The organism is Proteiniphilum sp. (assembly GCF_034927365.1).
Classification (GTDB): domain Bacteria; phylum Bacteroidota; class Bacteroidia; order Bacteroidales; family Dysgonomonadaceae; genus Proteiniphilum.
Genome location: NZ_JAYFQD010000001.1, coordinates 115,344 through 173,014, shown reverse-complemented (window position 1 = coordinate 173,014; position 57,671 = coordinate 115,344). Strand labels below are relative to the sequence as shown.

Genomic DNA, 57,671 nt, shown 5'->3' with positions numbered 1-57,671 from the left:
CAAAGATGCAAATGGTAATTTAAAGGAAAGCCATTTGATCTATACTTCCCGTGAAGCAGAAGAACGTAAGCTTATACGCGACCCCGGATTCACGGCAAAAGACCCTGTTTCAGTAAGGATTCGCGTGGAAGATGAATATGGGAATAGTAGTAAAACATTGAATATGAGCATATTAAATTTACTAGAGGATGAACTGATACCTAAAGCTGCATGGCAGATCCCCGGAACAAACGATTCTACCATTGTAAACAGATATGGTGAAAGGGTCAATACTGGCATTCCGATGGGTTTCTTTAATGCGAAAGAAGGGCGCGACTATATGGCCATCGACGATATTATTAACGATGGGACCTATGTAAACTTTACACATGCTGATTACATGGGCCGAACGGGTAACCCAAAGGACGGGAGTATGCCCTGGAACTATATTATAGATTTGGGGGACTATTACGAGCTGAGCAGAATCATTACCCACCAGCGTTATACCTATACCGGCGCCACGGAATACAGCGGAAGAATGGACTATTACCGTAACGAAAACGTGGGAACCTATACGATGTGGAGGTGGGATGATGATACCCAGGCATGGGACTCGATCTCATACCATAAAATCACATTCCCTGCGGATTTGCCCGACAGGCAGTACCGGCTTTTAGGACGTCAGGGTGATATGGCGTATATGTATCCCGATAATCCGAAATTTACGAAACCCACCCGTTGGTTCCGTTATGAAGCGCTCACCGGATTCGGTGATAACTACAAGGCGCTTAACGGCAATTGTTTGTCCGAAATCACTTTATACGGACGGAAATCGGAAGATTATTAATGTTAATAAATATTGTAATCATATGAAACGAGCATGAACATCAGCACATCCAAGATGATGATTAAAAGCGAGTTCCATATGACACCTTTGTAAATAAATAATTTTAGTCATATGAAAGTAATTTTGAAGAATAATCAAAAATCGTTGCCTATTAATTGTTTTGCCGCCATTATAGTGTTATTATCTATATTAATCGTCAATTATGCATGTGAAGAAAATATGTATGATACACTTGAGAAGTTCGCTACGGAAGAAACGGTTTATCCAGCCGCTTTCGACACAATTTATGCCACAATAGGATATGAACGTGTGGAAATCGATTTGCGAAAAGACGGACGGATACCTGCCGGTAAAATAGATATGAGTAAGGCTAAGAAAACGGTTGTTGTATATGATGAAGATTCTCCTACGCCAACCGTTATAGTGATTGACAGCGTTTGTTCTTATGTCAATGTGACCGGTTTAACCGAACCTCGCCTTTATCGGATAAAAATCTATACCGAAGATGAATATGGCTCCCGCTCCATTCCCCAAGAGGTGTCGGTAGTACCATATACTTCTTACGACAAGGAGGTCTTGGTACATGGAATTTTGGATCCAACCACCTCTTTAGCCCCTAATGCTTTGGTTATGGAGTGGCCTACCGGATTAAATACTATTATGATGGAATATCACGGATTAAGTTATGAGTATGTAGATCAGGACGGAGAGAAAATTTCGGGAACACGTCTTAAGAATCCCCGGATTTACAGCAGTAATCTTCCTGCGGGAGAGGAAGTTACTTTCAATGTGAAATATAAAGTGCTTCCCATTCTGGATAATGAGGTTAAGTTGCTTGATACGATAGAGGTCGATAAGCCGTTTATAGTTCAAATGCCGACTCCTGACCAACAATTCATACCGCAAGAATTGAGTATTTTAAGAGCCAACGGTATCAACACGTTCACTGCGGAAGTCGTGTCGGACATTACGGAACTTACTTATCCGATGAATATGACTACTTTTGCCGATTTGTTTTTCTTCCCCAACATTCAGATACTTGACCTGACCGGTTATGGATTAAAAGGGATACTGGAGACTTATACATATTCCAGGAATAATGTAACCAGTATTGCGGGTGGAGGTGTATGGCAGAAGTTTATGATGCCGGTCGACAAACCGGCCCTCATAAAAGCTCCCGAAAGCCTCCAGACATTAGAGGATATGATTGAGTCGGGACAAATTACCAAAGTCCGGTATATCCCTAAATCAATGGGTTTCGATTTTGATGCATTCCTTGCACCCTATGTAGAATTGGGAATTGTAGAACTGCTTACTAACAATCATCCATTCTTCCCCGACCGGATATTTATTGAACCCCAGTTTTTTGTCAATGGTACGGTTCAGACTACCAGTTTTAATATGAATTTATCCTATTCAGGTGAATTCTTACCGCGACCCGGCCTGACTGATATTTCTAAATTTAATCCCAATAACGATATCGTAAATGGAAATCAGGTTAATTTGCATTTAGATCAGTTAATCCAAAACGACGGGAAAAATATTTACCGGGGAGTGATCGTCTCTAAAAATGCTTCCTTCTTCTTTTGTTTGCCCAGAGAGTGGCGATATGATAACGTGAAGTATCCTTATTTGAAGTTCAAGATGTTTATCGGGTGCGATAAATCATTGGTAAGCAATGTGGCCGGTAATAATCACCATATATTCCGCGCGCCATGGATCCGGCCTATGAACAAAGTATGGTCATCATTTAATGACGGTGACTATGGACAGGAAGAATGGAGTACGGGTACGCTTCCACCATTGACTGATGACGAAATTCAAAATATCTGGCGTGAATATACTGTTAATATGAGTGGCAATGACGGAGGGGATAACTCGAATCGGCGTAACCGGGTATATGTATTCAATATAGGGCATGAAGGCTCGGCAACCTGGAGTTACAATCCCAATAACCAGATTGTAGTATATTTTGCTGATATCCGATTATGTAAAACAGCGAATGATTAACTATTTAACGATTTTTATAAAACATGAATGCATTTAAAGTATACGTAACATCAATATGCCTAACGGCTATCTTATTGTCTGTTTTCTCATCCTGCAAGGATGAGGACGGTCCGGATAATCGGGGAATAACAGATGAAACATATAAACCGGTGAAACTAACACCGGTTAGCGGATTGAGGGTTGCCTGGGATTATAGTTCTTTGACGAAGTTGGCAAATAAGGGGAGTTCCCTTAAAATGGTAAGAATTTCCGAACAAACACTTGTTGGAGTATATGAATCGGATTATTCGATCTATGCGATTATAAGTAATGACAACGGAATAACCTGGGGCACGCCTATGACATTATTCGGGAAAACAACCCATCAAGGCACACATGGTGAGCAAACCATTACTTATACTGACCTGATGACCCAACCTTCGATTACTCAATTGAGCAATGGAGATCTTGTTGCCGCTTGTGGTGTGATTTATAAATACACGATAGACAATATTGCAACAGAATTTCCTGCGGCAATCCTGACAAGGCGTTTCTCTATTGACGGTAACTTGGAAACCATACAACAAGTATATTCCAACCTTGGCTGTGAAAGCCCTGCTTTATTGGAACTTCCTGACGGAGAGCTCCAACTCTATTTTGCCAACAGTACTACATCTGAAACAGTGGAAATAATAAGTTCAACGGGACTTTTTATAACTTATGGTGAACAACAAATAGAGATGATTTATTCTAGAGACGGAGGAGCAACCTGGTCCAGTTATATAGGTGGATTTGGCCCTGACGGTATCGAGAAAAGATGGACGGGATCAAAAATCATATCCTATCGATCGGGCAAAATTAATAACAGTCCTTCGGTAGCGATACTGGGAGACAATATTGTATTGGCCTATGGAGACAACAGGAATGTAACCTTTAAACCATATATTGTCAGGACATCTTTAACCGATAGCTGGCCATATCCGGTGAACGGAGATGCCCCTGAGCGTGAATATGCTTTTTATGAGATGCTACCCGAAAAGTATTTTATGGGTTACCCCGGTTTATTGACACTACCATCCGGTGAATCGTTACTGGCTTATGAAACAGATGCCGATAGAGACGAGGGTTGCGAGGCGCTCGAAGTTGCCATAAGTGACAGGAATGCACTTGATTTTACAAAGACAACACGTCCACTGGGCCTTACCAAGAGTATACGTTCCGTGATGAATTCTTTGATGTTGTTTGATGATAAGACTATAGTCGCATTGACAACTTCCAATTATCAGTCTCCTTCTGCTGATGCGCCCTGGTATATAAAGGGATATCTCATGAATGATTTGATTATCAGTGATGTGGATATTACAGACTATCCTCTGTTTGTGGGTGGTTTATCTGAAGCCAACGTGAGGGTTGGACTGGGAGTTGACGGGTCTCATTTATTTGTCGAAGCCAAAGCAATTGACGCCACTCCTGTTTCAGCGACTGCCGGTTCACTGGAGGGGGATGGCATATATTTATATATTGATGCGGCTAACCTTTCGTTGCTGGATGTTGATACCGGTATTTCCAGGTTGTGGATCTCTGCAGAAGGTGATGTCACCCGGTGGGATGGCAAGGAGGGAGAATGGCATCCCGTTTCTTCCGGAGGTATTTCTGCTGTCTCAATAAAAGATGAGTTTGGATATACCCTCTCAATTACAATACCCAAGTCATCACTCACGAATTTCAATAATAGCGGGATCCGTTTTGGAGTTGGCCTTTCAGATTACTCGGATATGACAAAAGGCACGATCGAACTCTTGTCGCAATGTAAAGATCTGCGTTCGAGCTCCTGGTTAGGCATTAAGTTCTGATACAGTTTGAATCACCTGACCAGGATATATCGGATTAATCTTGTAAAGAAGTTTAACCCTCTGAACTAATAATTTGTAAAAGCTGTCTTTGTGAAAGGACAGCTTTTTTTCATCATTGGCTGGTGGTACCTACCATGTTTCCAATTCCTGTCATATTCTAATAAATTAATTATATGGCAATTCATTATACCAGTTGGTATCGTATTTGCAAATTATGATGTAAATTTGCTGTAGGAAGGGAAAAATATAAAATTTATAATATCATACAATTAAACTTAGTCCATAATGAAAAAGTTACTATTCTTGTGTTTCGTCCTCTTTGCTCTTTTTTGTGTTGAATCCTGCCAGGTGAAAAAGTCAGGTAGAGTTGATATTGTCGGTGGGAATATTACCTTTGCAACTGGTCAGTACGGATTATTATTACAAAATATCGAAAATCCAGCAAAGTTGCAGAACCCGAAATCATTTATCGATGGAGAAATAAGATTTATTCCTCCCCAGGAATGGACATCCGGTTTTTTTCCCGGCAGTTTGTGGTATATATATGAGTTGACCGGAAAGGAAGAGTGGAAGAGTGCAGCCATAAAGTATACCGAGATGTTGGACACAATTCAATATTTCACGGGAAATCATGATATTGGATTTATGATAGGTTGTAGTTACGGCAATGGCCTGAGGCTTTCGGGGAATAAAGATTACAAAAAGGTGATCGTACAGGCAGCAAAATCATTATGTACACGTTATAATCCGGCTGTGGGGTTGATCCAGTCATGGAATGCCAACCGCTCACGGGACTGGGAGTATCCTGTGATTATCGATAATATGATGAATCTGGAATTGCTCTTCGATGCGACTGAACTTTCGGGAGATTCTACTTTCTACCATGTGGCGGTGACCCATGCCGACAATACCCTCAGGAATCATTACAGACCCGATTACAGTACATGGCATGTGATTGATTATAGTAAGCAGGACGGGTCGGTAAGGCACAGGAATACCCATCAGGGATATTCGGATGAGAGTGCCTGGTCGAGGGGACAGTCGTGGGGTATTTATGGTTATGTGATGTGTTATAGGAAAACAAAAGATCCTAAGTATCTGGCACAGGCAGAAAACGTGCTTGAGTTTATAGCGAATCATCCCAATTATCCTGCCGATGGAATTCCTTATTGGGATTTTGATTCACCGGATATTCCGGATACTTACCGTGATGCTTCTGCCGGATCGATCCTTGCTTCAGCTCTGTATGAGTTATCTACTTATTCGAAAAAGAGAAACTACAAAGAATGGGCGGACAAGATAGTGAATACCCTTTCCGGTCCTGATTTCAGGGCTTCTTTAGGTGAAAATGGAAATTTTATCCTGATGCATTCCGTAGGAAGTTTACCGCATAATTCAGAAGTGGATGTTCCGCTAAATTATGCCGATTATTATTTTCTGGAAGCTTTAAAGCGTAAAAAGGAACTGGAAAAATAACATAACCCCATTCCGGATATGATGAAAACGATTCTATTGTTTTTTTCTTTTTGGATTTCTTTCTCGATTATCTCTTATAGTAAGGATAAAGAATCGGTATACCCCGGTGAGAAAAATGGACATCCCCGTATCCTGCTTCTGGAAGGAGAAGAGGAACAGATAAAGGATTTGATTGATTCCGATGCCACCTGGAAGAAGATGCATGATGCTATCATTTCCGAATGCAATGCAATGATTACTCAACCGGAGTTGGAAAGGGTAATGGTTGGAAGAAGATTGCTGGGCACATCAAGGGAACTCCTGAGAAGAGTTTTCTTTCTCTCTTACGGATATCGTCTCACGGGTGATGTACGGTACGCCGATAAAGCCGGGGAGGAGATGTTGGCAGTTTCCCGATTTTCGGATTGGAATCCGTCTCATTTTTTGGATGTGGCAGAAATGACGATGGGAGTTGCTATTGGTTATGACTGGTTGTATGCCGTGCTTACGGATGATGCCAGGAGGGAGATACAGGACGCGATAGTCGAGAAGGGGTTGAATCCCTCGAAGGAGAGTAAACATAATGGTTGGTTACGGGTAGAGAATAATTGGAATCAGGTTTGCAATGCCGGAATGACGTTTGGAGCTTTGGCCATCATGGAAGATTATCCCGATCTTGCCAATGAGATAATTGAGAGGGCTTTCAATTCGATTCCCCTTTCTATGGAGTCATACAAGCCTGATGGCGTATATCCTGAAGGATATGGATATTGGGGATATGGCACCACCTTTAATATTTTGTTTATAAATGCTGTTGAAAAGGCTTTGGGTGATGATCGGGGCCTTTCATTGACGCCGGGGTTCTTACAGTCTGCTGATTTTTTGAAGCATATGATTGCTCCGGGTAGGAGGAACTTTAACTGGTCCGATAGCGGACTGGGAGCCAATCTTAGTCCTGCCATGTTCTGGATTGCGGAGAAAACAGGTGACCCATCGGTATTATGGTCAGAAAAACGGTTTCTGGAAGTAAGTGATTTCTCAAAATTGAAAGGAATAAGAGAGCTGCCGGCTATTATGGTATGGGCAAAGAATATACCATTGAATCATATAACAGCGCCGAAAGAGAAATTCTGGATGGGGCAGGGGATTAATCCGGTAGCCATGATGAGGACATCATGGACCGATCCCAATGCTATTTATTTGGGTTTTAAGGCCGGTTCCCCCTCAGTGAATCATGGGCATATGGATATCGGATCGTTTGTGATGGAGGCCGATGGTGTCCGTTGGGCTTCAGATCCGGGAATGCAAAGCTATGAATCGCTCGAATCCAAAGGCATGAGTATTTTCGGAAGATCCCAGGACGCACAACGATGGACAATTTACCGGATGAACAATCATTCGCATAATGTGATTACGGTAGACAATCAGTTACAGCAGGTGAAAGGTTATGGAAAAATAGATAAATATTCCGATCACACCCGGTTTGCCTATGCTGTATCGGACATCACTTCGGTCTATGAAGGCCAGATGAAAAAAGTAGAGAGAGGGGTAGGGATTAAAGATGAAAAGTATGTGGTGATACGTGATGAATTGGAAACCCTTGGCAAAATAACAAAGGTGAAATGGGCCTTTTTCACTTTTGCAGATGTTGAACTCGGCGATAAATCGGCTGTCCTGACACTCAACAATAAGAAATTACATCTGAAAGTCTCGGGGCCTGCCAATATTGTGATGAAGACATGGTGCACTGATCCGGCGAACGATTACGATGCGGCTAATCCTGGAACGGTGATGGTTGGCTTTGAATGCGACATTCCTGCAGATTCAAGAGAGTCTGTAGAAGTGCTGTTGATTCCCGAAAAGGCTGTGGATACCGCTGTCTTTCCAGGTAGGATGCTGGAAGAATGGTGATAGTGCCGGGTGGAGAGTCTGTTAAGGATACCGGAAAATAATATTAATTTCTGTAGTTCAGAATGTGAGGGTAAATTTGGCTAAGATACCTTTATGGTAAAAATGGTTTTCATTTACCTGCTTGGGGATACGAAGTTTTTCATGTAATTTTGCACCTTGTACAATTAAAGCAAAAACAGAAAAATAATATGATCACTTCCAAAGAGATTAGACAGTCGTTTAAAGATTTTTTCCAGACGAAAGAACACCGGATCGTGCCTTCGGCCCCTATGGTGATAAAAGGTGACCCCACACTGATGTTTACCAATGCGGGGATGAATCAGTTCAAGGATATCATTCTTGGAAATGCGCCGGTAAAGGATCCCCGTGTGGCCGATTCACAGAAGTGCCTTCGTGTAAGCGGCAAGCATAACGATCTCGAGGAGGTAGGACATGATACATACCATCATACCATGTTCGAGATGTTAGGCAACTGGTCGTTTGGCGACTACTTCAAAAAAGAGGCTATTGCATGGGCATGGGAATATCTGACGGAAGTACTCAAATTAGATAAGGAACGGTTATATGTCACCGTGTTTGAAGGATCTGCAGAAGAGAATCTCGAACGGGACAACGAGGCTGCGGCTTATTGGGAAGAATACCTGCCTAAACAGCGGATTATCAATGGTAATAAACATGATAATTTCTGGGAGATGGGTGATACAGGTCCTTGTGGACCCTGTTCCGAGATACATGTCGATATTCGCCCCGAAGAAGAAAGGGCCAAAATGGATGGATTACAGCTTGTAAACCAGAGCCACCCTCAGGTGATCGAAATATGGAACCTTGTATTCATGCAGTATAACCGCAAGGCGGACGGTTCGCTGGAGCCGCTTCCGGCAAAAGTAATCGACACCGGGATGGGTTTCGAGCGGCTTTGTATGGCGGTACAGGGTAAGCTGTCGAACTACGATACTGACCTGTTTCAACCGGTGATCCGCAAAATAGGGGAGATCAGTAACGCCTTATATGGTGAAGATTCCTCGAAAGATGTGGCGATGCGTGTTGTGGCCGACCATCTGCGTACCATCGCTTTCTCCATTACCGACGGCCAACTCCCGTCGAATGCCAAGGCAGGTTACGTGATCCGTCGTATCCTCAGACGTGCGGTGCGCTATGGCTATACTTTCCTGGGAATGCACGAATCGTTTATGTATAGATTGATCCCCGCCCTTATCGAGGTGATGGGAGATGCCTATCCCGAACTGATAGCACAGCAGGGGCTCATTGAGAAGGTGATGAAGGAAGAGGAAGAGTCATTCCTGCGGACACTGGAGACCGGTATCCGGTTGTTAGAGAAGAACCTGCCTGAAGAGCAGGGTGGGGTATTGAGCGGAGAGGTGGCTTTCCAGCTCTATGACACTTTCGGTTTCCCGTTGGATCTGACGGAACTGATTCTGCGTGAACACGGTATGACGGTCGACATATCCGGTTTTAATACCGAAATGGAGAAACAGAAACAACGTGCCCGTAATGCCGCTGCGGTAGAGACCGGTGATTGGACTAAAGTGCGTGATGGTGAACCGGAATTTACCGGTTATGACGAAACTGAAACCGAGACCCGTATCCTGCGTTATCGTGCAGTAAAACAAAAGAACAGGGAATTCTTTCAGATTGTACTTTCCCGTTCACCCTTTTATGCTGAGATGGGGGGACAGGTAGGTGATACCGGTTGGCTGATTCCCGAAGAAGGCGAGAAGATCGATATTTTTGATACCAAGCGCGAGAATAATCTTGCCGTGCATTTTACGCGGAAATTACCGGCTGATATAGAAGGGACTTTTACTGCCCGGATCGATACTGAAAAGAGGACGGCTACCGAATGCAATCATACGGCTACCCACCTGATGCACGAAGCACTTCGAGAGGTTTTGGGTACGCATGTAGAACAGAAAGGATCGTATGTATCCCCGGAACTGTTGCGGTTTGACTTCTCCCATTTCGGGAAGATGACTCCTGAAGAGATCCGTAAAGTAGAGAAGCTGGTAACGGCAAAGATACGGAGTAATTATCCGATTGAAGAGCATCGCCATGTACCCATTGAAGAGGCAAAAGCCCAGGGAGCAATGGCGTTGTTCGGTGAAAAATATGGAGATGATGTGCGTACGGTGCGCTTTGGCTCCTCTATCGAACTATGCGGTGGAACACATATCTCATCTACCGGACGTATCGGTACTTTCCGTATTATTACCGAGAGCGCTATCTCTGCCGGAGTGCGCCGTATTGAGGCGGTGACGGCAAAGGTCTGTGAAGAGTATCTTTATGCCAAAGAGGATGTATTGCTCGAGATAAAGAGTGTATTCAATAATGTGCCGGATGTGATGCAGGGAATCCGACGATTGCTTGCCAACAATGAGGAGATGGAGAAAGAGATACGGGAGTATGTGAAAGAGAAGACCGAGCAGTTGAAGCAACGGATTATTGATAAAAAACAGGATATCCATGGTATTACCCTATTTAAGCTGATCATGCCGATGGGACCGGTGGAGGTGGTCAAGGATATCGCTTATCAACTGAAAGGGCAGTTCCCGGAGAAGATGATGTTTGTAGCCGGGACTGCTACAGATGGAAAACCAAGCCTTACTGTTATGCTCACCGATGATCTTGTAGCCGCAGGTTTACATGCCGGAAATATGGTACGTGAAGCTGCCAAACTGATACAGGGCGGCGGCGGCGGACAACCTCACTTTGCTACCGCAGGAGGTAAGAATCCCGACGGGGTGATTGCAGCTGTGGAGCAGATCGTACAAAAGTTAAACGAATATTAGTGCTTCGCTGATAATGCCTTCGGCGTTATTCGGTAATTTTTCATTCACTTCGTTCATGTTATTCGGTAGTAACAACTGAATCACAACCAAACAACAACCGAATTACAATCGAATAAGTTCCAGCACCCGTCTCCATGTATTCGGGTGCTGCTTTTTAAACAGCTGTACTTTGTGATCGCGCCGGGTGGTTTTCCACCATTTGCGCCAGTAGAGGGCAAAATAGAAAGTGGCCGGCATCAGGATGAAATAACCGAGTGTAAGGAGCCAGTTCTTTGTTACGGCTCCGAGGATGAGCGACTGGATCAGGTCGAATATGGGGATAAAGAAGAGCCCTGATGCGTATCTTGCCGACGGGATAAACTGTCTATCCTTAAACAAACCCGATAATTTCTTATTGATGAGGATGGGGAAGATACCATTCAGAAATCCTAATAATGCTATCGGTGACGAGAGGATAAGCCCTATCAAGCAAGTAAAAATATTCCATGCGGGAAATGGTTCCCGGAGACGGTCTTTTGTATTGAGACCGTGTTTTCTCAGGATAATGAGGGCTTCCCGAAAAGCGGCTATTTTTTCATCAAAGAAGGCACGATTGCTTTCGTACATCTCATCCAACCTCCTTACGATATGGAGGGCTGCCTGTAAAAAGCCATCTTTTCTTCCAGAAAATTTCTCCTGTGCGATCCGGTCGCCATTCCAGTCAATAGCGTGGAGATACTCGTCATAAAACTCATCATTCCATATATTTACCACCATCGACTTGAGCCGTGTCTCCAGATCTTGTCTTAACTGGTTGATCGCCAGTGTGGGGTTTTCATTGTAGATATCCTTGTAATCGGATACCTCAATGGGGGTACCGAAAGTGACATAAGCATCCGACAGGAAACCAAAGATATCCCGGTAGTAGATGGAGACGGGAACGATCTGGCTTCGCAGTTGAAAGTCTACAGAGGCTTCGGTGGGCAGCACAATGCGGGGAACAGCCTTTTGTATGGGAAGCAACGACTGTTTGGGATTATGCCTTGCTTCGGGAAAGAGCGCGAGCGGATTGTTCTTCCGCAGGATGCGTGCGGCATTGTCGAAGATCTCGTTGTTCTTGTCCAGATTATCTTTCCCATCACGGATACGGAAGACCGGCATGATACGTAACCCTCTCAGTAACCATGCCACAAAGCTTTTTTTAAAAATGTCGGCACGTGCCAGGAAGACGATCTGTTTTAGGTGATAGCTGGAGAAAACCAACATCAATGCATCTATCAATGCATTGCGATGGTTGGGTGCGAAAATGACAGCCCTTTTCTTCGATACATTTTCCTTTTTGCCAATGAAAACCAACTTCCTGAAGTTCAGTCGGAGAGCAGTATTCACCGGTATCTTGGCCAGCGTATAGCGGAAATCGTAACGGTATAACATATAGGTTGCTTGTTTGGATTGAACGAAATAATGATGACTGATGTGGATTGTTCTATTGTATTACGGCGGAAGTGATCACTCGTCTTCTCCAGTAAAATGCCAGCAGTAGTCCGGCAACGATATGCCATATGCCCCACCATGCAGCAATAAAAGCCATTCCTCCCAGGTGCAGTTCCGGTGGAAATATCCTTGGGTTGAAAATCAGTGCTAGCCCTAATCCGGAGTTCTGGATACCGGTCTCGATAGAAATGGTCCTGCAATTTATTTCACTTACTTTCAGTGATTTGGGTAATAGGTATCCACTTAGGAAGGCCAAACCGTTATGAATGAGTACCAGGAAAAATATCAGATGGATATATCGGAGGAACAGGTCGAAATTCCCGGCAAGCGCCGCTACTATGAAACCCACGAAAAAGATGACAGAAGCGGCTTGTACCGATTTATCCACTTTTCTTGTGAATTTCGGGAATTTCATTCCTACGAACATGCCCAGGATTACCGGTATTCCCAGTATCAGGAAGACCGTTCGAAACATCTCCACAGGATCGATTGAAATGGGTACCAACAGGGGTGAATGTTTGGCGTAAAGTCCACCCCAGAAAGCAAAATTGAAAGGGGTCATAAAGAGGCTCATGACGGTGGTAATAGCCGTCAGGCTGACTGACAGGGTAACATTCGATTTTGATATGGAGGAGATGAGATTCGATACATTACCGCCGGGACAGGCAGCCACGAGGATCATCCCCATCGCCACGGCTGTGCTGGGACGCAGGATGATTACCAGCAGAAAAGTGAGTGCCGGTAACAGTACATACTGTGCAATGACTCCGAGCAACACCGGTTTAGGGTTGAATATTAATATTTTAAAATGCTGAGATTTAATGCTTAAAGCCACTCCGAACATGATGAAGGCAATGGCTATATTCATCAGATTGACACTCTCCTGATTAAAGTTCAGTCGGATCGTGTCGAGTTGTTCCAGATTCCCGAAAAGGGAGAGTAATGGAGTAAATTGCATTGAATGACTGATTGATTTTAAGTTGCAAAGTTAGCATTTCCTCTAAGAAATACTAACTTTGTAGTACATCTAAACAGAATTTTCTATGAGTACACCTCTTGCCGAACGGCTCCGGCCGCAACATCTTGACGAACTGATCGGACAATCACATCTGATCGGTAAGGGGGCGGTATTGCGACGGATGATTGACTCGGGGAGAATCCCCTCCATCATTCTATGGGGTCCTCCCGGCGTAGGTAAAACCACCCTTGCAAATATCATTGCCAACACATTGAAAGCTCCTTTCTACAAGTTGAGTGCCATCAATTCCGGCGTGAAGGACGTCCGTGAAGTGATTGAAAAGGCAAAAAATAACCGCTTTTTTGAATCCGCAGCCCCGATACTCTTTATCGACGAAATCCACCGTTTTAGCAAGTCACAGCAGGATTCACTGTTAAATGCTGTGGAGACGGGTGTTGTCACGTTGATTGGCGCCACCACTGAGAATCCTTCGTTTGAGGTGATCCGCCCGTTGCTTTCCCGTTGTCAGGTGTATGTGTTAAAGCCGTTAGAGAAAAAAGAACTGGAACAATTATTGAATCGGGCGCTTACGGAAGACCTTATCCTCAAAGAGAGAAAAATAGAAATTAAAGAGACTGATGCATTGTTTCGTTTCTCGGGAGGTGATGCCCGGAAGTTACTCAATATCCTGGATTTGACGGTGGCATCCGACAGTGATGAGGCAATTGAAGTCACCGATAAGATGGTGACAGAACGGTTGCAGGAGAATCCGGCCGCTTATGACAAGGGAGGGGAGATGCATTATGATATCATCTCTGCTTTTATCAAATCGATAAGGGGTAGTGATCCCGATGCGGCAATCTATTGGTTGGCCCGGATGGTGGCAGGTGGGGAAGATCCCAAGTTTATTGCCCGAAGACTGGTCATCTCGGCTGCTGAAGATATCGGTCTGGCGAATCCTAATGCGTTGCTGTTGGCCAATGCCTGTTTCGAATCGTTGCAAAAGATCGGCTGGCCGGAAGGACGTATTGTATTAGCGGAAGCAACCATCTATCTTGCCGCTTCCCCTAAGAGTAATTCCTCTTGTATGGCCATTGAAAACGCTATGGCTGTAGTAGAACAGACCGGCAACCTGCCCGTACCGTTACATCTGCGCAATGCACCTACCTCGCTTATGAAAGAGCTCAATTATGGGAAGGAATACAAATATGCACACGATTATGAGAATAATTTCGTGAAGCAGGATTATCTTCCTAAAGAGTTGAAGAATAGTCGTTTGTGGGAGCCTCAAACTAATCCTGCCGAATCGAAAATGGATGATTTAATGAAAAAACTCTGGGGGAGGAATAAATAATCACCTCTCCTCCTTATCACCTGTCCACTTTATTTAATACCAACTCGCTCCACGATCATAAGGTGAGCTACGCTGTTCCCACTTCAAATCCTGCAGTAATGAGGATTCGGCACGAATAGTGAAATTATAGGATTTATAAGGGCCGATAGGAATAAAACTGGCTGACATGTTCCAGCAATGTAGATTACGGGTGAGTGTACAGTTGATGTTGGTAAATTTCTTCTGATCGAAATTATAATCGGTATTGAAAGTGAGGTTCCAGTTTTTGGTTGGTTGCATGGAGCCACTTAGTCCAAAATTATGGGTGAGTTTACCCTCATATTCCAGACGTTCCTTGTTGAATTCTCCGTAACTGTATCGTAAAGAATAGTTAATCGAGATATTCCAGTTTATGTCGTTTTTCAAATAACCGTCACTGTCAAATTCCCCTGCAGATTCATCAGATTGACTCATCATACTTCTTCTACCCCCTTCTTCGTAGGGATTTGCTCCCATCGTACCATCGTCCGGCAAGTTGCTCTTATCAGGCTCTTCTTCCTTTTCGGTGGATTTGTCACCTCGGTTGAACAATTTTTTGAATGTATCCTTGTTCAGGGAGTAAGAGAAAGATGTGCCGGTGCTCTTCAGTTTACCGAAGCCTCTGCCATTGAAAACCCTCAGTTTATCTACCCTCTGGGGAGCTCCGTTATGATCCAGTTCATAGAGGTAAGGATCCCAGATGGCATTCAGGCTGAGCGTATAGGATTTGGATAATTTCAGACGGACATTGGTATTGATATCACTCCATTTCATGGAGTCGGCCATCATGTTGTAACCGAAGCTAATCCCGAGGTCATCGATCAGGCTGATCTTGCGGACTCCTGTCGAATCTTTATCGGAAAGGACTTTCATCTCAAGGTTATTCTTGAAATCGAAATTGATATTTCCACTTTGCCCTGTGGGGGCGGTTCCGAACATCATGGTGGAGTAGGGGGAATAGGTATATTCCACATCTTCACCGTATTCGTTTTTATAGCTGTAGGTCTCAAAGAAGTTATATCTCGGATCGCCGAAGTCGGGTCGATAACTCAGACTGACACTGGGAGAAAATACATGTCGGATTGCCTGTACCTTATCCCCGAAAACTTTCCAGGGTGTATACATCCCGTAGAGCTTTGTCTGTGCACTGATCGAGGTGCTATAGTCATATACACGCTTCAATCCGTGTATTGTATCCACTACGACATGTCTTTTTGCGATGGGGTCCCAGGCTTGTTTATGTGCACCGGTGTACCAACGTTCGTTATAATTGAACGAAGGTGATATCTGGATGAAGTCGAGTAGGGTGAAGGTTGCAGTTACCGGAATGTTATGACGCATACCGTTTGTCCAGTCTTTTATGATGTTTGCTTTCAGAAATTTATCCTCCTTGGTAGTGATGGAGTTACGGAATTCACCTGAATAACTCATCGATATTTTCTCATACCATCGTTCACTACCTACCATATTCTTTCTTTTAAAAGGACTGACACGGCTCATATTGATGGATAGGTTGGGTAGTGTAGCGGCAATGGTGGAGTCGCGTGATACCTGGTTGACACTCATCGTGGCCGACATGCTCCATGGTGAGTCGGGGAAACGTTGGGTAAGGTTCACACTCGAACTTTTGGTGTTGTTGGATGCTTCCCGTTTGTAGAGACGACTAAGATCCCTATGATTGTTCTTACTGGTAGAGAAGTTCACACTTGCCGAGAGAGTACGGTACATGTTGGCTTTCGGGTCCTGCGAATGAGTCCAGTTAATGCGCAGGTCTTTCGCCTCGGAATAGGCGTCCGGTACCACCTTCTTCAGTTCTTTCTCTCCGGTGACCGTATTGAGATAGTACATATTCAAGTTGCCGGAATATTTATACCGTTTACGGTAATTGGAGCGAATACCGGCTCCCCATGAGCCCTTCGTATAGATTTCTCCCGTAAGGGCAAGATCGATATAATCACTCAATGCGAAATAGTAACCTCCATTTTGAAGATAGAACCCACGAGTCATTTCGTCACCGTAACTCGGCATGATAATACCCGACGAATATGTTTTTGTGAAAGGGAAAAAGGCGAAAGGCAGTACAACCGGAAAAAGAGGAACATCGGCCACTACCAGCCAGGCGGGTCCGGTAACGACATCCTTTTCGGGACGTACCTTTGCTTTTGAGAGGTTCAGGTAAAAGTGCGGATGGGCATTTCCATTGGCATGATGATCGCATGTAGTATACATCGCGTTCCGCATATAGAAAGAGTTGTCGGGATTCATCTTTGCCTCGTTGGCTACGATATTCCCCTCTCCCTGTTGGGTGACCACGTTATGGATAAATGCTTTACGGGTCTCGAAATTATAACGTACTTTTTTCATCTCATATTCCATTCCCCCTTCCGAAAAGACAGGATAACCAAACTCTTTCCCTGTGGAGTCTACTCCGAAGGTAGATGAAATGATATTGCTGTCCAGATCCATGGTGATAAATTCACCTTTGATTGCTAAATTCCCATATTTGACATCCGAATCCCCGTATAGGAACCCCATATTATTACCGGTAAATACCATAGAGTCTTTAGCGGTATAAAATACGGATGTTTCCAATACCTGTTTTTTAGTGATGGTGTCGGGTTTGGCTGTGAGTGAATCTGGTTGCGAGGAGGTGGACTGAGGTCTGGGTATTTTGAGGGAGTCGGTGGATACAATTGGTAATCCAATATCTCTTCCACCGATTGTATCTCGAATTGTTTCCTTTCCGTAAGAAAATCCCTTGACCATATCGGGATAGGGGATTGATCCCAATGAAACGGTTCGTACTGCCGGACTTGCTGCTGCAACTGCCTTGAATGCAAAGAAGTTTTGCAGAAAGAGAATCAGTACAAAATATATAAGTATATATCGTAATAGTTGCCTCATGCAGAATCAGCAGTTAGCGTATGGTTTTGAACGCAAAACTACACATTAATGGATTAATTTGCAGCAAAAATAATAAAAAGAAACTTAAGACTGGCCGATTAGTTCCTTTTTAAGCAGATCAAATTCATTCGGCAACGGGATCGATTGTTTTTTGTTGTGGGTGAAAGCTGCCAGTGCATCCGGTACCTGTATGGGAATTCCGGTGCATGCTTCTACTGTCTCTCCAAATTTGGCCGGGTGTGCAGTGGCGAGGAATATGCCTGTTTCGTCTGCTCTTTTCCCTTCTTTTAGTGCCAGGTAAGCACATGCTCCGTGTGGATCGAGCAGGTAGCCCCGCTGGCGATAAACATTCCTGATAGCCGCTTTAATCTCTTCGTCATTATATCGATACGATGAAATCTCTTTGGTGATTGCTTCGTGAGAATGTCCGTAGAGGTCGAGGATACGGTCGAAATTGCTGGGAGCTCCCACATCCATGGCATTGGCAATAGTCTGTACGGATGCTCTGGGCCTGTATTGCCCTGTTTGCAGATACTCCCTGAAAACATCATTCCGGTTATTGGCTGCAATAAATCTATCCACCGGCAATCCCATTCGCCTGGAGAAAAGTCCTGCGGTGAGATTCCCCAGATTGCCGCTGGGTACCGATATCACTGTCTTTGTGAATTCAGTCTGCCGTAATAATTGCGCGTAGGCCCAAAAGTAATAAAATGATTGCGGTAGGAAACGTGCCACGTTGATGGAGTTGGCAGAAGTCAGATTCAGTCTGGCATTCAGTTCCTCATCCATAAAAGCTGATTTTACCAATGCCTGACAGTCGTCAAACGTACCGTCTACTTCCAGTGCTACTATATTTTGTCCCAGGGTAGTGAACTGTGCCTCCTGCGTTTCACTTACTTTCCCGGAAGGATATAACACAAATACCTTAATCCCTTCAACACCTAAAAAGCCGTTAGCGACCGCACTGCCGGTATCGCCTGAGGTAGCCACCAGTACTTTTACCTCTTCCCGGCGCTCCCTGACAAAATAGGAAAGTATCCTTGCCATAAAGCGGGCCCCCACATCCTTGAATGCGAAAGTGGGTCCGTGAAATAGTTCAAGCACGTAGATATGCTCTTCCACTTTTTTGAGTGGTATCTCAAAATTCAAAGTGTCGTTGACGATAGCATCCAACTGTTTCCGTGGGATATCTTCGCCGAAAAATGCGTCCGCCACAGTTCTGGCGATCTCCTGCAACCCTGAATTTTTCAACTCATCGAAAAATTCTTTAGGAAGCCGAACAATTTTTTCAGGCATATATAGCCCTCTGTCAGGTGCCAATCCTTTTACTACCGCTTCCTGCAAGGAGGCTATGGGAGCTTTTTTGTTTGTACTGTAATAGATCATAGAACTAAGACTTTTAGAACCAAGATTTTTAGAATCAAGACTTTTAGAACCAAGATTTTTAGAGTCAAGACTTTTAGAACCAAGATTTATAGAGTCAAGACATTTAGAACCAAGACATTTAGAACTAAGACTTTTAGAGTTAGGATTTTTAGAATTAAGAATGAATTCAACTTCTTCACTTCTCAATCATCAAATCACCTTTCCACTAACCACCTATCCACCTTGAAAGGACTGCTTTCATAAACTGGTCGCCATAGAGTAGGCCATAACTACCTTCCTTCGCCGCAAACTCATCGTATACCTGCACGCAGTCGGGTTCAATATCCCGATGATAGATCAGGAACGGAATAGGCTCACGGGTATGTGTCCGTATGTCGCAAGGAGTGGGATGGTCTGGCAGGATAGCGATGGTGACCGGCTCGTCCCATTGTGACGTCTCTTCATAGATGGTCTTGACAATGCGTGCATCGAGATACTCGATGGTTTTCACTTTCAATGCAGCATCCCCTTCATGTCCTGCTTCATCACTCGCCTCGATGTGGAGATAGACGAAATCTTTTTCTTTCAACGCTTTGAGCGCCGCCGCCGCTTTTCCTTCGTAATTGGTATCGTAAAGGCCTGTAGCACCTTCCACCATAATCACTTCCAACCCCGCATAGACGCCAATCCCTCTGATCAGGTCTACTGCCGAGATTACAGCACCGCTTCCGATCGGGAACATTTCGTTGAGAGGTCTCATCTTAGGTCGCGATCCGGGCGACCAGGGCCAGATGCTGTTAGCCGGTGCTTTCCCTTCGGCTATCCTTTTTGCGTTGATGGGATGGCCTGCCAGTATTTCCTGGGAAGTAAAGATCAGATTGTTTAAAGCTTCAGCAGTGGGTACAGCTTCTTCACAATCGGGCTGGATAAGGTGAGGCCGGTATGGCTGTTCCGGAATATCGTGGGGAGGAGTACAGCGAAGCCTTTTGTCCCCGCCTTTCATTTTCAACAGATGGCGATAAGAGACGCCCGGGTAGAAACTGAATATGTCGTTTCCCAATTTACTGTCAAGGAAACGGATCAGTTCGGCAGCTTCAGGGGTAGAGATATGTCCGGCTGAATGATTGATCAGCAGGTCGTCATCGAGACAGACCAGATTGCAACGCATTCCGATCTCTCCCGGCAGGATATTAACACCCATACTGGCCGCTTCCAGCACACCCCGCCCCTCATATACGGATGGGACATCGTATCCCATCACCGAGAGATTGGCGATCTCACTCCCCGGTGCAAACCCATCAGGAACAGTATGTAGTAGGCCGTTCCTTCCTTTTTTTGCCAGCAGGTCCATATAGGGTGTGGCTGCTGCCTGAATGGTTGTTCTGTTTCCCAGTGCCGCAATCGGTTCGTCGGCCATGCCGTCGCCGAGGATTATTATATATTTCATTGTAATTCGGTTGTAATTCGATTGTTATTCAGTTGTTATTCAGTTGTTATTCAGTTGTTATTCAGTTGTTATTCGATTGTTGTTCGGTAGTTGTTCGGTTGTATTTATCCCGCAAGACGGGAAATAACATGAATGAAGTGAATGAATAACTACCGAATCATCCCGCAAAGCGGGGAATAACTACTGAATAACGGCGCAGCCGAATAACTATCGAATATTTGCAATTGAGATGATATCTGAAAATACGCCAGCAGCCGTTACACCGGCGCCGGCGCCGTAACCTTTGATCACCATCGGATATTCGTTATACCGTTCGGTCGTGATCATGATGATGTTATTACTCCCTTCGAGATCGTAGAAAGGATGTCCTTGTTCCACCTCCCTCAGTCCTACTTCACAGTTCCCGTTGTCATACGATGCCACGAAACGCAAGCGTTTGCCTTCTTTCGCCAGTTCTTGCCGGCGGGCTTCGAACGATGCATCCATCTCCGGGATGGTCTGCCAGAACTCATCCAGCGATCCGTTAAAATATTTCTGGGGTACGAAGAGGTTTTTCTTTACGTCCGACTGGTTTATGCCGGCGCCTGCTTCACGGGAAAGGATCACTAACTTACGTGTCACGTCCAGGCCACTTAGGTCAATCCGCGGATCGGGTTCGGCAAACCTGGCATCGACAGCCATTCGGATCGCTTTGCTGAATGGAATATCTCTACTTAACGTGTTGAAGATAAAGTTCAGTGTGCCGGAGAGCACTGCTTCCAGTTTTACGATCTTATCTCCCGAGTTGGTCAGTGAGTTCATCGTGTTGATAATAGGAAGACCCGCTCCCACATTGGTTTCGAAGAGGAACTTCACGCCTGCTTTGCGAGCGGTTTCTTTCAGATGGCGGTAACTCTCGTAGTCGGAGGAGGCAGCAATCTTGTTGGCAGTAACCACTGAGATGTTTTTAGCCATCAGTTCTCCGTATAGCTTTGCGATATCCGTACTGGCCGTACAATCGATAAACACGGAATTGAAAATATTCATTTTGAGAATCTCATCACGGATTCGCTCGGGAGAGCTCTGGATACCGTTAGTCATCAGGTTCTCGAAATAGCCGTCCAACGGAATTCCTTCACGGGTAAACAAGGCCTTACGACCGTTGGCAATACCTACTATATTGATTCGTAGTTTGTTTTGCTCCTTGAGAGTAGTTTGTTGTCGCCTTATTTGCTCTAACAGGTTGCCACCCACCGTGCCGGTACCGACGACAAACAGGTTCAATTCCTGGTATTGAGAGAGGAAGAAGGAGTCGTGGATCACGTTGAGAGACTTTTTCAGATCGGATTTGGCAATCACACAGGAGATATTGGTCTCACCTCCTCCCTGTGCCAATGCCACAATGCTGATACCATTCCGTCCTAGAGCGCCGAAGAATTTTGCAGCAATACCGGGTACATGCTTCATGTTCTGACCGACAATAGCAATAGTTGCCAAATCATATTCGACGATAATATCGTTGATACTTCCCATTTTAATCTCATGGGCAAATTCTTTTCGGAGTACCTGTTGTGAAAGGAGTGCATCCTGTGAACGCACGCCAATAGAAGAGCTATTCTCCGATGATGCCTGGGAAACGATGAAGACGCTGATCCCGTTGTCGGCCAGCGAAGAGAAGATACGTTTGTTTACACCGATAACACCTACCATTCCTAATCCCTGGATGGTAATCAGGGCAGTATCGTTGATCGATGAAATGCCTTTGATAATCTTTCCGTTGCGGGAGGATTGGATATTCCGGATAAGAGTACCTTCAGCCTCCGGGTGAAAGGTATTTTTAACCCGTATGGGAATATTCTTGTGATAAACCGGGAAGATGGTAGGAGGATAGATCACTTTTGCACCGAAATTGGTCAACTCGATTGCTTCGGTGAACGATAACTCGTCGATGACATAGGCTGAGTTGATGATCTTCGGATCGGCCGTCATAAATCCGTCCACATCCGTCCATATCTCCAGGACCGATGCATCCATTGCGGCTGCAATGATGGCAGCCGTATAATCGGAGCCACCCCTTCCCAGATTGGTGATATCGTTATTGTCGTTGCTCGAAGAGATGAATCCGGGTACGACCGCTACATGGGGAGGCGGCATTTCGGAAAAGGTTTTTCTGATCAGTTCGTTTGATCGTGTCAGGTCGGGGATATGATTATGAAATTGCTTGTCTGTCTTGATGAATTGGGTGGCATCATATAGCTGAGCCTTGTCGATCACCTTGCTGATAATCAATGAAGAGAGGCGTTCACCGTAACTGACGATCTTGTCGGAGGTCTTCTGCGACAGGTCGCCGATAAGGAATACCCCTTGCAGGATATTACGCAACTCTTCGAATAACCGGCCGGTCTTCTGTTTTAGTTCTTTACTGTCTTCCGGGGAGTCTACCATCTTTTCAATCAACTCCGTATGTCTCAGGATTATTTCTTCGACCAGTGGTTTATAGCCGGAGTTGCCTTTCAATGCGAAATCGGCAGCCAGTAACAGACGGTCTGTCACACCTCCCAGCGCCGAAACGATCACAATGACCGGCTCTCTCTCTTGTTCTATGATCTCCTTGACTTTTTGTAAGCTATCGGGATCCCCTACGGATGTTCCCCCGAATTTCATCACCTTCATATAATTATATTTTTTTAAGAAACCTGAAGTAAAGAAACGGTAGTCTGAAGACTTCCTCTTTTCTTTATATTCTTTGAGCTATTTTTTTGTGTGGAAATAGACCGGTTCGGTCGTTGGATAAATTCGACTCCTGCCTGGTTATCTGACGTTGTTTGACTCCCATTCGGTCGTTAAATACTATATTGACTCCTAATGTTGTCTCTCGTCAAAGAACGGACGAGTCCGGGTGTGAAGAATTACATGACCCCCTAAGGGGTCATGGTCATTGTAGAAGTAGTGTAGAGGTATGTTGAATACAATTTCTGCATTGAGCACTTGTGAATTTGTTGCAAAGATAAGGGAATAATTGATAAAATGAAACAGGCATAGAGAAATAATAGTTATTTTTGTCTGTTGTAATCGGAAGCATCTTGGAAAATTTGTTATTTATTCGATCTATTTTAGATGCTGTCAGAAAAATAGTTATATGAAACAATCAATTCTTTTCGTCATTTTCGTCTTTATAACATTACATTTATTTTCACAGGAGAAAGCTTTTTTTGAAAATCCGGTTATTCATGGAGATATGGCCGATCCTTCCGTGATCAGGGTGGGGGATACCTACTATACGGTAGCCACATCGTCTGAGTGGGCTCCCATTTACCCGGTATTCACATCGAAAGATCTGATCAACTGGGAACAAAAGGGGCATATTTTCGAGGAGAAACCGGGATGGACATCCCAATCGTTCTGGGCACCTGAATTTTATTATCATAATGGCAGGATGTTCTGTTATTATACCGGCCGGCGAAAATCGGACAATATCTCTTATATCGGAGTGGCCTCTGCCGAAGGGACTTCTCTCCGTTTCCAGGATCATGGGCCTATTATAGAACTCGGTACTGAAGCTATCGATGCATTTATATTCGATGATAACGGTCAGTTATATATCTCCTGGAAGGCTTACGGTCTCGACCAACGCCCCATAGAACTGTTAGGCAGCCGGCTGTCGGATGACGGACTCCGGCTGGAAGGCGAACCCTTTTCATTGTTGAAAGATGATGAAGGGATTGGGATGGAAGGCCAACATCACTTCAAGCATGGAGATTACTATTATATTATCTATTCGGCAAAGAGTTGTTGTGGTCCTTCGAGTGATTATGACGTGCGGGTGGCACGTTCCAGAAGCTTTAAAGGGCCCTATGAAAAATATGATAAAAATCCCATTCTCTCCGGTGGAGGAGGAGATTATATCTCCGTGGGGCATGGCACCCTGGTGGATACCCCCGATGGACGGTATTTCTATTTGAGTCACGGTTACCAGTCGGGTGCTGCTTTTTTCATGGGACGTCAACCCGTGCTGCATGAACTGGTGATGACTGATGATGGTTGGGTTCGGTTCACCACCGGTAATAAGGCTGTGAACAGGCAGCCGGTGCCGTTTGAGGGCACCGTTCAGAAGAAACAGGGCGATTTCAGGGATGATTTTTCCGGCAAAATACTGAAGGTAGAGTGGACATGGAACTATCCTTTCTCAGATATAGATGTCTCACTGAAGAAACGGGAACTGGTATTGACCGGTAATCCCAAAGCCGATAATGACTATGGAACGGTACTTTGCCTACGTCCGCAGGCATCCCGGTATAGTTATCAGACCAAGGTCAGCAATGTGAATAAAAGTTTCAAGGGGCTAACGATGTATGGCGACGATAAGAATCTGGTTACCATAGGGATCAAGGATGACCGTATCGAGATGAAATCGGTGAGGGAGGGTACTGAATCCGTACTCTTCGAGACTGTCATGGCAAAAGGAAAGCCTCACTTTAAGATTGATGTGGAGGGAGGGTGCTTCCTTACCTTCTCTTATAGCAGGGATGGAAAATCGTGGACCACTGTGAATGAAACACCGTTGGATATGGCTTTCCTGGTCCGTTGGGACAGGGTCGCACGGCCCGGACTGATCCATATCGGAGAGTATGGCGCACCGGCCCGGTTCGATTCATTTGTAATGAAGAACGAAAGAAAATGATATTGTTTGTCATTTAACAACAAAAATAACAGAACCATTATTTATATTGATTATGAGTAATTCATTAACCGTTATCCGGACAATAATGTGCATGCTGATAGGGCTTCCCGTTTTGAGCCTTTTCTCATGCGAAGAGAAGCGACCTCAAAAAGAGTGTATTACTTTCGAAGAGATGAAAGACCCGACAAAAGATACCTTGTCCAACTGGTCAGCTGTACCTAAGGGTTTGCAATCGTCGTTTATCACCACCGACGAAAGAATGCCGAAATCTGCGGCACCCCGGGTGGCGGTGAATAAAAGTGTGACCGTTGCCGGTTGGAAAGGCGAGAAAGTATCGGCACAACTGCTTCTGTGGTCTGCCTCCGATATCAATCAAGTGGAATTGGAGTTCACTGATTTTGAGGGAGGAGAAGATGTATTACCCGCATCCGTAGGACAGGCACGGTTTGTCCGTTATGTGATGACCGACGAATTCGGACCCGGTTGCGGTTACCGTAAACCCCAGGATTTTGCAGCCTCTCTCTCGCCGGATATCCTGGATAACCTGGAGTGTTTTGATGTGGAAGCCAAAACGGTAAGGCCGGTATGGCTTACTTTCTCGATCCCTTCCGATGCAACAGCAGGGAGCTATAAAGCCAAACTGAAGTTATATGCCGGAGGGCGTTCGGTAGAGAGTTTTGAAATTGGACTGGATGTGGTCGACCAGGTACTGCCCGCACCATCGGAATGGCTCTACCATCTCGATTTGTGGCAGCATCCTACGGCAGTGGCAAGGGTGCATAACCTGGAGGTGTGGAGTGATGCCCACTTCGAAAAGATGAAACCGTTGATGAAGATGTTGGCCGATGGAGGTCAGAAGGTGATTACCGCCACCCTCAACAAAGATCCGTGGAGCAACCAATGTTATGATGCGTACGCCGATATGATCATCTGGACAAAGAAAAAAGACCAGAGCTGGAGTTTCGATTATACCATCTTCGACAAGTGGGTACAGTTTATGATGGACCTGGGGATTAATAAGATGATCAACTGCTATTCATTGCTTACCTGGAACAACCAGTTGCATTACAATGATGAGGCAAAGGGTGAGGTGGTCACCGTGGAGCTGAAAGCCCAATCAAAACAATATGTGGAGATGTGGAGTGTGTTCCTGAAGGATTTCACCAGGCATCTTGGAGAGAAGGGATGGCTTGAAAAGACCAATATCGCCATGGATGAGCGTGCACCGGCAGATATGAAGGCGGCACTGAAAGTATTGGAGAGTGCTGCACCTGCGTTGGGAGTCTCTCTGGCAGATAATCATAAAAGTTACCAGAACTACCCATGGATAAAGGATATTTGTGTGGGAGCCGGTAGCAAGGTGGCTAAGGAAGATATTCTCGCACGTAGGGCCAAAGGATTGATCACTACCTATTACGTATGCTGTGGAGATAAATTCCCCAATATGTTTACCTTCTCACCCCCTGCTGAATCGGTGTATGCTGCATGGTACGCCGTAGCTGCCGATTTCGATGGATTCCTGCGCTGGGCCTATAACTCATGGGTTGAGAACCCGTTGACCGATTCGCGTTTCAGGACCTGGCCTGCCGGAGATACCTATATGGTATATCCCGATGCACGTAGCTCTATCCGTTTCGAGAAGCTGGTGGAAGGTATTCAGGATGTGGAAAAGATACGTGTGTTGCGCAAGAAATACACCGAGGAAAATAGTCCCGAATCATCGGCTAAGTTAGCCCAACTGGAAAAGACAATAGAATCTTTCAATACGCTCAATCCGTCTGCCGACTGGCAGGGTAGATTGAATGAAGCCAGGAAGTTACTCAACTGAAAGATCAAATATATTGCTGTATCTGGTGGTAGAATTGGATATTTATGACTCAATGCATACCTTCCCGTTCTTTCATGGAGACTAATTTCCCCTTCTGGAAAACAAGTTCTATGCATGGTGTTTTATGCCATTCTTCAATACTGGTGACAGGATAAAACTTTGGTTTTGGAACACCTGCTTTTCTATAATAGTCTATATGTTCTTGTCTGCTATTAAAGTAAGGCCCCCGTCCTCTTTTAACCAGGAGTGTATCATTTACCCAAATGGCAGGCATTAAGCCATACTCTATTTCTTTTGAATTCTGTAGCGCGTATTTCTGGCCTAATTTCTTATCAAATTTTACCTGCGTCAGTTCTTCCATAATCCGGTATTGTTTATTATCCGGAAAAGCAGACTCAATGGCACCCTTATCGAAGAACGTTATATTGCCAAGATACAACGTGCTATCTATTAAAAACCAACTTACATAATAGGGAGTATTTAACCCTTGGCGGGAAGAACTGGGAGGTATAAAACTGGTTACATCTACATCAAGCTCCACGATAGAGAATTTGTAATATGAGTCATAAATGTCCCGGTAATTTTGAAAGACCTTTAAAGGGGATTTTTCCATTAAATATAATGAAGTCAGGGTTTCATTTAAATCGAGCATATCCGATGTTTCAGCTGACATCAAAAAGGTGGAACCAGCTATTCTGTTTGTTCCCGATTGATTTCCAGTTTCCTTTCCATTCTCACTTTTTTTACCGCTATTTTTGGCGTTTTGACCGCTTAGTGTAAAACAGAGGATAATCAACACTAAAGAAAACAACATTTTTATATTTTTCATCTGGTCAAAACTTAAAATATTACTAATAATTCCGCTATAATCTCCAGCCATAAAATTACTGAAATTTATTTCATAATCGACGAATTTGTCAAAGAATTTGAGGGCGAGATCAAGTTACAGCGCAAAGTCAGTGTACTTCTGGCAATCTAGATCAAACTCGCGTTAAACCCTAACTTTGCTCCGTTAGGATTAGTACCGGATCACCTGATTCTTTTGGATAAAGAACTATAGCTCCTTCTTGAATCCCGCATGCTCCAGCGGGGTGAAATCAATAAGGGAGTTGTTCATGTAAAGCGGGATGATATATTTTAACTTATTGTCATTTAGTCCTCATGTCTAATTTCGGAATAACCACCATATCGTCTGTTAGGATCCAAATCAGGATTTCTCGATAACACAACAAGAATTCCACAATCAACCGTTACAGTCATTTCACATGGAATATACATCTGACCATGCGGAATATGTAATGATTGACTTGTATTATTCGATTTTATCAAAAAATATCCATCATCTTCGCTTACTGTTAGTAAATTACCATTAGAATAATTAGAATTAGAGAAAATGAAAAGCCACGGAAGAGAATCTCCTTCTTCACCAAACACATAGCCTCGTATTTCTATTCCAGAGTCAGAAACTGTTGTATCCCCCTTCATTTTTATTTTCCTTTTTGCATTACCAATAGCGTCATTAAATGCTCTCATTGTAAGCCATTCTTCAGATTCAGAACTGGTAGGTTGAATATCTGATTGTGTCATATTAATTTCCATACAGCCGCCATTTTCAAAAGTTACATCATTATACCTAATATACATTCCATTTTTATATAGGAGTATAACATCATACTTTTCTATACCAAACTTTACTAAATTACGGTATTCATAGAGAGGTCGTTCCTCATCAAATAAACAAATTTCACATGTTTCCTTATTCAGAAACAACAGATTTCTGACACCTGATTGCTCTTTTTCGTATGGAAATCTAAAGGTTATTCTCTTATCAGTATAGATAACATAGAATTCTTTGGGGTGCCATTTGCTTGTATCACTATCAACAACATTCCAACCATGCACATATGCCCGATATCTTTCTATATCCGGTTTTATCAATCTCTCCGAGTTTTTTTCTTGGCTAATTACCAGTGTTGTAAGGCAAGCAAAGATTACAGTAAGAAGTACTGAGGAGTATCTATAAAAAAATAATCTTGTCAGTTTTTCCAGGCCCGTTTTTGTTAACTTTTTCATTGCTATAATGATTTAAATGGAATGTATATTAAAACTTTGCAATAGTAATAAAAAGAATTAAATACGCCAAGTTTCTAATAACTATTATCTTTCCATATCTTCCACATCATTATATTTTAGCCGTTAAGCCATGTTTACTGAGTTTTCCATAAAATATCCCTCAACTATTTGTTTTTAAATAGTTGAGGGATATTTTATTAGAGAAATTGCTTATTGAACAGCTTCCCGGGGAAAATTTTTATGGTACAGTGATCGTTCTTATTTCACTTCTCCTGCTTCCCATATTCTGTATTGCACTGAGAAGTTATCTTTTTTAGGGATGAATACCACTATCGGTAGGCGGCTGTTGTAATTCAATAGTTGGGTTGCACCGGTAACCACTTCAGTACGGCGGGTATCATCGGGGCAAGCCATTCGAGTAGAGCGTACACTTCCGTCCGATTCGAAGATCAGGTAAGAGTAACCCCATCCTTCCACATCTTTCTCAACGAATCGTCCACCCAATCCATGCTTATTGCAATCCACCTCGGTTGTTACACCGGGAATAATTTCCACTTTACGTTCTTTCTGCGAATTCTTTATCTCGGGAAGAATCAGCACGTAGCGGTCATATCCTTCCAGTGATTTAGGATATGCCTTTAGCGCTTCGGTAGCTTCCGTTTCAATGATGTTATTGAGTTCTTTTCCCATCTCATAGGCAGATGAAGGGGTCCAGACACGTCGCCTGATTTCTATTCCTTCAGAAGCAAATACCATCGAAGAGGCGGCATTGTCGGCATCGATAAATAGGGTTTGCCCTTGTACGAAATCCATTCGTTTGGTATTGTCAGGACAACCCATTAATGTGGATATGGCTTCACCTTTCGATTCATATACATTGTAGTAATTGCCGTCGCTCAGCTGTTTTTGTACAAATTCGCCAATGAGGGAGTGATTGTTACAATCTACCTCCATCATTTTTCCGGGGATGATTTCAATCTTTGCCGGAACGTCACTCGATCCCTTTTGCGCAGAGGTAACGGATAAAGCATAACCCCGATATCCGTCTAAAGTTTGTGAGGGTAATACATTACTCATCGATCCTGTTTTTTTGCTACCGCAAGCTGCGGAAAAGAGTGCGATTAATAATAAAACAGGTAGCTGTTTTGTTATAAAAGTAATCTTCATAATTATTTTTTGTTTTGGTTGATATTGTAAGTCGATGAACTCACAGTGCAAAACCCTCTTGGCAAGGAGATGCTTTAATTGTTCCATCGACTTTTGGTTTGCCATTAGAACAAATACAGGGATAAAAGGTTTAAAAGGCTGAAATTCTTCTAAGAAGGGGTCGTGTTTTAGGAGTATTACGAAAATAACCCCGAGAGGGAATCATATTCACATCCCGGGGTTGACTGGGTTTTCCAGTTGACAGAAATGACTTTTTGATATTCGGTTAATATAGTATGCTTATTTCTTTTTAAACACTACAGGAATTCCGTCGGGTGGAAGTAATGGCAAATCGACTTTCATCTGGCATTCCATTACCGATTCCGTCATTTGTTTGATTTCGAAAGAGAGTTTTGCCGACATGTCCGGAATAAGATCCCCTTCAATAGTAAAGGTTTCACCACTCAGACTCCAGGTCCCATCAATTCTTGTTACTGTCCCCATATCGTCAGGAAGTACCAGGTTCATTTTGGCAACTGCCTTTTTATCGGCTTTGAATTCGATCTCTGTCCCCACTAAGTCGTTATAATTGGGGTCGCCACTTCCCTGACTGGTCATTTCCCATGTAGAACCCGTAAGTAACTGTTCCTTTGAAGCCGGATCCTGGCTAACGGTGATTTCTTTCACAAGATTTTCAGCTTTGACCGTGATCTTGGTTTCGCGGGCGTTGAGCGTAGTATTGGGCTTCACTGTCACCTTAAAGCTGCCATTATTTGATCCTGATGCGGGAGTTACGGTACACCAGTTACTTCCGGATGAAACCGTCCAGTTAATGTTGGCTGTAACATTTACATCTTTATCTCCTCCTGTGGATTCCATCTCTATCTGGCCGGGAGATACCTGAAGCGCCGGTGTGGGCGATTCATCCTTACTACAAGCTGCCAGTATAACCAGCAGCGACGCTCTTAAAAATTTAAAAATTTGTTCGCTTGGAGCAAAATTAAGGATAGCTACGAATAAAAACAGTTTTCAGTGGTATAAAGACTTATACGGGGATAAATGAGACGAGTGGGTAAACGGTCAGGGGGTGAGAAGATCGCTAATTACCTTTACGTAGCCTCTTGAGATAGGAATGGGCGTGTCAATACCATCCAGTTCAATGATGTAGGAGCGCCCTTTTTTCTTGATGGCTGTCACATTGACAATGTTGACAATAAAAGATCGGTGGCATCTTACACAATTATGCACATTCAGGTCATTTTCGATGTTTTTCAACGAGTTCCGCACTACTTCACGGCTGATACGCTGGGTTTTCCTGAAAAAGACAATCACATAATTGTCGGCAGATTCAAAATAGATCAGATCTTCAGGACGCAGCGATAAACGCAACTGTCCGTTTCCATCTTTGATATTGATACGTTCTGCTTGTATGGTTTGTTTTGGGGTTTCCTGCTGAAACAGGGAGGTCTCTTTGTTGTAATAATTGTCCCATAAAGCCATCAGGCTTATTCCGAGTATATACCATAGGATAGCCAGTGGAATGGCGATGTCTAATGTCTGTTTAAATTCGATCCAGAAACTGTTTGCAGGTATGGAATACAATAAACTTAACGGGATACTTATCAGGATTATATCGATGCAAAATCCAATAAGTAGATGATATACCTTGATTGAATTATTGCGGAATAAAAAATATTGCAGGAGTTGAGAGATATAGATAAGAATACCGATGATGACTCCTAATCCAGGTAGTTGCAATACTTTAAAGGGAGAGGTATAGACAATCCATTCGGTGATATTAAACGGAATAAACAGGAGCAGGAAGAGGAGGCTGAATACAAACATGCCGCTTGCGAACACCATACGCTGCTTGAGTGTTGCAAACAACCTGAAAGGTTGACAAATCAGCTTTGCTATACTCCGAAGTGCTTTCACCTGATTATTTTTATTTTTCTTTTCTCACAAAAATAAGCATTTCTTTTGAAAGGCAAAATAAAAATAGTAAAGTATATAAATCAAAGAAAGGGGAGTAAATATATCTTGACTGTATCACTATGAAATATCTCTGATAATGAGCGAGATCAATAATTAATAACCAGCTTTCTAACTTCTCCCGTTGGCTCAATATCCATATATCCGGCAGGAGTTCCTTCAAATGGATGGAAAGTAAAGTCAGAAACCGGATTAAGTTTGATTTTCTCTTTCACTTTTGCCAGGTCGGGAATAAAAATACGGGTTGGTATATTCAGATCATCCCCTTCTTCCCACTCACATTCGAAATAGTTTTCATTGAACTGGTTCCTGTAATGAATCAACCGACCGTTTACCCGCATCGGGTAGTGGCGGGAAAGGGTGTGGAAATAATCCTGTGTGTCGATATGGTTCCAGTAAGTCCAGTAGGTTTGTCCTGCCTGTGCCTGTTCGAAGATGCCCGTAAGATGTTCGGCTGGTTGACGGTAATTTCTTCCCATATAGAATGCGCCCCATTCGCCCACAATTACCGGTATCTGTTTTTCTTTTCCTGCTTCGACGATTTGTTCAAAGATGTGTTCTACACGTTGGTATCCGGGTGAGTCGGCAGCGTCGGTATCGGTGACAAGGTCATAGCCATGCGGGGCGTAAGCGACCAGTGAATCAGGGTTACCCTGTTTATCGGTCGGAACAAGAAAGCTGCTCTTTACACCCAGATTGGAAAAATAGGAATGCTCGAGGAAGATGATATGACGTTTGTTCACCTCGCGGATGGTATCGCGCACTCTCTGGTAAAATTGGCTCAAAACTTTTTGTTCAAATGATTTAACTTCTTCATAGGCGCTCTCGGTGATCCGGCGGTAGTGTTCCTTGTTGTCGAATGTTTTGAGTGTTTCGGTTCTCGACTCCTCATCACCCCACATATCCAGCATGTCGTTCAGCTCAACTGTTTGCCCGCTTTGTTCTGCCACAATCTCACCATATGTACCCAACAATTTCTCGAGGATACCAATACTCTCAGCCCCGGTAAAGGGTTCGTTCATGATATCGAACCCTGCCACGGCCGGTGAGTTGGCATAGCGTTTGGCCAGCGTCTTCCAGACAAAAATATAGTGATCCTGAATGCCTATGCCGTCGGGTGCCGGCTTGTTTTTCCAGAAGTTATCAAACACCCGGTGGATGGCGGGACTTACCAGATAAGCATCGCTCCATACATCACCACTATCGTGTGGAAGACCGTCATCTATCGTAGCCCAATCCGGAGCACCATTTCCGTATTTACCGCCATAGAGATCCTGATGCATATCGAGGATCAACCATATCCCGTTCTCTTCGGCCAATCTGACCCGTTTGTCGATCTCTTTCAGGTAAGATTCGTTTATTTTTCCCGGTTCCGGTTCTATACCGCGCCACGACATGCCAAAGCGAACACAGTTGAATCCCCAGTTGCGAAATTGTCGAAATATCTCATCATCATTCTCATTTTTAAAATATTGTTTAGGATCTTTGGTGACATAATTGATGCCGTTTAATATGACGGTACGCCCTTGGCTGTCCACAAAACGTTCTTTGTCGATGGAAAGATATTCCTTCAGAGAACTGTTTTGTCTGCAGCCAATAAAACTGGTTAGTATGGCAAGTAAGACGATGAATTTGAATGATGAATGCATATCTGTTTGTCTGAAATTTTTTGCGATTCTTTTGATTTTCCCGATCCTTATTCCGTGTTAACTACTCCTTGTCCCACCATATCCGTGTGGATACCGCATCAGCTCCCTGTCGCTCTACTGCTTCTTTCACATTTCCGGGATTCACGCTGTACTCCTCGGTAGGGTAGGTGAAACGGCGGGGGATGCTACCTTTATTGGGGCTGCCGCTGAAAGAAACCGGAAAAAGTACCGGATATCCTGTACGTCTCCAGTTGGCATAACTCTCATAGCCATTCAGGAAAGTGGCTACCCAAAATTCATTACCCAATACATTGAGTTTTGACTCAAGAGTAGGTGCTTTCCCAAAGAGATCCTGCATCAGGTAAGCCTCTATATCTGTTTCTTCTATAATTCCTTCTGTTCCATAATAGGCCTGTTGTTCCATTGATGAACGTACGGCTTTTTGGTAACTCTCTCCTGCATCTCCGCTGATCCATCCTTTCAGGATTGCTTCCGCTTTAAGTAGTTCTACTTCGGCGTAAGTCATGTGAATAGTCGGTGCGTCGAGTTGAAGAAGAGTTGCCGGATTGAGTGTTGAATAGTCGGCGAGTGATCTGTAATCCGGTTCACCCTCGTAAATGCTCAGGATGTCATAACCGTTGGGTAATCCTTTCTGTTCCATCGGATTGTTATTGCCGTTTGGAAGAGCACAATATACTCTGATACGGGGATCATTTGTCTGCAGCAAATGATTCATGAATGTTCTGCTGATCTTTACTGCCCCGCTGTTGACCAATCCGTGGCTTTTGAATACGGATCCCACCGGATTTTCGGTCGATGGTTTAGCCGATGAATGTTGTACCATGCAGATATCTCCGGTTTTTTGCATCACACCGTTCCGGATCGCTTTTGTAACTACAGAACGGGCAAAATCCGGATCCGCTTTCTCCATTCTCATACCCAGACGTAGCAATAATGAATTGCCGAACTGCTTCCATTTGTCGATATCACCCTGGTAAATAATATCTCCCGGTACTATAGGCGCATTCTGGTGATCCAGGATAGAAATCCCTTTCTCAATGTCGGAAACCAGACCAGCATAGATATCTTTTTGTGCATCATACCCGGGATAAAAATTCTGTGTGACAAACCCATTTCCCGCTTCGGAATAGGGAATATCCCCATAGAGATCGGTGATACGGTGGAAGAGGTAGGATTTCCAGATCAATGCGACCGCATAGCTGTTTGCCAGCGATTCATCGTCTTTTGTCTTGTTAATCAGTTCCTGTATATGTTTGATGCTCGAAGAGAAGATTTCCGTGAAGAATACCCCCAGCATCTCCGTTTCAAGATATTTATCCCCCGCCATTTCATCGCGCTCCAGTGAAGCGGTCTGCTGGACCATCATCATACAGTAACCTATCTGTGCTCTTTTGGCAAGTCCTTCGTTGCTGGTGTAAAACTGACTGTAAGTAAGCAGCGGTCCCGGTTCAATCGTACTGCTGTTATTGGGATTGATGTTCTTCTCTTCGAAGTCGCAAGAGACGAAAAACAGGGCTGATAATGCAATGAAAAAAGTTATATATAGTTTCATATGTTTTTTCAGATTAAAATTTCACATTCAGATTAAATCCCCAACTGCGGGTAGCCGGTAATCCCCATTGTTCCAATCCCTGTGCATTGCCGCTCGAGTATCCCGATTCAGGATCTACCATCGGAACTTTATCGTAAAGTGTAGCGAGATTTCTTCCTACAATCGACAAAGTGAGTTGAGAAAGTCCGAGTTTCCCGGTGACCGTTTCGGGAAATGAATATCCCAGCGACAGTTCCCTAAGTTTGACGAAGGAGGCGTCATATACAAATGCTTCAGAAATATTGTTGGCCAGATACATATAGTATTCCATTGCCGGTACACTCTTATCGTTTGGCGATCCATCCAACTTGACGCCTTTGCCAACAACGCCTTCATCCCTTCCGGGAAGAGTGCCTTTGTGGGTTCCCAGAAAATAGGCCATGTCATTGGTCCCCGAGAACATACTTCCTCCGAATTTGCCGTCGATCAGCAGATTCAGATGAAATTTCCGGTAAGTGAAACTATTGGTGAAACCGGCTGTGTAAGGATGAACACCTACACCTAATTTCTTGATCTCTCCCTTGCGGGGAAAACCATTTCGATCGAAAATGATTTCGCCGTTCTCATCACGTTGGAAGGAATATCCCTTAATGATCCCGTAAGGTTCGCCTACTTCCTGGTAAATAAAAGCGGGGCTTCCTTCGTCACCAGCCGCACCGGTACGGCTGGTTGCCACAATAAAGCTTTTTACATTATCGGTAATATGTGCGATTCTACTTTTGTTGTAGGAGAAATTGAATGATGCATCCCAACTGAATGTTTTGGCTTTGACCGGTGTACCCGTCAGCAACAATTCAATACCCTTATTCTCGATCTTCCCGGCATTGATCAGTACGTTGTTATATCCTGATCCCGAAGAGATTTGTGCTGACACAATATCGTCACGCGTATTCCGGATATAGTAGGTGACATCGAGGCCGAGGCGGTAGTTGAAGAACCGGATATCGGTCCCCACTTCATAGGAGATGGAAGTCAACGGTTTCAGGTTGAGGTTGGGAATGGTGGAACTGTTGATATGTCCCGTTGGATAGCCGTTGATCGCTTCGCCATATCCATAGGTAAGAGCCAGATTGTAAGGTCCCACTGCACCGCCCGATTGCGACCAGGCTCCCCGAATTTTCCAGAACGGGATAAAGGAAGGCAGGCTGATAGCTTCACTGGCGATAAAACCCAGACCGGTGGAAGGATAGAAGATATTATTGGGCGTAGTCTTACCTTTCATTGATAGGGCAGAAAACCAGTCATTCCTTCCCGAGAGGGTAAGGTATAACATGCTCCGGTAGGATAGCTCGGCTTGTCCGAACAGGGAATTGATATAGTTCTCGGAACGCCCTTGCCCTCCGCTGGTCGTCTGGGTATTACCCAATACATGGAAATCGGGTTGGATAAAACGGCTTCCACTGGCGCTTACCGACTCGCTCCAGGTAATCATGCTGTTCCATCCGGCAAAGGCATCCAACGACCACTCTTCGTCAAAGTTATTATTGTATCCGAGTAGTCCTTCGATATTCGTTTCTCCCCCGAATGAAGAACCGGCACCCATATATCCCTCTTTATCATAACCGGTTCCTTTGGGTGTGACCGATTCGCTACGGCGATAGATCATATCTCCTCCCGCACGGCCACGCAGGTACCAGTGGCTGTTGATATCGTATTGCAGTGAAAAAGTGCCGAAGAGACGGTCTTTCGCGTCTTTCTGGCGACGATGGTAGGCAACGAAATAGGGATTGGCAAAATAGACGTAAATGTCTGAAAGCAGTAGTTCGTTTCCGTTGGCATCCACTGCAGGAGAGAGGGTGCGTACGTCGATGCTTGGGGGGAGTGTCCAAAGCAGTACGTTTCCGTTGCTGGAATAATCATTCACGTTCTGACGGTTCAACACCCGTTCGCGCAGATACATCATATGTGCCTGCATGGTGATTTTGGGGCTGAGTTGCGCAGATAAATTGATGGAGCCATTGTTCCGTTCCATCTTTGAATTTGGGAAAAGGTCGTTGTAACGCTGGTCGCCAAAAGCGACGCGGTATTGAATATTTTCACTGCCACCCGATATGGAGAGCGAGTTGTTCAATGCCCAGGCGTTGTTATAGAAATTGCGGATATTGTTTTTACCTACGTTGGTATAAGGACGTTCCGCGCCATCGAATTGAATCACATTGGAGCCGTCGAGACGGCCGCCCCAACTGCTGGGCCCGCTGAGTTTGGCCATTTCGACGCTTGTGGGTACTGTACCCGAGAGACCGTGCCCGTATTCCTGCTGGAAATCAGAGTAACTAACGATGGGAGTATCCAAGGTGTAAGAACTGTTTAATTCGACAGAAGTTTTTCCTCTCTTTCCCTTTTTCGTGGTGATGACGATAGCTCCATTCGCAGTGCGGGAACCATACAGCGCTGCAGCCGTACCTCCTTTCAGTACGGTCATGCTTTCGATCTCATCGCTGTTGAGTGAAGAGATGCCGTCTCCTCCATCTACACCGCCCCATAGTCCCGGTTGGCCATAGTTGCTGTTATCGATCGGCATACCGTCCACGATATAGATAGGCTGATTATTCCCGAATGACCCATTACCACGGATCACGATACGGGTCGAACCCATGGCTCCGGTAGTAGGTTTCACCACATTGATTCCTGCCACTTTTCCTGCCAGCCCATCCGCCAGACCCGGGCTTTTAACCCGGAAAGCATCTTCTTTCAGTTCGGTGACGGAATAGGCCAGCGCTTTCTTTTCTTTCCTCATGCCCAGTGCAGTGACCACCACCTCATCCATCATGATAAGGTCTTCTTTCAGCATCACCTGCATAAACTCCCTACTCACAGGTTTTTCCGCAGAGATAAAACCGATATAAGAAAATTGTATGATGCCGTCGGCAGGAGCCGATAGTGAAAAGCCACCGTCGGCACCGGTTACAGTGCCGGATAGACTTCCCTTTATCAGTACGGTTACGCCTACGAGTGGTTCTCCCCTTTGATCCGAGACAGATCCTGTAACCGTGATATGCTGTGCTTTTACCAAAAGGGGTAAGAGTAACAGCATTAAAAACATCAATGTGCGATGCAGATAAATCATAATGTCTGACGTTTTTAGTATGATGATTATCTGCAAATATAGATCGTACCCGATGAGTATGCAACGCCTTAGGGGTGAACATAACTCATCGGGTACGAATGGTACCGGTTAGCAGGCTTTGGGGTGAGCCGGCAGGGTAGGAATCAGAGCGGATTGGCTGCTACCCCTTCAAAAGTCATTTTTACCGGCTTAATATAACCGTTTTCATCAAACTCCATTTTGTCAATACAGGTCACTCTATGGTCCCGATGCTTATTGGGTTCCGGTCGACGGTGATAGATGATATACCAGTCGTCACTTCTCCGGTTGTGGATTATCGAGTGGTGGCCGGCACCTGTCGCAATTTCAGGATCCTGCTCCAGAATAGTACCGATCCGTTCAAAGGGTCCTAACGGATGATCGGCAATGGCATAGGCTACCTTGTAATCGGGACCACCCCAACCGCCTTCCGACCACATGAAATAGTATTTACCTTCCTTTTTGAACATGAAAGGTCCTTCCACATAATTTTTAGGAGTTACCTCCTTATAGAGTTCCCCGTCGGGGAAAGGCCTGATTCCGGTAAAATCATTCTTGAGCAGTACTACATTGCAATGTCTCCAACCGCCGTAAAACATATAGTAGGTGCTGTCGTTTTCTTTGTAAACGAACTGGTCGATGGGTTGTGCACCGTTTACAATTTCATTGATCATCGGTTTGCCGAGCAAGTCTTTATAGGGTCCCTCCGGCTTGTCGCTTACCGCTACGCCGATACCCCCAATTTCACTCTCTTTCTGGATATCATTGGCCGCGAAAAAGAAATAGTATTTTCCATCTTTCTCGATCACTCCCGGTGCCCACATGGCTATCCTGGCCCATTTTACCTCAGCCGTGTCAAGGATATTCTCATGTTTGGTCCAGTTCACCAGGTCCGGAGACGAAAAGCAGTTGAATAAGACCTGTTTTTCATACAGATCGGAGTAGGTGGGGAATATCCAGTATTGATTATCGTATACAATAGCCTCCGGATCGGCATACCACCCTTCAAAAATGGGATTTCCCGAGTATTGAACTGTCTTCTCTTTGGCTTTGTTGCTTGCACATGTTGATAAGAAAATGGCTCCCGCCAGCATTAATAGTACTTTTTTCATTTTCGAACAATCAAATTTTATGTAGTTATATTAGTTATATCAGGAGTACATCCGGTAAGATATTCACAGAAAAATTAGCCTGCTACTTACATATCTTAATAAAAGCAGCCATATTTGTGATGAGTGGAAAAGGCTACTACCGGTAAACAGAGCACAAAAATATAAATATTTGTTGTAACTTCCGCCCTGTTTGCGGACTAAAATCTGTATAGAGGGTTTTACCACAATCAATAATCTTCTATATATCCATATCTAAATGAAATGTTTACTTTGTGATGAGTGAAAATACAAGGATATCCACACAACTCCTACCTCCGTCCAGAGACTCGTATTCAACATCTTCGGCATACCCTACACATTCAAGGGAACGGATAATGTCCTCGAAACCGACGGGCAATAAAGATGGTTACAAAATTGTGGGAGTTTCGGTCACGTAATTACAACGTGTTGTATAACATAATATAACATCGGGGAGTTTTATTTTTAAATTTATACATTTGCATTTTTACACAATGAACTACCCCACCACAAGAAGAGGGGGTACTTATAAGGACAAATTAATTGTTTTCTTGCCACAAGTGGGGGAATTAAACCCCAAGAGATTAAAAATTGAAGCACTCAGTTATGAAACCTGAAAGAGGAAGAACCATCTCAAGTAAAATGAATACCATGAAAAGGAATATATGTCTATTTTTAATGTTGAGTTTCTTGGTTGTGAATTTAACGGCTAAGGAAAAAGATACCCTATCTATTCAAGAAATGCACGAGGATATTGAATTTTATTATTCAACCATAAAACAGGTGCATCCCAGGTTATTTGCCCGTTATTCAGCATCTGAGTTTGACAGTCTGTATAATGAGATAAAGAATAAATGCAATAGGGCTCTATCAACAGCCGAATTCAGATATATTCTCGATGAATTCAATGGCTTCACTGATGGGCATACACAAGTTATAATGGGATGGCGCTTCTCTGATCAAATCTTCCCGTGGGTTAATTGCATAGATGATAAAGTTTTTTTGAAAAATGATGTGCTGATTTCTATTGAAGGAATTGATGCCATGGATTTGCAACGTAAGATTTCCTCGACTATATCATGGGAGGAGAATCCTCAAGGAAGAATGCATAAATTCAATTTTACCCTTAACGGAATCCTGGCAGATTACTATAAACTGAAAGCTCCGTTTAAATGCCAATTAATGGATGGTGAAAAAGGAGAAGTTAAAGACACATTGATCCATGCAATATCGGGAGAAGAATGGTCGCTAAACAATAATCCGAGCCGGCATCCGACTTATCACAAAGCGATATTACAACCTATAATCTATGAAGAGGAATCCATTGCTGTCCTCTATTACAATACATCAGATATTCGTGAAATACCACAAAAAATTTTTATCAAGGCGATTGATGATTTCTTTAATGAGGTAAATCAAAAAGGGATAACCAGCCTGTTTATAGATGTTTCTCAAAACGGGGGAGGATCTGATTTGATACATCATTATATATTAAAACATCTGAAGTATGAAGCTTATCAGTCGAAGACGATCCGGTATTCAACGAAAGAAGGAGCCTCCAAGCTTTATTCTTTTGTGGAGACCCTGCTCTCACATTACGACAAGGATGACAAGAACCAGAAGGACTCCTATATTCGCATGAAGAAGGCATTGAAAAATGTGAAAAAGATGATCAAGAGAGGAAAAGTAGAGCGTGCACACAAAACAAAAAGAAAGAAAGATGGGTTCGAAGGAGAGGTATTTGTCATTATGGGGCCGGGAACTTATTCAGCAGGCAATGATTTCTGTGAAACCATCAAATTAAGCAAAGCGGGAGTGCTCGTGGGAGAGCCTTCCGGACAGTATTCACCATACTCGGCCGATTGCATTTTGGGAGCCTTGCCTAATTCAAAGTTTGAATATGCTTGTGCTACAAAATATACTGAATCTTTTCCACCTGTTTCTCCCGAAAGCGGTTTTCTACAACCGGATATACCTTATCCCCTGACTAAACCTTTGGAGTTGGAAGACTTTAAAGAGATTATTCGCATTTCCCGTCATCGTTAATTATGCTCAAAAGACCTTTTCCTTATTATAGCCAGTTGGATGCGATGGATTGCGGTCCTTCCTGCTTACGCATGATTGCCGAATATTATGGACGTACTTATTCGTTACAAAACTTACGCGAGAAGAGTTTTATTACTCGTGAAGGAGTAAGTATGTTAGGGGTTAGTGATGCGGCAGAGAATATTGGGTTTCGTTCAACCGGAATAAGAACCACAATTGACAAATTGATAACTCAAATACCTTTACCTTGTATTTTACATTGGAATCCCATCTGTAAGTCATATATTTCTCCTGGCTTTGCAGGTATTTGAGCCTGAAAACTTCAGGCACACCATATATTTTCCGTATCATGTCTTCAAAACTTTGATAATCACCCCTTCCTCTCGAGTCGCGAAAAGAATATTTCCCGCCCGATTTTCTACCCAATATCTCGAATTTAGATCCGCGCCGATAAAACGGCTCAATGATAACGAGAAATAGGCTGTCAGGCGTATTTAAAAGGTCGAGGTTTATTCCTTTTTGTGCCAGATAGGAACTGGATATTTCTTCTGCCCTATTGGGAGACTCGTCCAATTTCAGGAAGTAATTGACGTTCCCTCCTTCGGTATCTATTCCGATATACTGGCTTTTCAACATAAAAGCCTCTTCTATCCCAATCGTAAAACGGGCGGGATTATATAGCACCAGCGGTATAATCTTCCCGTGGTTTTGGGCGGAAAGTGAAAATGAAAAAAAACAGGCTCCAATAAACAGAATGGAGGCGATATAAAATACTTTTTTTGTTTCCATTGTTCCTTTTGTTTAATCTATTCGGGTTTAATTAATTATTATTTGTAGCATTCATCTTTAATGTGCAATACCAAATTTTAAAATCTATTTCGTTCCGATCTTTTTCCGAAAGGTGATTGTAGATCAGTTGCTTTACTTTTGTATTGGCATTGACCTTATTCCAGTAATAATTAGGGTCATCTAATGTATTACGATATCAAAAATCGTTATTGAACCACGTTTGAAATTCAGAATCCTTGTCAATATAAAATGTAGCCATTCAATGTTTTTAGGTGGCTGTGGTAATATAGTTTAAAATTCTTTTGCACAAGTATACTATCCTAAATACTAAAAATATCAGCTAAAATTCTATTGTTTATTTTTCCAGTAGGTTATTTTCTGACGGAAAACACTGTCGCGTTTTTCTCGTAAACCGTATAATAGAAAGTTCTTTTTTTTCGTCAAAAATCTCCTTGGAATCTTTTCCGATTCTATTTTCATGGGAAAAAAGATTCAATCCCAGAAACAAGGCGAATAAGCACAGCAATTGATTTTTCATAGAGTTTCCTTTGTTTTATATAAAAGGATGAGGTAGTCCATCTATATTCTTCAGAAATCTTTTTAATTCTCTTTCAAATTTTTTATTTCTACTCATTTTGACCAATATGCCATTTTTAAACTCCAAGGTATAGATCCTTTGTCGATTCAAGATATCTTTCTTATATTGGTTTTGTTCGTCGATGGAATATTTGGACCAACCTTCACCGCAAGCACATAACGACAAAGCATATTTATAGACAACAAACTTTCCGGTGGCAAAATCGGCAAAGAGCCTGTCTCCTTCAAAATTCCTCCCTAAAAAAACCTCCAGTTTCTTTAATGCTTCATCTTCGGTTGGTTTTATATCCGTAGTATAGTCGGTTCGGCAGATATATATCGATTTGATAAATAATTTTCCATCTTCTATTGACCATAGTAAAGTATATCCGGTATCTATCTGGGGTATTACAAGTATATCGTCATACACTACATTCAATGCTCCTTCAAGAAAAAAGAGAGGGCTTCCGTTAAAATAATAAACTTTATCGTTTATCAGTAAAGAATCTACCCTTTCGTCTTTATGAGGGTAATAATTAAAGTATTGCTTGATTCTCTCTCTGCTTTCTTCGTTATAATACCTCTTCTCTTGCGAAAAAATACCAGTGCTTAGGAAAAGTATGATAAGTATAAATGCTGATATTTTCATAGCGTCTCCTTTGTTAAAGAAATCATCTAATAATTCTTCTGCAAAAAGTTCAATAATGGGATCACGTTTATACCTGTAATACTTATAAAAGAAAACGACAAAGCCCGTTTTTCCTTATCCATTGTAATGATTCTTGCTTGCGGTATTTCGATCCTATTTTTGTTTTGTAAACTCAATGCTTGTTCTCTCTTACATCTACACGGACGTATATGGATTTCCCTTTGTCGAAAATTATAAAAAAACCATTATTATATGATTCCGAATATTCTAAAGAATTACGATATCTTTCCCTCGGAATTCGGGTATGTCTCGTGACTAAGCCGAAATCGCTTGAAATCCAGTCAATAAACATCAATCCGTTTTCAAATTTGCATTGGGTGAATTCTTCAATTCGCGATATTATCTCGTCACGCGGCAATCCTTGCTGTTCTCCATGTAATCGTAGTGTAACATCCTTGAGATAGAGGGAATCATTTCTATACAACCATGTCAGGGTATAGCCTTTCTTCCCATTGTTGTTTGTGGGGGGGAAAGATATAAAACCCGAAAAGTCTACTTCATCATCGGAGAAAATATTAGTCCATCCTTTTTTCAGGGACAACGGCGTGCGGCGAAAAAAATGATACCTGCCATCACTCACAAATTCTGATTTAAAAAAATACAAGGTGTCCGGATCCCCGTCTACATAAGCTGGGTCCCGGAGCCAGGCTTCTTCATACTCTTTTTCCCGGATTATATATTTTTTCTCCGATTCTCCGGGATCGACATTTTCAGTTTCCTGCCCATAGAAATTATTACATATTCCAAAAGCAATGATCAAAAGAATAAAACGAAGTATCCTATTTGTTTTCATAAATTTGAGTATTTAGTCATTGATAGTGTCTCGAGTTGCTTTAATATGTTGAAAATAAAACTTTCCCACCTTCACACTTGTCCACTAATCACCTATCCACTCTATAGATACAATTTCCCTCAGGATTCCATAAATGTTTATAATATTTTTTCCAATAATTTTTCTCCTGCCGCATTGATTACCTCGAGGGTGAGTTTATTTCCTTTCTTTTCGAGTATCATTACCGTACCGTTGGGTTCCTGATTGCCTCCTCCGATGATGACCGGGAAGTTGTTTCCATCTTCTCCCTTTTCTATTACCCTATACTGGTGCATATGGGCATTGAGCGATACATTGAACGGTGCTTTTTTCAATACCGGTATCCATAAATCGGAGCAGGGGGAGAAGGAATCGGGTTTGAATCCGAAAATAGGGATATGATGAATCAGAATCCGTTTGTTCGCCTTCTTGAACGCAGTGGATTGCAGTTCTTCTTTCAGGAATTCGGCCTGATCGATCCGGTGTTGGGTATAATCGTTCATATCGTAATATACCCAGTGGTCGTCAGGCTTGTCTTCACCGCAGTCGAGAAGCACAAAACGGGTGTCACCCAGTGAAAAGGCGCTGTAGGAGCGGCCATGCATTCTTCCCAGGTAATTCCAGAGATAGAGGGAATATTCACCCCGGGTCTCGTGGTTTCCCCTGATAAATATGGAAGGAATTTCGTCACTTTTGATCCGTGGGGTATAGGTGACCAACCTGTCGATGATGTCGCTCTCTTTTTCCACATCATCGAAGCAGTCGCCGTTGAAGATGACGAGGTCATAGGGTTTGTCCTCCACCAATGAGTGGAGTTTATTGAACATCTGCATATTGCTGTGGATATCGTTGTATACAATCACTCGGAAGTCTTTTATATTATCACTCCAGGTGGTGAAAGACTTGATGTCGGATCTGACGGTATCTCCAAACTCCTTGTAATAACTGGAATAGCGGGTGATTTCCTGTGAGACGACCCTATAGTAATATTTTGTACCCGGCTGTAGGCCGGTGAGGCGTACCTGGTTGATCGTGTTGTTTGCCACCATCACTCCTTCAATGAAAGCGCGTGCCCGTTCCATCTTGTCCGGATCGGGATCGATGCCGTATTCTACCCAACTGCGGGCGGGTACATTGGTTAGCCACATCACGGTCATCTCGTCGGTGCCGGGGTTTTGGAGGTATGGAATGGTGCGCATCACCTTCGATGCGGGTGCTTTCAGGCGGATATCCACGAAAAGAGGCCTGTGGTCCGATGCCACCCGCTCATCAATTACCCGGGCATTGTATTTTGCATAGCTCTGCCCTTTGGCAGTGTATCCCATGATATAGTCAATCGTAGATCTCGGGGTGACCGAGGGGGAGGTAGGTTGCTTGGGATTGGAAAGGATCTGCCATTTATCCTGAAGGAATGTGATAGGTTTGGAATCGGGAGTGGCATTGAGGTCGCCCATCAGGAATACCGGCTTATCATATTTTTCTACAGCATCGGTAATGATTTTGACCGATTCGAGCCGTTCTTCGTCGGTAAGTGAGAGGTGGGTATTGACTACCACGTAGTGATCGAGTTCCACGATCAGTGCGGTACGGGCTTCACGGGCTCCGGGCAGTGATATCTTCCTTACGGTTAGGGGTTTTTCGCGGGTCAGTACTCCATTGCCATATTTACCGCCGTCGTGCAGGATGGAATAGCCGAAGGTAGAGTACATACCGGTCTGTTTTGCAAGCAATTGCAGGATATCTATATTGCCGCTTCTGTTTACGACGCTGTCCACTTCCTGTAATCCTACAACTTCCGGATTGATGCCGGTAATCAGCTTGCCGATCCGTTCAATATCTATTTTTCCATCCATCCCTTCCCCGTGATGGATATTGTAACTCATTAAGCGGTGTGTATTCTCCCGCTGCGGGAAAGTTTGCGCCCCGGCATGGAACAGCATGAGGCAGAAAATCGTTAAAATCGTTATCTTATTCATATTCTTTATATTATCACATTGGCACATTGGCATATTGGCACATTATTCAAGGTATTCCTTAAGGAATTTCCCGTTGAGTTCATCGCTGTCACCGTATTGTTGGCGTAACTCTTCGAGTCTCTTGTGAAGCATTTCCCTCACGTCAGCATATTCCGGATCATCGTATATATTCTTCATCTCATTGGGATCCGTTTTCAGGTCATACATCTCCCATTCATCTATGTCGTAATAAAAATGGATCAACTTGTACCGGTCGGTGGCTACGCCATAATGACGTTTCACCATATGCACCGAGGGGTACTCGTAATAGGTGTAGTAGACCGCATCGCGCCATTGGTCGGTTTTGCCCGCTACCAACTGACGGAATGATTCGCCCTGCATCTCTTCCGGCGCTTCAATACCTGCATAGTCGAGGAAGGTAGGAGCAAAATCGAGGTTTTGTACCAAAGCATCTATTACGGTGCCTGCCTTTATCTCTTTGGGATAGCGCATCAAGAGGGGAGTCCTGAATGATTCTTCATACATGAACCGCTTGTCGAACCAGCCGTGCTCGCCAAGGTAGAAACCCTGGTCGGAGGTGTAGACCACGATGGTATTTTCTGCCAGCCCCGCTTCTTCCAGATAATCAAGCAGTTCACCTACGCCATCATCAATCGATTGAATGGTACGCAGGTAATCCTTGATATAGCGGTTGTATTTCCATATAGCGATCTCTTTGTCAGTGAGTTGGTCGTATTTCGCCTTGAATGCCTCGTTTTCGGGTGTATAGGCGGCCAGCCAGTCTTCCCGCTGTTTATCATTGAAGCGCCGGAATTCGTGATGGAATCCGGTGCTGTCCCCGTCGGGGTTGACGATCATCTTGAAGTCGTGTCCCCACATGGCATGGCCATGGACCTGCATCTCCTGTTCCTTTGCCGCCCTTCCGCGTCCTTCATAGTTATCGAAGAAGGTTGAAGGGGGTTCGAAAGTGACGTCGTCATAGAGATTGAGGTATTTGGGGGCGGGCTGCCAGTTGCGGTGGGGTGCCTTCTGGTGGTAAAGCACACAGAATGGTTTATCAAGGTCACGTTTATTTTTCAGCCAATCGAGTGTTGTTTCGGTGATGATCTCGGTACAGTAACCCTCTTTACGCACCTTCTCTCCGTTAATCAGGAAATCGGGATTGTAGTAGTGTCCCTGTCCCGGAAGCACCATCGAGAAATCAAATCCCTGCGGAATACCGTCGAGGTGGATCTTGCCGATCATAGCGGTCTGGTAGCCGTTCGCCTGCATCAGTTTGGGGAAATTGGGTTGATTCCAGTCGAAAGGATGTTCATTATCGACTTTTCCATTCACAAAACTGTGCTTGCCGGTAAGCAAGACTGCACGACTGGGTGCACTGATGGAGTTGGTGACTGTCGACCGGGTAAACAGGGCGCCCTCTTTTGCCAGCCGGTCCATATTCGGTGTTTCGTTTAGGCCGTAACCATAAGCGCTGATAGCCTGGTAGGCATGATCGTCGCTCATGATAAAAATGATGTTGGGGCGCTGCGTCTCTTTCTCCTGTTGCTGGCATGCACCCAGTAACGCCAATGAACCGATGCCTACCCATTTCACCGGGATCGTCAAGTTATATTGTTTCATTGTTTAACTGTTTAATCATTAAATTGTTAATTTCATACATCCTACATCTTACCGGGTTGCCTCCGGTTTGTACCCTCATTTCCCGTGAGGTCGTCACCCAGGTCGTGACGGGCTTTTTCTGCAATCTGTGTCAGTTGTGCTACGATGTCGGGATTACTCTCACTCACATCGTATCGTTCGCCCGGATCGCGACGGAGATCATAGAGGGCGCCGGGAAACTGAAACCCTTCGTTGACTTTGCCCGGAGAACCGTCATTTCCCGGTTGAAATTCTCCGTAGGTCCTTCCCTGGTGTGGGAAGATCAGCTTCCAATGACCATGCCTGACGGCTTGCAGGTTATTCCGCCGGTAATAATAGTAAAAGCTTTCCCGCGGTTGGGCTTCTACATCTCCCCTGAGTATCGGCAGTAGGCTCACCCCGTCGATGATATGTTCCGGGAGGGCTGCATCTGTTATCTCTGCCAGGGTGGGGAGGATATCGATTCCGGATACAAGGCTGTTGGAGATACTTCCTTCGGGGATCACACCTCTCCACATCATGATACAGGGTACACGCTGACCACCTTCAAAAGTAGTCCCTTTTCCTTCACGGTAACCGGCGGTGTTTCCCGCATGATTACCGTAGTTGAGCCAGGGACCGTTATCGGAAGTGAAGATCACCAGTGTACTTTTATCCAGTCCCATCTCTTCCAGTGTCTTTATAATCTCTCCTACGCTCCAGTCGATTTCCATCATCACGTCGCCGAAACGCCCCTGTTGTGATTTTCCTTTGAATTTGTCGGAGACATAGAGTGGTACGTGGGGCATTGGGTGTGCCAGGTAGATAAAGAAGGGATTCTTCTTGTTTTTCCTGATAAAATCGACTGTCCGGGAGGTGAAACCGGTGGTGAACTGAGCCTGGTCATCGGGTGATACTGCCGGGTTCACGATCTTCAGATTGTCGAACAGTGGCAGATTGGGATAGGTGCCTGTCGGATGCAACGGCCACATATCGTTAGAATAAGGGATACCGTAGAACTCGTCGAATCCATGGTTGGTCGGCAGGAACTGAGGTTGTACGCCCAGGTGCCATTTCCCATAGGCCGCAGTAGCATATCCTTTTGTCTTAAGCAGTTCGGCGATGGTCACTTCTTCATTCGAGATGCCTACCTCAGAAGTGGGACCTAAAGCTCCGGCGAATCCTATACGGTTAGGGTAGCACCCTGTAAGCAGGCCGGCGCGTGAGGCGCTTGATACCGCCTGGGGTGAATAATAGTGGGTGAAGAAAAGCCCCTCATTGGCCATCTTGTCGATATGAGGTGTCTTATATCCGGTAGCTCCGGTCAGCGACAGGTCACCGTATCCCATGTCATCGAGATGAATCAGGATTATGTTGGGTAACTCTGTTCCGGCTTTCCCTGCTTGTTGAGAAGAGGAACAGGAAACAGCAGCCGAAAGAGCTACCGTACTCCAGATTCCCACTCTCATCTTTCGTTTATGCATCTGATTGATTGTTATCGACAAATAATGAATTAACTTGCTGTCGAGTTAGCTTACGGGTACCTACCCTTATTCCTGTAATTTTTTATACATCCAGTCGTATCCTGCCCAATGTTGCTCGGGGAACGTCCAGTGTTGCGTTTCGGGGAAGATTTTCAGCTCTTTGGGCGCAGTGATGACATTATAGGCTGCATACATTGATGTGGGTGGACATACATCGTCATTATATCCCCAGCTATACCATCCGGGCACTTTTACGAACCGTGCGAAATTCACCACATCGTAATATTTGGAGGTCTCTACTTTTTCGGGTTTATTGGTGAAACCGTCCCTGAACATGTGAGGCCATCCTCCGGCACGGCCGTGCAGATAACCCGTGAGATCGCACAAAGCAGGATAGAAGGCAATCAGGTAATCGATACGGCTGTCGAGTCCGGCGGTGATGATCGAGAGAGCGCCACCCTGACTTCCACCGGTTACCGCGATATCTTCTCCGTTGAAACAATCCAGTGATTCGATAAAGTCGACAGCCCTGACGCAACCCAGGTAAACCCGCTTGAAGTAATAATAGTTCTTGTCGTCCATGTTGGTGGCCCAGTAGCTGCCGAGTGCGCCGCTGCTCAGGTTATCATACACTTTTTGATCGAGATTCACCGGGATACCATGGATGCCGATCTGGAAGGTGATGATCCCTCTTTCAGCACTCCATACATCTCCGTAATAGGGGCGGATACCGGCACCCGGGACATGCAGTATGGCAGGGTATTTCCCTTCGGCCTTGGGTTTGCATAAGATACCATAGACCTTCCCCCTGAAATTGTCGATGCTCACGTGGTACACATCCACTTTGTCGGTACACCGCTCAGGCATCAGCGTCATTACGGGTTTCATCGGAATATTGGCCAATTCGCCTTTGGCATTTTCCCAGAACTGTTCGAAATCGGATGGAAGGGTTGTGGTCGGTTTAATCTGGTCGGGGGTAAATCCCGCAGTAGCATAAGAGGAATAGGTTTTTCCATCAATTTCCACCGATGCGTAGCACCGCAAAAATCCGGCCTCATTGAATTGTTTTGCTTTTACCGTGGCGACTCCTTTTTTAAGAGTGATGGTTTTCTCTTCCCATGCATCCATCTTTTCGGGACCGATGCTGTACTTCACATCGATCCCGTCGAGTGCTACATTGTCTTTCAGCACCATGATCCGGAACTGGGCCTGCTCTCCTTTTTGGTAGGTCCAGTCGGCTTTGTCGGGAGTCACGATCACCTGCACTAACTGTCGGGGTGGCTGGGCAATAGTTTCCAGACAAAGGGACAAGAGAAAGAACGAAAGCAAAAAAAATCGATTTTTCATTGTAAATATTTTTTAGTTGTTGATATATTTAATTGGAACGTTTTTGTTAAGTAGTATGAGCAGAAGACAAGCTAGCTTGGATTATGCCATTGCGAGAAAACGCCTAATGTAATTGAACGTTTTACTGTTGGGCAAGGTAAGCAAAATAATTGAAATCAAAGATCCATTCTTACTCCTTTACTTTTTTCTTCATCCAATATCTGTTTCAGGAATCGTACCATCAAAGGGTTCTTCCCCGCTACGTTATCATACTCACTCCGGTCGTAGAGGAGATGGTAGAGTTGCTCCTTCGGGCTGTTTCCTGTCTCAATATCGGTCAGTTTCTGGTAAGCACCGCCGTTATTGGGCTCAATGTATTTCCATTCTTTGGTCTGGATCATCAGTGAATTCCCAGCACCGATCAGGTATTCCTTCCCTTCGTTGTCCTCACCCAGCCATGCAGAGAGCTGATTTTTGCTATCGCTCAGTTTCTCCTCCTCCAGCGTTACACCGGTCAAGGCTGCCAGTGTAGCTAACAGATCGATCTGGGAGACCAGTGCCTCTGAAACTCCCGGGCGTACTACGGCAGGCCAGTGCACGATAAAAGGTACGCGTGTACCTGCTTCAAACATACTGTATTTACCGCCTCTGTAGGGTCCCCATGGTTTGTGATCCATCAACCGTTCCACGGCTTCATCTGCATAACCGTCATCTATCACCGGTCCATTATCACTCGACAAGATAATCAGTGTATTCTCGTATATCCCCGCCTCTTTCAAGGCACGGATCACCTCGCTGACCGCCCAGTCGAACTGGACGATGGCATCACCCCGATGACCCATATCGGTTTTACCGCGGAACCGTTCGTGCGGATAGCGAGGAACATGGATATCGTTGGTGCCGAAGTAGAGGAAGAAAGATTTATCCTTGTTTTGGGTGATAAAACGGACTGCCCGGGAGGTGATGCTGTCGGCGATCGTTTCATCTTGCCATAGCGCCGCCTTGCCCCCTTTCATATAACCGATACGGGAGATGCCGTTGATGATACTCTGGTCGTGCCCGTGGTTGGGGCTGGGTTTCAGCTTTGTGAGCAGTTCGGGGTTATCCTTGCCGGTAGGCTCTCCATCGAAATTCTTCGTATAGCTCACGCTGATAGGGTCTCTGGGATCGAGATTGGCGACTTGCTGATTTTCAAGATATACACACGGCGTCCTATCGCCGGTGGCAGCCATCAGGTAGGAGTAATCGAACCCCATCTCGTGGGGGCCGGGAGCAATTCTTCCATTCCAATCCTGAGTACCGGTTTCCTCTCCCATGCCAAGATGCCATTTTCCTACGGCTCCGGTAGTGTAGCCTGCTTCCTTCATCAGCTTTGCGATATTGTAGCGATGGGGTTTGATAATCAATCCCGCATCACCACGGGCAATTCCCGTACCATTCCTCCGCCATGGATATTCACCTGTAAGCAGTCCGTAACGGGAGGGTGTACTGGTGGCTGCTGCCGAGTGGGCATTGAGAAAACGGACACCATTCTCCGCCAGGGCATCCACATGGGGAGTGGTCACACGGTGGGCTCCATAACAGGAGAGGTCTCCCCAGCCGATGTCATCCGCATAAATCAATACAATATTGGGTTTCTCTGCTTTCCTTTCATCTGCCATTTTTTGTGCCTGCAGGGGAAAAGCAATTAAGGTGCCCACAGATAAGATGGAATGGGTAAAAATATGTCTCATAATCGGAATGGTTGTTATATGGCCTGAATCGATTGTCTGCATAGGATTGAATCAACTCCTTAGAAGAGCGGCCAGTTGGGATCGTCTGTCCTGGCTTTCTTCATTATCTCCTTCAACGTGGTTGCCTTTCGGGGGTAGAGGTCGATCAGGTTATGATTCTCCGAGGGGTCCGAGGCGAGGTTATAGAGTTCATACTTTCCTCCGTTCCGGATATCGAGATGCAACAGTTTCCAGTCCCCTTGTATGACTGCTTGTCGACCACCCAACTCCTGAAACTCGAAGTAGAAATAATCGTGTTTCTTCTGTTTACCTTTATCGAGCAGAGTAGGCAGGATACTAATTCCATCACTGTCTTTCGGTGAACCCACTTTCAGCAGTTCCGCAAACGTGGGCATATAATCCCAGAATGCAAAGGTGAAGTTGCTCTCCTTACCGGAAGCGATTTTCCCGTGCCATGAAATGATTGTCGGCACGCGGATACCGCCTTCATACAGGTCACGTTTGTATCCTCGGTAAACGCCGTTGCTATTGAAGAAGTCTGGATCAGCGCCTCCTTCCCGGTGGGGACCGTTGTCGCTGGTAAATATGATCAGTGTATTGTCATATACCCCTTTCTCTTTCAGTTTCCCGATGATTTGTCCCACATACGCATCAATACGCTTTACCATGGCAGCATGGGTTGCCCGGGGGTATTCCTGCGACATATAACCTCCCTTTCGGAAAGCAGGTCCCGAGTCAGTACCTTTATAGGGTTTTTCATCGAACTTTCCTCTCAGGTTCCGGATGATAGAGTCTTCCGGTACCACCAGTTCCGCGTGGGGAAGCACTATGGGAACAAAAAGGAAGAAGGGGTCCTTGCCGTGGTTATCGATAAACTCCAGCGTCTTTGCCTGGATAAGGTCTTGCGAATAAGCCCCGAATTGTCCGTTTTCATTTTCGGGGAATACTATTTTTGTCTGGTTGTGCCATAGATGATCCGGATAATAATTATGTGCCAGGAGCTGGCAGTTGTATCCGTAAAACTCGTCCACTCCCTGCCGGTTAGGATCGCCTTCGGAACCGGGTTGTCCCAGTCCCCATTTGCCAAAAGCGCCGGTGGCGTATCCTGCCTTCTTGAAGAGATGAAATAGGGTGACAGTTCCTTCCGGTAGTGGGAACTGACCTTCGGGCTTTACCTCTTTGTTTCCCCGGATGGGGGTATGTCCGGTATGTAAGCCGGTCATCAGGCTGGCACGCGAGGGAGCGCTCACGGTGGTACCCGAATAGGAGTGTGTAAACCGGATACCATCAAGCGCCAACCGGTCGATATTGGGTGTCTGAAATTTCTCCTGACCATAACAACTCAGGTCGCCATAACCCAAATCATCGGTAACGATAAACACCACATTCGGCTTTTGTTGGGCTGTGAGCGGGGTTAATGTCGCCAGAGAGATCCCGGCAGCAAAGATTGTTCCTTTCATATTATCACTCCTTTGCCATCGTTATATCAGTATCTGGCGGCAGAATTCCTTACAGGTCTTTACTTCTTTTACGGGAGTGGACCAGGGAGCTACCGCATATTCGAGTTCAATATCACAATAGATCGGCAATTTCTGATCCCGTATGAGGTGAAGGACTTCGGCGAGTGGTGTTTCCCCCTGTCCCCATACCTGGTTGGCATCCCTTTGTGTGGCGTTGGTGGAACCGGTTTTGTCTTTGAGGTGGAGGCTCGCGATTCGGGTATGGTATTTACGGATGAAATCAGCAGGATTCAACCCCGTGGAACCGAAATAATGGCCTACATCAAAATTCAACCGGTTTGCGGAGGAGTAGGAAAGAAGCTTATCCACATCAAAGCCCCGTTCTGCATATTGGGAGTGATTATGAAGTATGGCGAACATGCCGTTCTTTTCTGCCGCCGGTCCTAACAATCTGGCATTTTTTTCGTTCAGTTCAGCCGTGATACCGATAGCCCCGAGCGCCTTGGCCACCTTGAATGAATAGTCGAGCTCCTCTTCGGTTTCTCCGGCAGTCCATTTATAGATGTGGATATTCACTCCGGCATCGTTGAATTTCTTACGGAGTTGAGTATATGCTTCTATGGTACCGTGTGTTTTCCTCCATTCTTTCAATTCATTGTTGTATTGAGTGATGGCACGCTTTTCCTGGTCGGTGATCGGGTTTTCCTGGGTGGGACGGCGTTGTACGGGATACTTCGGTGCACCGAGATAGTCCTCCACACCTGTACCCATTAATTCTACAGAACTTAAGCCGGCTTCAATACAAGCGTTAAGCGTTGCTTCCAATCCTCCTCGCAGGTCCCTGAAACTGTAAGTGATCGCACCAATCTGTACACCGGCGAATTGAGAGTCGGGAAGCTGGTCAGATATATTACCGGTATTTACCCGATTGGAGTTGCTTCCGTAAGTAAGAACGGAAGGAAATAGTGCTCCTGTGCCAATCACAGCAGTAGTACCAAGAAATTGTCTTCTTGATAATTTGTGGGAAGTCTCTTTTTCGTTTTTCATACGACTAAAATTATTTATATTCAATGGTGTCGTATGGAACTCGCTTTTAGTCATGTTCTTGAGTGAGAACAGTTGTCATGCTCGTTTCATACGATTATTTTTTTATTTTATCATTTTGAGATTAATTCTGTAGGATCTGATTTTTAGCGAGTAATATCTGTTTCAGTTGATCATAGGGGATATCCTGTATATTGACCTTCTGGTCAATGGCTAATACCGCTGCCGCCGCTGCCGATTGCCCGAGGATCATGAATACCGGTTCCATCCTGATCGAGCCGAAAGCGATATGACTGGATGAAAGGCAAACCGGTACGAGCAGGTTTGTACATTCTTCTTTCCGGGGAACGATTGAACCATAAGATATCTTATAAGGTTTATCGGGATGTACGCCGATATCTCCTTCATTCTGTACATATCTCTCTGCAGTGACATGACGTTGCACATTATGGGAGTCCATGGTATAGGATCCCATTCCCACCGGATCCGCTACCTGAACCTTTCCGAGGACTTCGTTTTCGGTAGTGACATAGCTGCCGATCATCCTTCGTGCTTCACGGATATACAACTGATGGGGCCAGTTGCCATTATCGGCAAATTCATCCTTCGCAAGTCCCCAGGTTCGCATCCTGTTCCTCACCTCTTCAGGTACTCGTTCATCGCTCGAAACAAAGTAAAGTAACCCTTTTTGGTAGTTTGTATGCTCTTCAATTATCTCTTTGCGCCGTGCGTAGGATGCTTGTGGATAGTCATAATTCATTCCTATATAATCGGTACTGAAAGGGCCGTGATTGTTCGTATCTGTCTTTTTATTGGGGATAATATCATATTTTGAAAACCATTCGTTCCAGCCTGATTCAAAAACCCGGGCAAGAAGCTCATAATCGGCAGGGTCATATCCTTCCGGTTTTTCGAAAGGGACCCTGTTCTCGGGATGATTGCTCATGCATAACCTGAAGCAATAGGCCTGTATCTTATTGTCACCTGTGCAATTGGGTTCTATCGGTTCGTTGGATATAAAAGGAAGAAGGCCGCTGGAAGAATCCCCAGGAATCGTATAGGGATCGATAGGGGTTTTGAAATAGTGTCCGTGATGGAATATGCCAGCCTGTACACCGTTCCACTTCTCATTATATTGTGAACAAGGTTCCCTTCCTACCGTGTAGGTGACACCGGCAGACGCCATCAGGTCACCTTCATAAGTAGCATCGATAAACATCTTTCCCTTGTATTTCTTACCGGAAAGGGTGGTAATAGACATGATCTTATGATTGTCAACCTCAACTCCCGACTCCCTGTCGAGCCATTCATCCCTGTAAACCGGAATTTTATTCTCACGGATAAGATCTTCAAATATTTTTTCAGCCACATGGGGTTCGAAAACCCACATTGTCCTGTTTTCACCGTCCATCGCCACAGTACCTTGTCCCTTATTACCGTACTCTGATTTCTTTTGCCATTTCCATGAAGTGGAGTCGTTATAGTGGAGCCATACCCGATGATAAAAATCACGTGCGAGCCCACCGATGGCGGAGGTATTGCCTGAATCGGTAAATCCCAATCCTCCGGAGGTCAGTCCTCCCAAATGTTTATCAGGACAAACAATGATCACACTTTTTCCGGATCGGGCTATCTCTACCGCTGAAATTACGGCTGCCGAAGTGCCCCCGTAAATAACTACGTCAGCGTTTACTCCATCTCTATGGCAGGATACAAAAGAAAAAGAGGCAGAGAGCAGGAGTAAGACTAACTTAGCTGTCATTCTTAGGGTTGATTGACATGCAGTGTGTTTTATTCCTGAATGGAAGGGATGATATACCTTTTTCAGTGAGGGCTTGTATGTAAAGGGAGCATACATGGAATAAATCTTTTGGTGTTTTTTGATTTATTAAAAATCAAAAATACAAAAAAAAATAATAACCAGGTAAATTGGTTATTATTTAACAGCCGATTATCTTTTTATAAAGATGGCTATAGGTCTGGAATATTATTCTGCTCCCCCTCCCAATGCACGGTATAAATTGACTGAATACTGCAATTGCTCGAGTTTGTCGCTGACTTCGCTGAGTTGTGCTGAGAGATAGTTCTGTTCTGCCATAAGCACTTCGGTATAATTGGCTTCATTGGCGATCAGTAACTCTTTCGTATATTCTACCGCTTTTTGTGTGGAGATAATTTGTTCCTGGCGTATACTGTTCTTCCTGATGGATGATTCATAAGAGAAGAGGATATCCGAGATTTCCTGCCCCGCCCTTAGGACACTGTTCCTGAAAGAGATCAGGGCTGCCTCCTGTTGAGCCTTTGCAATTTTCAGGTTTCCTTTCAATTGCCCTCTGTTGAAGATGGGTTGGGTTAATCCCCCGATCACATTGGCCAGTAGATTCTCCCTGCTGAAAAAACCGGTGAAGCCCGGTGCTGCGAGACCTATCATCGAACCTGCATTCAACGTGACGGAGGGGTAAAAACTGGCCTGTGCCGCATTCGTCAATTCGAAAGCAGAACGGAAGTCCATTTCTGCCTGCATCACATCGGGACGTCTTGCCAGTAACTGTGCGGGGACAC

At 44.5% G+C, this 57,671-nt stretch carries 36 protein-coding genes and 2 pseudogenes (2 of these 38 cut by a window edge); 11 read left to right on the top strand and 27 right to left on the bottom strand.

The annotated features are described in order from the left end of the window. The 6 genes from VB073_RS00610 to alaS all read left to right on the top strand — a co-directional run. Positions 1-826, top strand: the 3' portion of a protein-coding gene (locus VB073_RS00610; RefSeq protein ID WP_323402192.1) for a DUF4959 domain-containing protein. 494 nt of this gene lie to the left of the window's left edge; only the last 826 of its 1,320 coding nucleotides appear in the window; its start codon lies beyond the left edge, outside the window; it ends in the stop codon at positions 824-826. 111 nt (positions 827-937) lie between these two features. Continuing rightward, positions 938-2,836 (top strand): DUF4998 domain-containing protein, encoded by a 1,899-nt coding sequence (locus VB073_RS00605; protein ID WP_323402191.1) that lies wholly within the window; start codon positions 938-940, stop codon positions 2,834-2,836. 23 nt (positions 2,837-2,859) lie between these two features. After that, on the top strand, positions 2,860-4,668 hold the full coding sequence (locus tag VB073_RS00600; RefSeq protein WP_323402190.1) for a hypothetical protein: 1,809 nt from the start codon (positions 2,860-2,862) through the stop codon (positions 4,666-4,668). A gap of 285 nt (positions 4,669-4,953) precedes the next feature. Next, the gene (locus tag VB073_RS00595) at positions 4,954-6,144 is read left to right on the top strand and encodes a glycoside hydrolase family 88 protein (RefSeq protein WP_323402189.1); all 1,191 of its coding nucleotides are present in this window, start codon (positions 4,954-4,956) and stop codon (positions 6,142-6,144) included. 18 nt (positions 6,145-6,162) lie between these two features. After that, on the top strand, positions 6,163-8,034 hold the full coding sequence (locus tag VB073_RS00590; RefSeq protein WP_323402188.1) for a heparinase II/III domain-containing protein: 1,872 nt from the start codon (positions 6,163-6,165) through the stop codon (positions 8,032-8,034). Between the two features lie 188 nt (positions 8,035-8,222). Then, a complete protein-coding gene (alaS, locus tag VB073_RS00585) occupies positions 8,223-10,841 on the top strand; it encodes an alanine--tRNA ligase (protein WP_323402187.1) in 2,619 nt (872 codons plus the stop codon). Positions 10,842-10,943: 102 nt separating this feature from the next. On the opposite strand, the gene VB073_RS00580 is transcribed toward alaS, so the two are convergent. Together VB073_RS00580 and VB073_RS00575 are read right to left on the bottom strand one after the other, a co-directional pair. Next, the gene (locus VB073_RS00580) at positions 10,944-12,254 is read right to left on the bottom strand and encodes a 1-acyl-sn-glycerol-3-phosphate acyltransferase (protein ID WP_323402186.1); all 1,311 of its coding nucleotides are present in this window, start codon (positions 12,252-12,254) and stop codon (positions 10,944-10,946) included. Positions 12,255-12,306: 52 nt separating this feature from the next. Continuing rightward, positions 12,307-13,272 carry a bile acid:sodium symporter family protein gene (locus tag VB073_RS00575; protein WP_323402185.1) on the bottom strand — a complete coding sequence of 322 codons (966 nt, stop codon included), beginning with the start codon at positions 13,270-13,272 and terminating at the stop codon, positions 12,307-12,309. An 85-nt stretch (positions 13,273-13,357) separates the two neighbouring features. Here VB073_RS00575 and VB073_RS00570 point away from each other — a divergent pair, with 85 nt between their 5' ends. Beyond that, complete coding sequence (locus tag VB073_RS00570) at positions 13,358-14,626, top strand: replication-associated recombination protein A (RefSeq protein WP_323402184.1); 1,269 nt, start codon at positions 13,358-13,360, stop codon at positions 14,624-14,626. Between the two features lie 33 nt (positions 14,627-14,659). Here the strand turns inward: VB073_RS00570 and VB073_RS00565 are convergent, their stop codons facing one another. The 4 genes from VB073_RS00565 to thrA all read right to left on the bottom strand — a co-directional run bounded on the left by VB073_RS00565 (position 14,660) and on the right by thrA (position 23,012). Beyond that, complete coding sequence (locus VB073_RS00565; RefSeq protein ID WP_323402183.1) at positions 14,660-17,548, bottom strand: putative LPS assembly protein LptD; 2,889 nt, start codon at positions 17,546-17,548, stop codon at positions 14,660-14,662. 84 nt (positions 17,549-17,632) lie between these two features. Further along, a complete protein-coding gene (thrC, locus tag VB073_RS00560) occupies positions 17,633-18,934 on the bottom strand; it encodes a threonine synthase (RefSeq protein ID WP_323402182.1) in 1,302 nt (433 codons plus the stop codon). 205 nt (positions 18,935-19,139) lie between these two features. Then, complete coding sequence (locus tag VB073_RS00555) at positions 19,140-20,360, bottom strand: cofactor-independent phosphoglycerate mutase (RefSeq protein ID WP_323402181.1); 1,221 nt, start codon at positions 20,358-20,360, stop codon at positions 19,140-19,142. Positions 20,361-20,567: 207 nt separating this feature from the next. Next, complete coding sequence (thrA, locus tag VB073_RS00550) at positions 20,568-23,012, bottom strand: bifunctional aspartate kinase/homoserine dehydrogenase I (RefSeq protein ID WP_323402180.1); 2,445 nt, start codon at positions 23,010-23,012, stop codon at positions 20,568-20,570. 466 nt (positions 23,013-23,478) lie between these two features. Between thrA and VB073_RS00545 the strand changes: the two genes are divergently transcribed. Continuing rightward, the gene (locus VB073_RS00545; RefSeq protein ID WP_323402179.1) at positions 23,479-25,020 is read left to right on the top strand and encodes a family 43 glycosylhydrolase; all 1,542 of its coding nucleotides are present in this window, start codon (positions 23,479-23,481) and stop codon (positions 25,018-25,020) included. Positions 25,021-25,072: 52 nt separating this feature from the next. After that, positions 25,073-26,848 (top strand): DUF4091 domain-containing protein, encoded by a 1,776-nt coding sequence (locus VB073_RS00540; protein WP_323402178.1) that lies wholly within the window; start codon positions 25,073-25,075, stop codon positions 26,846-26,848. Positions 26,849-26,897: 49 nt separating this feature from the next. Here the strand turns inward: VB073_RS00540 and VB073_RS00535 are convergent, their stop codons facing one another. From VB073_RS00535 to VB073_RS00495, 9 genes are all read right to left on the bottom strand, one after another. Further along, positions 26,898-27,728, bottom strand: coding sequence for a hypothetical protein (locus VB073_RS00535; RefSeq protein WP_323402177.1), 831 nt, complete (start codon positions 27,726-27,728; stop codon positions 26,898-26,900). Between the two features lie 272 nt (positions 27,729-28,000). Beyond that, positions 28,001-28,921 (bottom strand): hypothetical protein, encoded by a 921-nt coding sequence (locus tag VB073_RS00530; RefSeq protein ID WP_323402176.1) that lies wholly within the window; start codon positions 28,919-28,921, stop codon positions 28,001-28,003. 258 nt (positions 28,922-29,179) lie between these two features. Beyond that, the gene (locus VB073_RS00525; protein ID WP_323402175.1) at positions 29,180-30,088 is read right to left on the bottom strand and encodes an ecotin family protein; all 909 of its coding nucleotides are present in this window, start codon (positions 30,086-30,088) and stop codon (positions 29,180-29,182) included. Between the two features lie 279 nt (positions 30,089-30,367). Next, positions 30,368-31,012 (bottom strand): BACON domain-containing protein, encoded by a 645-nt coding sequence (locus VB073_RS00520; RefSeq protein WP_323402202.1) that lies wholly within the window; start codon positions 31,010-31,012, stop codon positions 30,368-30,370. A 135-nt stretch (positions 31,013-31,147) separates the two neighbouring features. Next, on the bottom strand, positions 31,148-32,002 hold the full coding sequence (locus VB073_RS00515) for a LytTR family DNA-binding domain-containing protein (RefSeq protein ID WP_323402174.1): 855 nt from the start codon (positions 32,000-32,002) through the stop codon (positions 31,148-31,150). Between the two features lie 146 nt (positions 32,003-32,148). Further along, positions 32,149-33,708: a glycoside hydrolase family 5 protein gene (locus VB073_RS00510; RefSeq protein WP_323402173.1), complete on the bottom strand. Its 1,560-nt coding sequence runs from the start codon at positions 33,706-33,708 to the stop codon at positions 32,149-32,151. Between the two features lie 61 nt (positions 33,709-33,769). Beyond that, complete coding sequence (locus VB073_RS00505) at positions 33,770-35,281, bottom strand: SusD/RagB family nutrient-binding outer membrane lipoprotein (RefSeq protein WP_323402172.1); 1,512 nt, start codon at positions 35,279-35,281, stop codon at positions 33,770-33,772. A gap of 13 nt (positions 35,282-35,294) precedes the next feature. Beyond that, positions 35,295-38,387 carry a SusC/RagA family TonB-linked outer membrane protein gene (locus VB073_RS00500; protein WP_323402171.1) on the bottom strand — a complete coding sequence of 1,031 codons (3,093 nt, stop codon included), beginning with the start codon at positions 38,385-38,387 and terminating at the stop codon, positions 35,295-35,297. 143 nt (positions 38,388-38,530) lie between these two features. Then, a complete protein-coding gene (locus VB073_RS00495; RefSeq protein ID WP_323402170.1) occupies positions 38,531-39,517 on the bottom strand; it encodes a glycoside hydrolase family 43 protein in 987 nt (328 codons plus the stop codon). Positions 39,518-40,141: 624 nt separating this feature from the next. Here VB073_RS00495 and VB073_RS00490 point away from each other — a divergent pair. Together VB073_RS00490 and VB073_RS00485 are read left to right on the top strand one after the other, a co-directional pair. After that, positions 40,142-41,362: pseudogene (locus VB073_RS00490) on the top strand (S41 family peptidase); the annotation flags it as partial. Positions 41,363-41,583: 221 nt separating this feature from the next. After that, positions 41,584-41,847: pseudogene (locus VB073_RS00485) on the top strand (cysteine peptidase family C39 domain-containing protein); the annotation flags it as partial. On the opposite strand, the gene VB073_RS00480 reads toward VB073_RS00485, so the two are convergent. From VB073_RS00480 to VB073_RS00425, 12 genes are all read right to left on the bottom strand, one after another. Then, positions 41,744-42,370: a hypothetical protein gene (locus tag VB073_RS00480; RefSeq protein WP_323402203.1), complete on the bottom strand. Its 627-nt coding sequence runs from the start codon at positions 42,368-42,370 to the stop codon at positions 41,744-41,746. The pseudogene VB073_RS00485 and the gene VB073_RS00480 sit on opposite strands and share 104 nt — an antisense overlap. Before the next feature lie 553 nt (positions 42,371-42,923). After that, on the bottom strand, positions 42,924-43,595 hold the full coding sequence (locus VB073_RS00475) for a hypothetical protein (protein WP_323402168.1): 672 nt from the start codon (positions 43,593-43,595) through the stop codon (positions 42,924-42,926). Between the two features lie 172 nt (positions 43,596-43,767). Beyond that, positions 43,768-44,448 carry a hypothetical protein gene (locus VB073_RS00470; RefSeq protein ID WP_323402167.1) on the bottom strand — a complete coding sequence of 227 codons (681 nt, stop codon included), beginning with the start codon at positions 44,446-44,448 and terminating at the stop codon, positions 43,768-43,770. A 137-nt stretch (positions 44,449-44,585) separates the two neighbouring features. After that, on the bottom strand, positions 44,586-46,442 hold the full coding sequence (locus tag VB073_RS00465) for an endonuclease/exonuclease/phosphatase family protein (RefSeq protein ID WP_323402166.1): 1,857 nt from the start codon (positions 46,440-46,442) through the stop codon (positions 44,586-44,588). A gap of 42 nt (positions 46,443-46,484) precedes the next feature. Continuing rightward, complete coding sequence (locus VB073_RS00460) at positions 46,485-48,065, bottom strand: sulfatase (RefSeq protein ID WP_323402165.1); 1,581 nt, start codon at positions 48,063-48,065, stop codon at positions 46,485-46,487. 41 nt (positions 48,066-48,106) lie between these two features. Continuing rightward, positions 48,107-49,546 carry a sulfatase gene (locus tag VB073_RS00455; RefSeq protein WP_323402164.1) on the bottom strand — a complete coding sequence of 480 codons (1,440 nt, stop codon included), beginning with the start codon at positions 49,544-49,546 and terminating at the stop codon, positions 48,107-48,109. Between the two features lie 66 nt (positions 49,547-49,612). After that, on the bottom strand, positions 49,613-50,893 hold the full coding sequence (locus VB073_RS00450; RefSeq protein WP_323402163.1) for an acetylxylan esterase: 1,281 nt from the start codon (positions 50,891-50,893) through the stop codon (positions 49,613-49,615). Between the two features lie 155 nt (positions 50,894-51,048). Beyond that, entirely contained in the window at positions 51,049-52,605 is a 1,557-nt protein-coding gene (locus VB073_RS00445) for an arylsulfatase (RefSeq protein ID WP_323402162.1), read from the bottom strand. 59 nt (positions 52,606-52,664) lie between these two features. Further along, positions 52,665-54,065 carry an arylsulfatase gene (locus VB073_RS00440; RefSeq protein ID WP_323402161.1) on the bottom strand — a complete coding sequence of 467 codons (1,401 nt, stop codon included), beginning with the start codon at positions 54,063-54,065 and terminating at the stop codon, positions 52,665-52,667. A gap of 21 nt (positions 54,066-54,086) precedes the next feature. After that, positions 54,087-55,112, bottom strand: coding sequence for a sugar phosphate isomerase/epimerase (locus VB073_RS00435; RefSeq protein ID WP_323402160.1), 1,026 nt, complete (start codon positions 55,110-55,112; stop codon positions 54,087-54,089). Between the two features lie 121 nt (positions 55,113-55,233). Further along, complete coding sequence (locus VB073_RS00430; RefSeq protein ID WP_323402159.1) at positions 55,234-56,871, bottom strand: FAD-dependent oxidoreductase; 1,638 nt, start codon at positions 56,869-56,871, stop codon at positions 55,234-55,236. 225 nt (positions 56,872-57,096) lie between these two features. After that, on the bottom strand, positions 57,097-57,671 hold the 3' end of the coding sequence (locus tag VB073_RS00425) for a TolC family protein (RefSeq protein ID WP_323402158.1). 835 nt of this gene lie beyond the right edge of the window; only the last 575 of its 1,410 coding nucleotides appear in the window; its start codon lies off the right edge, out of view — the gene reads right to left on this strand; its stop codon occupies positions 57,097-57,099.

Bases quoted from the DNA above. Each gene is read 5' to 3' on its own strand.
- VB073_RS00480 (WP_323402203.1), bottom strand. From the start codon at position 42,370: ATGGAAACAAAAAAAGTATTTTATATCGCCTCCATTCTGTTTATTGGA.
- VB073_RS00545 (WP_323402179.1), top strand. From the start codon at position 23,479: ATGAAACAATCAATTCTTTTCGTCATTTTCGTCTTTATAACATTACAT.
- VB073_RS00495 (WP_323402170.1), bottom strand. From the start codon at position 39,517: ATGAAAAAAGTACTATTAATGCTGGCGGGAGCCATTTTCTTATCAACA.
- VB073_RS00430 (WP_323402159.1), bottom strand. From the start codon at position 56,871: ATGACAGCTAAGTTAGTCTTACTCCTGCTCTCTGCCTCTTTTTCTTTT.
- VB073_RS00595 (WP_323402189.1), top strand. From the start codon at position 4,954: ATGAAAAAGTTACTATTCTTGTGTTTCGTCCTCTTTGCTCTTTTTTGT.
- thrC (WP_323402182.1), bottom strand. From the start codon at position 18,934: ATGATCTATTACAGTACAAACAAAAAAGCTCCCATAGCCTCCTTGCAG.
- VB073_RS00510 (WP_323402173.1), bottom strand. From the start codon at position 33,708: ATGCATTCATCATTCAAATTCATCGTCTTACTTGCCATACTAACCAGT.
- VB073_RS00575 (WP_323402185.1), bottom strand. From the start codon at position 13,272: ATGCAATTTACTCCATTACTCTCCCTTTTCGGGAATCTGGAACAACTC.
- VB073_RS00470 (WP_323402167.1), bottom strand. From the start codon at position 44,448: ATGAAAACAAATAGGATACTTCGTTTTATTCTTTTGATCATTGCTTTT.
- VB073_RS00435 (WP_323402160.1), bottom strand. From the start codon at position 55,112: ATGAAAAACGAAAAAGAGACTTCCCACAAATTATCAAGAAGACAATTT.
- VB073_RS00460 (WP_323402165.1), bottom strand. From the start codon at position 48,065: ATGAAACAATATAACTTGACGATCCCGGTGAAATGGGTAGGCATCGGT.
- VB073_RS00500 (WP_323402171.1), bottom strand. From the start codon at position 38,387: ATGATTTATCTGCATCGCACATTGATGTTTTTAATGCTGTTACTCTTA.
- VB073_RS00540 (WP_323402178.1), top strand. From the start codon at position 25,073: ATGAGTAATTCATTAACCGTTATCCGGACAATAATGTGCATGCTGATA.
- VB073_RS00475 (WP_323402168.1), bottom strand. From the start codon at position 43,595: ATGAAAATATCAGCATTTATACTTATCATACTTTTCCTAAGCACTGGT.
- VB073_RS00600 (WP_323402190.1), top strand. From the start codon at position 2,860: ATGAATGCATTTAAAGTATACGTAACATCAATATGCCTAACGGCTATC.
- VB073_RS00570 (WP_323402184.1), top strand. From the start codon at position 13,358: ATGAGTACACCTCTTGCCGAACGGCTCCGGCCGCAACATCTTGACGAA.
- VB073_RS00530 (WP_323402176.1), bottom strand. From the start codon at position 28,921: ATGAAAAAGTTAACAAAAACGGGCCTGGAAAAACTGACAAGATTATTT.
- VB073_RS00450 (WP_323402163.1), bottom strand. From the start codon at position 50,893: ATGAAAAATCGATTTTTTTTGCTTTCGTTCTTTCTCTTGTCCCTTTGT.
- VB073_RS00565 (WP_323402183.1), bottom strand. From the start codon at position 17,548: ATGAGGCAACTATTACGATATATACTTATATATTTTGTACTGATTCTC.
- VB073_RS00445 (WP_323402162.1), bottom strand. From the start codon at position 52,605: ATGAGACATATTTTTACCCATTCCATCTTATCTGTGGGCACCTTAATT.
- alaS (WP_323402187.1), top strand. From the start codon at position 8,223: ATGATCACTTCCAAAGAGATTAGACAGTCGTTTAAAGATTTTTTCCAG.
- thrA (WP_323402180.1), bottom strand. From the start codon at position 23,012: ATGAAGGTGATGAAATTCGGGGGAACATCCGTAGGGGATCCCGATAGC.
- VB073_RS00440 (WP_323402161.1), bottom strand. From the start codon at position 54,065: ATGAAAGGAACAATCTTTGCTGCCGGGATCTCTCTGGCGACATTAACC.
- VB073_RS00605 (WP_323402191.1), top strand. From the start codon at position 938: ATGAAAGTAATTTTGAAGAATAATCAAAAATCGTTGCCTATTAATTGT.
- VB073_RS00590 (WP_323402188.1), top strand. From the start codon at position 6,163: ATGATGAAAACGATTCTATTGTTTTTTTCTTTTTGGATTTCTTTCTCG.
- VB073_RS00455 (WP_323402164.1), bottom strand. From the start codon at position 49,546: ATGCATAAACGAAAGATGAGAGTGGGAATCTGGAGTACGGTAGCTCTT.
- VB073_RS00555 (WP_323402181.1), bottom strand. From the start codon at position 20,360: ATGAAATATATAATAATCCTCGGCGACGGCATGGCCGACGAACCGATT.
- VB073_RS00465 (WP_323402166.1), bottom strand. From the start codon at position 46,442: ATGAATAAGATAACGATTTTAACGATTTTCTGCCTCATGCTGTTCCAT.
- VB073_RS00535 (WP_323402177.1), bottom strand. From the start codon at position 27,728: ATGGCTGGAGATTATAGCGGAATTATTAGTAATATTTTAAGTTTTGAC.
- VB073_RS00505 (WP_323402172.1), bottom strand. From the start codon at position 35,281: ATGAAACTATATATAACTTTTTTCATTGCATTATCAGCCCTGTTTTTC.
- VB073_RS00525 (WP_323402175.1), bottom strand. From the start codon at position 30,088: ATGAAGATTACTTTTATAACAAAACAGCTACCTGTTTTATTATTAATC.
- VB073_RS00580 (WP_323402186.1), bottom strand. From the start codon at position 12,254: ATGTTATACCGTTACGATTTCCGCTATACGCTGGCCAAGATACCGGTG.